This is a genomic window from Pseudomonas graminis (assembly GCF_900111735.1).
Classification (GTDB): Bacteria; Pseudomonadota; Gammaproteobacteria; order Pseudomonadales; family Pseudomonadaceae; genus Aquipseudomonas; species Aquipseudomonas graminis.
In genome coordinates, this window is the sequence record NZ_FOHW01000015.1 from 1 (window position 1) to 56,435 (window position 56,435).

53 protein-coding genes (1 of these 53 running past the window's edge) are annotated in these 56,435 nt (G+C 60.0%); 15 read left to right on the forward strand and 38 right to left on the reverse strand.

From position 1 onward, the window contains the following. Positions 1-41: 41 nt before the first annotated feature. From BMY98_RS12945 to lgt, 3 genes are all read right to left on the reverse strand, one after another. Complete coding sequence (locus BMY98_RS12945) at positions 42-332, reverse strand: catalase-related domain-containing protein (protein ID WP_245760059.1); 291 nt, start codon at positions 330-332, stop codon at positions 42-44. Positions 333-444: 112 nt separating this feature from the next. Further along, entirely contained in the window at positions 445-1,278 is an 834-nt protein-coding gene (locus BMY98_RS12950) for a thymidylate synthase (protein ID WP_074889717.1), read from the reverse strand. Positions 1,279-1,351: 73 nt separating this feature from the next. Beyond that, positions 1,352-2,158, reverse strand: a complete 807-nt coding sequence (gene lgt / locus BMY98_RS12955) for a prolipoprotein diacylglyceryl transferase (protein ID WP_074889720.1) — start codon at positions 2,156-2,158, stop codon at positions 1,352-1,354. Between the two features lie 266 nt (positions 2,159-2,424). Here lgt and BMY98_RS12960 point away from each other — a divergent pair, with 266 nt between their 5' ends. Further along, entirely contained in the window at positions 2,425-3,171 is a 747-nt protein-coding gene (locus tag BMY98_RS12960; RefSeq protein WP_074889722.1) for an NRDE family protein, read from the forward strand. A 189-nt stretch (positions 3,172-3,360) separates the two neighbouring features. Here BMY98_RS12960 and ptsP read toward each other — a convergent pair whose 3' ends face one another. Together ptsP and BMY98_RS12970 are read right to left on the reverse strand one after the other, a co-directional pair. Continuing rightward, a complete protein-coding gene (gene ptsP / locus BMY98_RS12965) occupies positions 3,361-5,640 on the reverse strand; it encodes a phosphoenolpyruvate--protein phosphotransferase (RefSeq protein ID WP_074889725.1) in 2,280 nt (759 codons plus the stop codon). Positions 5,641-5,661: 21 nt separating this feature from the next. Beyond that, positions 5,662-6,141 carry an RNA pyrophosphohydrolase gene (locus BMY98_RS12970; protein WP_062379340.1) on the reverse strand — a complete coding sequence of 160 codons (480 nt, stop codon included), beginning with the start codon at positions 6,139-6,141 and terminating at the stop codon, positions 5,662-5,664. A 166-nt stretch (positions 6,142-6,307) separates the two neighbouring features. On the opposite strand from BMY98_RS12970, the gene BMY98_RS12975 reads away from it, so the two are divergent. Next, positions 6,308-6,964 (forward strand): histidinol-phosphatase, encoded by a 657-nt coding sequence (locus BMY98_RS12975; RefSeq protein ID WP_074889728.1) that lies wholly within the window; start codon positions 6,308-6,310, stop codon positions 6,962-6,964. 127 nt (positions 6,965-7,091) lie between these two features. On the opposite strand, the gene BMY98_RS12980 is transcribed toward BMY98_RS12975, so the two are convergent. Next, positions 7,092-7,520 carry a DUF2269 family protein gene (locus BMY98_RS12980; protein WP_074889731.1) on the reverse strand — a complete coding sequence of 143 codons (429 nt, stop codon included), beginning with the start codon at positions 7,518-7,520 and terminating at the stop codon, positions 7,092-7,094. A gap of 254 nt (positions 7,521-7,774) precedes the next feature. After that, positions 7,775-9,289, reverse strand: a complete 1,515-nt coding sequence (gene ilvA / locus BMY98_RS12985) for a threonine ammonia-lyase, biosynthetic (protein ID WP_074889734.1) — start codon at positions 9,287-9,289, stop codon at positions 7,775-7,777. A 154-nt stretch (positions 9,290-9,443) separates the two neighbouring features. On the opposite strand from ilvA, the gene rpiA reads away from it, so the two are divergent. After that, entirely contained in the window at positions 9,444-10,115 is a 672-nt protein-coding gene (gene rpiA, locus BMY98_RS12990) for a ribose-5-phosphate isomerase RpiA (protein ID WP_074889736.1), read from the forward strand. Between the two features lie 42 nt (positions 10,116-10,157). Here the strand turns inward: rpiA and BMY98_RS12995 are convergent, their stop codons facing one another. The 4 genes from BMY98_RS12995 to BMY98_RS13010 form a co-directional block, all read right to left on the reverse strand. Further along, positions 10,158-11,069 (reverse strand): SdiA-regulated domain-containing protein, encoded by a 912-nt coding sequence (locus BMY98_RS12995; protein ID WP_074889739.1) that lies wholly within the window; start codon positions 11,067-11,069, stop codon positions 10,158-10,160. A gap of 138 nt (positions 11,070-11,207) precedes the next feature. Beyond that, the gene (locus tag BMY98_RS13000; RefSeq protein WP_074889742.1) at positions 11,208-12,107 is read right to left on the reverse strand and encodes an SdiA-regulated domain-containing protein; all 900 of its coding nucleotides are present in this window, start codon (positions 12,105-12,107) and stop codon (positions 11,208-11,210) included. After that, complete coding sequence (locus BMY98_RS13005) at positions 12,104-12,772, reverse strand: fumarylacetoacetate hydrolase family protein (protein ID WP_065987348.1); 669 nt, start codon at positions 12,770-12,772, stop codon at positions 12,104-12,106. The genes BMY98_RS13000 and BMY98_RS13005 overlap by 4 nt, the downstream gene beginning before the upstream one ends. Before the next feature lie 38 nt (positions 12,773-12,810). After that, on the reverse strand, positions 12,811-14,205 hold the full coding sequence (locus BMY98_RS13010; protein WP_074889745.1) for an FAD-binding oxidoreductase: 1,395 nt from the start codon (positions 14,203-14,205) through the stop codon (positions 12,811-12,813). Between the two features lie 170 nt (positions 14,206-14,375). Between BMY98_RS13010 and serA the strand changes: the two genes are divergently transcribed. Then, on the forward strand, positions 14,376-15,605 hold the full coding sequence (gene serA / locus BMY98_RS13015; RefSeq protein WP_074889749.1) for a phosphoglycerate dehydrogenase: 1,230 nt from the start codon (positions 14,376-14,378) through the stop codon (positions 15,603-15,605). A gap of 216 nt (positions 15,606-15,821) precedes the next feature. Here the strand turns inward: serA and BMY98_RS13020 are convergent, their stop codons facing one another. Further along, a complete protein-coding gene (locus BMY98_RS13020; RefSeq protein WP_074889752.1) occupies positions 15,822-16,259 on the reverse strand; it encodes a DUF4399 domain-containing protein in 438 nt (145 codons plus the stop codon). Positions 16,260-16,420: 161 nt separating this feature from the next. Then, on the reverse strand, positions 16,421-17,059 hold the full coding sequence (locus tag BMY98_RS13025) for a 2OG-Fe(II) oxygenase (RefSeq protein WP_074889754.1): 639 nt from the start codon (positions 17,057-17,059) through the stop codon (positions 16,421-16,423). Positions 17,060-17,254: 195 nt separating this feature from the next. Between BMY98_RS13025 and BMY98_RS13030 the strand changes: the two genes are divergently transcribed. Next, a complete protein-coding gene (locus BMY98_RS13030; protein WP_074889757.1) occupies positions 17,255-17,995 on the forward strand; it encodes a DUF2059 domain-containing protein in 741 nt (246 codons plus the stop codon). A gap of 169 nt (positions 17,996-18,164) precedes the next feature. Here the strand turns inward: BMY98_RS13030 and bipL are convergent, their stop codons facing one another. Then, complete coding sequence (gene bipL, locus BMY98_RS13035) at positions 18,165-19,106, reverse strand: phospholipase BipL (RefSeq protein ID WP_074889760.1); 942 nt, start codon at positions 19,104-19,106, stop codon at positions 18,165-18,167. A gap of 164 nt (positions 19,107-19,270) precedes the next feature. Here bipL and BMY98_RS13040 point away from each other — a divergent pair, with 164 nt between their 5' ends. Next, positions 19,271-21,688, forward strand: a complete 2,418-nt coding sequence (locus BMY98_RS13040; RefSeq protein WP_074889762.1) for a penicillin acylase family protein — start codon at positions 19,271-19,273, stop codon at positions 21,686-21,688. Between the two features lie 318 nt (positions 21,689-22,006). Here BMY98_RS13040 and BMY98_RS13045 read toward each other — a convergent pair whose 3' ends face one another. From BMY98_RS13045 to BMY98_RS13075, 7 genes are all read right to left on the reverse strand, one after another. After that, positions 22,007-22,897: an ABC transporter permease subunit gene (locus tag BMY98_RS13045; RefSeq protein WP_074889765.1), complete on the reverse strand. Its 891-nt coding sequence runs from the start codon at positions 22,895-22,897 to the stop codon at positions 22,007-22,009. After that, the gene (locus tag BMY98_RS13050) at positions 22,894-23,814 is read right to left on the reverse strand and encodes an ABC transporter permease subunit (protein ID WP_074889768.1); all 921 of its coding nucleotides are present in this window, start codon (positions 23,812-23,814) and stop codon (positions 22,894-22,896) included. Before BMY98_RS13050 ends, BMY98_RS13045 begins: the two co-directional genes overlap by 4 nt. Then, positions 23,811-24,953 carry a polyamine ABC transporter ATP-binding protein gene (gene potA / locus BMY98_RS13055; RefSeq protein WP_074889771.1) on the reverse strand — a complete coding sequence of 381 codons (1,143 nt, stop codon included), beginning with the start codon at positions 24,951-24,953 and terminating at the stop codon, positions 23,811-23,813. Before potA ends, BMY98_RS13050 begins: the two co-directional genes overlap by 4 nt. Before the next feature lie 56 nt (positions 24,954-25,009). Beyond that, a complete protein-coding gene (locus BMY98_RS13060) occupies positions 25,010-26,104 on the reverse strand; it encodes a polyamine ABC transporter substrate-binding protein (RefSeq protein ID WP_074889774.1) in 1,095 nt (364 codons plus the stop codon). A gap of 278 nt (positions 26,105-26,382) precedes the next feature. Next, entirely contained in the window at positions 26,383-27,480 is a 1,098-nt protein-coding gene (locus BMY98_RS13065) for a polyamine ABC transporter substrate-binding protein (protein ID WP_074889777.1), read from the reverse strand. A 72-nt stretch (positions 27,481-27,552) separates the two neighbouring features. Then, positions 27,553-28,917, reverse strand: a complete 1,365-nt coding sequence (locus BMY98_RS13070) for an aspartate aminotransferase family protein (RefSeq protein WP_074889779.1) — start codon at positions 28,915-28,917, stop codon at positions 27,553-27,555. Positions 28,918-28,998: 81 nt separating this feature from the next. Beyond that, positions 28,999-30,357 (reverse strand): glutamine synthetase family protein, encoded by a 1,359-nt coding sequence (locus BMY98_RS13075; RefSeq protein ID WP_037016227.1) that lies wholly within the window; start codon positions 30,355-30,357, stop codon positions 28,999-29,001. A gap of 691 nt (positions 30,358-31,048) precedes the next feature. On the opposite strand from BMY98_RS13075, the gene BMY98_RS13080 reads away from it, so the two are divergent. Beyond that, the gene (locus tag BMY98_RS13080) at positions 31,049-32,425 is read left to right on the forward strand and encodes a glutamine synthetase family protein (RefSeq protein ID WP_065987362.1); all 1,377 of its coding nucleotides are present in this window, start codon (positions 31,049-31,051) and stop codon (positions 32,423-32,425) included. Between the two features lie 157 nt (positions 32,426-32,582). Then, entirely contained in the window at positions 32,583-33,221 is a 639-nt protein-coding gene (locus BMY98_RS13085) for a TetR/AcrR family transcriptional regulator (RefSeq protein ID WP_074889782.1), read from the forward strand. Between the two features lie 347 nt (positions 33,222-33,568). Here BMY98_RS13085 and BMY98_RS13090 read toward each other — a convergent pair whose 3' ends face one another. From BMY98_RS13090 to BMY98_RS13120, 7 genes are all read right to left on the reverse strand, one after another. Beyond that, positions 33,569-33,784 carry a TOBE domain-containing protein gene (locus tag BMY98_RS13090; protein WP_037016233.1) on the reverse strand — a complete coding sequence of 72 codons (216 nt, stop codon included), beginning with the start codon at positions 33,782-33,784 and terminating at the stop codon, positions 33,569-33,571. A 51-nt stretch (positions 33,785-33,835) separates the two neighbouring features. Continuing rightward, positions 33,836-34,645, reverse strand: coding sequence for an aliphatic sulfonates ABC transporter ATP-binding protein (gene ssuB, locus BMY98_RS13095; RefSeq protein ID WP_074889785.1), 810 nt, complete (start codon positions 34,643-34,645; stop codon positions 33,836-33,838). Beyond that, positions 34,642-35,430, reverse strand: coding sequence for an aliphatic sulfonate ABC transporter permease SsuC (gene ssuC, locus BMY98_RS13100; protein WP_074889787.1), 789 nt, complete (start codon positions 35,428-35,430; stop codon positions 34,642-34,644). The genes ssuB and ssuC overlap by 4 nt, the downstream gene beginning before the upstream one ends. Before the next feature lie 27 nt (positions 35,431-35,457). Next, the gene (locus tag BMY98_RS13105) at positions 35,458-36,423 is read right to left on the reverse strand and encodes a sulfonate ABC transporter substrate-binding protein (RefSeq protein WP_074889790.1); all 966 of its coding nucleotides are present in this window, start codon (positions 36,421-36,423) and stop codon (positions 35,458-35,460) included. A 398-nt stretch (positions 36,424-36,821) separates the two neighbouring features. Further along, positions 36,822-37,460, reverse strand: a complete 639-nt coding sequence (locus BMY98_RS13110; protein WP_074889793.1) for a peroxiredoxin — start codon at positions 37,458-37,460, stop codon at positions 36,822-36,824. Positions 37,461-37,602: 142 nt separating this feature from the next. Next, a complete protein-coding gene (locus tag BMY98_RS13115) occupies positions 37,603-38,970 on the reverse strand; it encodes an OprD family porin (protein WP_074889796.1) in 1,368 nt (455 codons plus the stop codon). Between the two features lie 1,017 nt (positions 38,971-39,987). Further along, a complete protein-coding gene (locus BMY98_RS13120; RefSeq protein ID WP_074889798.1) occupies positions 39,988-40,428 on the reverse strand; it encodes a hypothetical protein in 441 nt (146 codons plus the stop codon). On the opposite strand from BMY98_RS13120, the gene BMY98_RS13125 reads away from it, so the two are divergent. Then, positions 40,427-40,882 carry a tRNA (cytidine(34)-2'-O)-methyltransferase gene (locus tag BMY98_RS13125; RefSeq protein WP_037016260.1) on the forward strand — a complete coding sequence of 152 codons (456 nt, stop codon included), beginning with the start codon at positions 40,427-40,429 and terminating at the stop codon, positions 40,880-40,882. The genes BMY98_RS13120 and BMY98_RS13125 overlap by 2 nt on opposite strands. 76 nt (positions 40,883-40,958) lie before the next feature. Here BMY98_RS13125 and secB read toward each other — a convergent pair whose 3' ends face one another. The 3 genes from secB to BMY98_RS13140 all read right to left on the reverse strand — a co-directional run bounded on the left by secB (position 40,959) and on the right by BMY98_RS13140 (position 42,199). After that, positions 40,959-41,453: a protein-export chaperone SecB gene (gene secB / locus BMY98_RS13130; protein WP_074889799.1), complete on the reverse strand. Its 495-nt coding sequence runs from the start codon at positions 41,451-41,453 to the stop codon at positions 40,959-40,961. Positions 41,454-41,529: 76 nt separating this feature from the next. Beyond that, positions 41,530-41,784 (reverse strand): glutaredoxin 3, encoded by a 255-nt coding sequence (gene grxC, locus BMY98_RS13135; protein WP_074889802.1) that lies wholly within the window; start codon positions 41,782-41,784, stop codon positions 41,530-41,532. Position 41,785: 1 nt separating this feature from the next. Beyond that, positions 41,786-42,199, reverse strand: coding sequence for a rhodanese-like domain-containing protein (locus tag BMY98_RS13140; protein WP_065987378.1), 414 nt, complete (start codon positions 42,197-42,199; stop codon positions 41,786-41,788). A 161-nt stretch (positions 42,200-42,360) separates the two neighbouring features. Between BMY98_RS13140 and gpmI the strand changes: the two genes are divergently transcribed. From gpmI to BMY98_RS13160, 4 genes are all read left to right on the forward strand, one after another. Next, complete coding sequence (gene gpmI / locus BMY98_RS13145; protein ID WP_074889805.1) at positions 42,361-43,896, forward strand: 2,3-bisphosphoglycerate-independent phosphoglycerate mutase; 1,536 nt, start codon at positions 42,361-42,363, stop codon at positions 43,894-43,896. A 138-nt stretch (positions 43,897-44,034) separates the two neighbouring features. After that, positions 44,035-45,357, forward strand: coding sequence for a murein hydrolase activator EnvC family protein (locus BMY98_RS13150; RefSeq protein ID WP_074889807.1), 1,323 nt, complete (start codon positions 44,035-44,037; stop codon positions 45,355-45,357). A 30-nt stretch (positions 45,358-45,387) separates the two neighbouring features. After that, complete coding sequence (locus tag BMY98_RS13155) at positions 45,388-46,719, forward strand: S41 family peptidase (protein ID WP_074889810.1); 1,332 nt, start codon at positions 45,388-45,390, stop codon at positions 46,717-46,719. A 1-nt stretch (position 46,720) separates the two neighbouring features. Then, positions 46,721-47,521, forward strand: coding sequence for a divergent polysaccharide deacetylase family protein (locus BMY98_RS13160; RefSeq protein WP_074889812.1), 801 nt, complete (start codon positions 46,721-46,723; stop codon positions 47,519-47,521). A 34-nt stretch (positions 47,522-47,555) separates the two neighbouring features. Here the strand turns inward: BMY98_RS13160 and BMY98_RS13165 are convergent, their stop codons facing one another. From BMY98_RS13165 to BMY98_RS13195, 7 genes are all read right to left on the reverse strand, one after another. After that, positions 47,556-48,311, reverse strand: coding sequence for a substrate-binding periplasmic protein (locus BMY98_RS13165; RefSeq protein WP_074889815.1), 756 nt, complete (start codon positions 48,309-48,311; stop codon positions 47,556-47,558). Between the two features lie 125 nt (positions 48,312-48,436). Continuing rightward, positions 48,437-49,207, reverse strand: coding sequence for an imidazole glycerol phosphate synthase subunit HisF (hisF, locus tag BMY98_RS13170; RefSeq protein WP_074889818.1), 771 nt, complete (start codon positions 49,205-49,207; stop codon positions 48,437-48,439). A gap of 170 nt (positions 49,208-49,377) precedes the next feature. Next, on the reverse strand, positions 49,378-50,115 hold the full coding sequence (gene hisA / locus BMY98_RS13175; protein ID WP_074889821.1) for a 1-(5-phosphoribosyl)-5-[(5-phosphoribosylamino)methylideneamino]imidazole-4-carboxamide isomerase: 738 nt from the start codon (positions 50,113-50,115) through the stop codon (positions 49,378-49,380). A gap of 92 nt (positions 50,116-50,207) precedes the next feature. Next, positions 50,208-50,468 (reverse strand): DUF2164 domain-containing protein, encoded by a 261-nt coding sequence (locus BMY98_RS13180; protein WP_074889824.1) that lies wholly within the window; start codon positions 50,466-50,468, stop codon positions 50,208-50,210. Next, positions 50,468-51,106: an imidazole glycerol phosphate synthase subunit HisH gene (hisH, locus tag BMY98_RS13185; RefSeq protein WP_074889826.1), complete on the reverse strand. Its 639-nt coding sequence runs from the start codon at positions 51,104-51,106 to the stop codon at positions 50,468-50,470. The genes BMY98_RS13180 and hisH overlap by 1 nt, the downstream gene beginning before the upstream one ends. Continuing rightward, positions 51,106-51,699: an imidazoleglycerol-phosphate dehydratase HisB gene (gene hisB, locus BMY98_RS13190; RefSeq protein WP_065987388.1), complete on the reverse strand. Its 594-nt coding sequence runs from the start codon at positions 51,697-51,699 to the stop codon at positions 51,106-51,108. Before hisB ends, hisH begins: the two co-directional genes overlap by 1 nt. Positions 51,700-51,965: 266 nt before the next feature. After that, on the reverse strand, positions 51,966-53,627 hold the full coding sequence (locus tag BMY98_RS13195; protein ID WP_074889829.1) for an OFA family MFS transporter: 1,662 nt from the start codon (positions 53,625-53,627) through the stop codon (positions 51,966-51,968). Positions 53,628-53,959: 332 nt separating this feature from the next. On the opposite strand from BMY98_RS13195, the gene BMY98_RS13200 reads away from it, so the two are divergent. Continuing rightward, positions 53,960-56,188: an AsmA family protein gene (locus BMY98_RS13200; RefSeq protein WP_074889830.1), complete on the forward strand. Its 2,229-nt coding sequence runs from the start codon at positions 53,960-53,962 to the stop codon at positions 56,186-56,188. Between the two features lie 158 nt (positions 56,189-56,346). Then, positions 56,347-56,435 carry the 5' end (the start) of an A/G-specific adenine glycosylase gene (gene mutY / locus BMY98_RS13205; RefSeq protein ID WP_074889832.1) on the forward strand. It continues 979 nt past the right edge of the window, so only the first 89 of its 1,068 coding nucleotides appear in the window; the start codon lies at positions 56,347-56,349; its stop codon lies beyond the right edge, outside the window.

Here is a 56,435-nt window from a genome sequence, read left to right on the forward strand (position 1 = left end):
GGCACCCGCCGCCTTCCCGGCTAAAGCCTGCCCCACAGGGATCAGGCGTTGTGAATACGCTCAGCCGCAGCCGCCACGCCAATCCCGTACTCGGGGCCGGCCATTGAGCAATGTTCGATGTACGGCTGGATGCTCGGCGCCGACACGCCACGCAGGGAGCGGGCGGTGTTGTCGAACAGCGGCTGTTTCTCCCGGGCGTTCATCAGGCGGAACAGGTTGCCCGGCTGCGAGTAATAGTCGCCATCCACGCGATGGTTCCAGTGAGCGGCCACGCCTTCGATGGACAGCGGCGGCTCTCTGAAATCCGGCTGTTCCTGGAAGGCGCCACTCACGGTCACAGCCGACCAGATAATGCAGTGTGTCAGGCGATGTCCTGACACATACAAATCGCAATCGCGGGCAAGCGCGCTCCTACAGGTCCAGCGAATGGCTTCGGATCAGCGCTTAAACAGCCACTGGCGCCTTGATGCTCGGATCCGCGTCATAACCCACTATCTCGAAGTCTTCGAAGCGATAGTCGTAGATGCTCTCCGGGCGGCGCTTGATGTTCAGCTGCGGCAGCTGTCGTGGCGTGCGGGTCAGCTGCGTCGCGATCTGCTCTTCATGGTTGGAATAGGCGTGGGTGTCGCCCAGGCTGACAATGATCTCGTGGGGGATCAGGTCGCATTGCTGAGCCAGCATGTGGGTCAGCAACGCCAGCGCCGCGATGTTGTACGGCAGGCCGAGGAAGACGTCGGAACTGCGAATGTACAACTGCATCGACAGCTTGCCGTCGGCCACAAAGGCCTGGTACAGCAAATGACACACCGCAAGGGCCTGGCGCCCGGCCTTGACGTTCTCCTGCGGCGACAGCTTCTCGTCCGGCAGGTATTCGGTGTTCCAGCCGTGGAACAGGATGCGGCGGCTGTTGGGGTTGTTCTTCAGGCAATCGACCATGTAATCGATCTGGTTGATCTTGCCGCCATCCTTGGTGGGCCAGCCGGTCCACTGTGCGCCGTACACCGGGCCCAGGTCGCCGTCTTCGGTGGCCCACTCGTCCCAGATGGTCACGCCGTTCTCGTTCAGCCATTTGGTGTTGGTGTTGCCGCTGAGCATCCAGATCAACTCGTTGGCGATGCTCTTGAAGTGCAGCTTCTTGGTGGTCAGCAGCGGGAAGCCATCGGCCAGGTTGTGGCGAATCTGCCGACCGAACACGGCCGTGGTGCCGGTCCCGGTGCGGTCGCCCTTGCGGGTTCCGTTGTTGATGACGTCCTGCAGCAGTTCAAGGTATTGCTTCATGACCAAAGGCCCTCTGTTTCGGTGAATCCGCCGAACCCTACAGGCCCGGCGTTCAGCAAATGTAGCCGGCGCGTCACGCTGCAGCGTTGTTGGCAGCGGGCGCGCGGTGGTAAGCAAGCCAGATCAGCACCAGACCGCCAATGATCATCGGCAGGCTGAGGATCTGCCCCATGGTGACCCAGCCCCAGGCCAGATAACCCAGCTGGGCGTCCGGCACGCGGACGAATTCCACCACGAAGCGGAAGATGCCGTAGAACAGCGCGAACATGCCGGACACGGCCATGGTCGGACGCGGCTTGCGGGAGAAGAAATAGAGAATGACGAACAAGGCCACGCCTTCCAGCGCGAACTGGTAGAGCTGTGACGGGTGGCGCGGCAGTTGCGCAGGGTCGGTGGGGAACACCATGGCCCAAGGCAGATCAGTCGGCTTGCCCCACAGTTCGGCGTTGATGAAGTTGCCGATGCGCCCGGCACCCAGACCAATCGGCACCATGGGTGCGATGAAGTCCATGAGCTGGAAGAACGACTTGCCGTTGCGCTTGCCGAACCAGTAAGTCGCAATCATCACGCCGATAAAGCCGCCGTGGAACGCCATGCCGCCCTTCCACACTTCAAGGATCAGCAGCGGGTTGGCGATGTAGTTGGGCAGATCGTAGAACAGGACGTAGCCGAGACGCCCGCCGACGATGACGCCCATGGCGACCCAGAAAATCATGTCCGAGAGCTTTTCTTTGGTCCACGTCGGGTCAAAGCGATTCAGGCGACGGGATGCCAGGTACCAGGCACTGCCGATACCGACCAGATACATCAGGCCGTACCAGTGAATTTGCAGCGGACCGATGGCCACGGCTACCGGGTCAATCTGCGGGTAAGGCAGCATTGCGACTCCTTGAAATAGAAGCGCTCATTGAGCGACGAAGCAGAACTATGCGGCGGCGGTAGCAGGTGGTGCCACCCAATAATGATGAAACTTGGTGCAAGAGCGACCGCGTTGGCAAACCCGCACGCCGACGATGTCGCCCCGGCTGGCGCGGACATCTCTCAAAAACAGTGCGGCATGTTACCGGACCGCGCCGATCCGCTCTAGCAGCGTGCGATGGATGTCGGCGTGCGGGGTGGGTAAAGTGGCTCAAAAAGGAGTCATCCATGTGCCTTATCGTCTTCGCCTGGCGACCGTCGCACCCTCAGCCGCTGATTCTGGCGGCCAATCGTGACGAGTTCTACGCCCGCCCTACGCTGCCGCTGGCCCAGTGGGAAGACGCGCCGCAAGTGTATGCGGGGCGCGATCTTGAAGCGGGCGGGACGTGGCTGGGGATCAATGCTGACGGACGATTCGCAGCGCTGACCAATATCCGCGAGCCGGGCAAGCCACCTGGCCGTCGTTCGCGGGGCGAATTGGTTGCTGGTTTTTTAAACAATGAAATTGCGACTGACGAGTATTTGCGTGATGTCGCCGCGCGTTCGGCGGAGTACGGCGGGTTCAACTTGCTGGTGGGTGATCTTCACCAGTTGCACTTCCTCAATGCAAACGACCCGACACCCCGCCGCCTGGAAGCAGGCGTTTACGGTGTGTCCAACGCCGGGCTCGATACGTCATGGCCGAAGCTGGTGAAAGCCAAAGCCGCCCTGTCGGAACAGCTGCATACGCCTGATCCAGAAGCGCTGTTTGGTTTTCTTGCCGACCACGCGCCTGCGCCGGACGCTGAACTGCCGAGCACCGGCGTTGGGCTCGCGACGGAGAAATTGCTGTCGAGCGTGTTCATCGCCAGCCCCAATTACGGCACGCGGGCGAGCACGGTATTGCTGGTTAATGCGGATGGCAGCCGGCGCCTGATCGAGCGCAGCTTTGGGCCGTATGGCGGGAGATTGGGAGAGGTGGATCTGAGGATTTGACTACACCTCTTCGCGGCTAAAGCCGGTCCTACATAAACTGCTGCGCGTCTGCTGGTGCGGCGGGCTTACCCTTGTAGGACCGGCTTTAGCCGGGAAAGCGTCCTGTGTCACACCGCACATTTGAGGGCGACTGATCTGGCCTCTTCCCGGCTGAAGCCGGTCCCACTAAGAGCAGCGCAGCGCCAGCCCTCAATGCCCCTTCACAGACCCCGGATTGATCATCCGCGACAGGCCCAGATTCCTCAGCGCCAGTTGCAGCGAACTGCTGATGACTTGGGGATTATCGTTCTTCATCAGTTGGGCCAACAGGTCTTTGGCCATGCTCAGGTTGATCTGGCGCAGCATCCACTTCACTTTCGGCAAGTTGGTGGCGTTCATCGACAGGCTGTCGAAGCCCATCGCCATCAGCAGCACCGCCGCCGCAGGATCACCGGCCATTTCGCCGCAGATGCTCACCGGCTTGCCTTCGGCGTGGGCATCGCGCACTACACTCTGCAGAGCTTGAAGCACCGCCGGGTGCAGGTAGTCGTACAAATCCGCCACGCGCGGGTTGTTGCGGTCGACCGCCAGCAAATACTGGGTCAAGTCGTTGGAGCCGACGGACAGGAAATCCACCTGACGCGCCAGCTCACGGGTCTGATAGACCGCCGCCGGGACTTCAATCATCACGCCCACCGGTGGCATCGGCACGTCGGTGCCTTCATCGCGCACTTCGCCCCACGCCCGGTGGATCAGGTGCAACGCCTCTTCGGTTTCGTGGGTGCCGGAGATCATCGGCAACAGAATCCGCAGGTTGTTCAAGCCTTCGCTGGCCTTGAGCATGGCGCGGGTCTGCACCAGAAAGATTTCCGGGTGATCCAGCGTCACGCGAATGCCGCGCCAGCCGAGGAACGGGTTGTCTTCCTTGATCGGGAAGTACGACAGCGACTTGTCGCCACCAATGTCCAGCGTTCGCATGGTCACCGGTAACGGGTGGAACGCCGCCAGCTGCTCACGGTAGATGGCGAGCTGTTCTTTCTCGCTCGGGAACCGCTGCTGAATCATGAACGGGACTTCGGTGCGGTACAGGCCGACGCCTTCCGCGCCTCGCTGTTGCGCACGGGCCACGTCTGCCAGCAGACCGGTATTGACCCACAGCGGCATGCGGTGACCGTCGAGGGTCACGCACGGCAACTCACGCAGCGCGTCGAGGCCTTGAGAGAGCTGACGCTCCTCTTCGACGACGACGGAGTACTGCTTGATCAGGATCTCGGAGGGATTGGTGAAGACTTCGCCATGGTAGCCGTCGACGATCAGCTGGATGCCGTCGACTTTCGAGTACGGCAGGTCCACCACACCCATGACCGTGGGAATGCCCATGGCCCTGGCCAGAATGGCGACGTGGGAGTTACCCGAACCGAGTACCGAAATCAGCCCCACCAACTTGCCCTCCGGCACCTCGCCAAGCATGGCGGGCGAGAGCTCTTCGCTGACCAGAATGGTGTTGTCGGGGTAGACCAGTGTTTGCTGGCGCGCTTCCTGAAGGTAGGCCAGCAGGCGGCGACCCAGGTCTTTGACGTCCGATGCGCGTTCACGCAGATAGGCGTCGTCCATCAGCTCGAAGCGTTTGACGTGCTCGTTGACCACCGAACGCAACGCGCCCTGGGCCCACTGGCCGGTCTTGATGACGTTGGTGACTTCGCTGCCCAGCGAAGCATCGTCGAGCATCATCAGGTATACATCAAAGAGCGCGCGCTCTTCAGGACGCAATTGTGTCGCCAACTTCGCCGAAAGGGTGCGCATATCATTGCGAACGCCTTCAAGTGCAGTCTGGAACAGTTTAAGCTCAGCGGTGATGTCGGTGACGGTTTTGTCCGGCACGACTTCTAGGTCAGCCGGCGGCAGCATGACCAGCGCGGTGCCGACGGCAGCACCCGGTGAACCCGGCACGCCGACGAATCGGGCTTCCTGAATGCCCTTGCCCTGCCGACCTAGCCCGCGAATGGAGCCGGTGGCTTCTGCGTGGGCGATAACGCCGGCGAGCTGCGCGCTCATCGTGACCAGGAAGGCTTCTTCGCCCTCGTCGAACTGACGGCGCTCTTTTTGCTGGATGACCAGGACGCCCACTACCCTGCGGTGGTGGATGATCGGCGCACCGAGGAAAGAGGCGTAGCGTTCTTCACCGGTTTCGGCAAAGTAACGATAGCGAGGGTGATCGGCGGCGTTTTCGAGGTTCAGCGGTTCTTCACGCGTACCGACCAGACCCACGAGGCCCTCGTTCGGGGCCATGCTCACCTTGCCGATCGAGCGCTTGTTCAGGCCTTCGGTGGCCATCAGCACGAAGCGATTCGCTTCAGGATCGAGCAGATAGACCGAGCAGACCTGGCTGCTCATGGCCTCTTTTACGCGCAATACAATAATGCCCAACGCCGCCCTGAGATCCTTGGCGGAGTTAACTTCCTGGACGATCTTGCGCAGCGTATTGAGCATGGCTCGGGGTCGAACTCCGTGTCAGTCGCGCGCCAACAGGCGCGGGGCAAGCTCTTTGAGTGCGCGGCGATATACTTCGCGCTTGAATGTCACCACCTGGCCCAACGGGTACCAATAACTGACCCAACGCCAGCCATCGAACTCCGGTTTGCCGGTCAAATCCATCCGCACCCGCTGCTCGTTGGAGATCAGGCGCAGGAGAAACCATTTTTGCTTCTGGCCGATGCACAGCGGCTGGCTGTGGGTACGGACCAAACGTTGCGGCAGACGATAGCGCAACCAACCCCGGGTGCAGGCAAGAATTTCAACATCATGCCGTTCCAGCCCGACTTCTTCATTCAATTCACGGTAAAGCGCGTCTTCCGGGGTCTCCTGAGGGTTGATACCCCCCTGTGGAAACTGCCAGGCGTCTTGATTGATGCGCCGAGCCCATAAGACCTGACCAGCATCATTTGTCAGAATTATCCCGACATTAGGGCGAAAACCATCGGGGTCGATCACGGCTACAACCTCGCAAACGCATGTCGCCGCATTGTTCCACAAAGATCGTGAAGGCAGCAACGAGGCTGCGACAGCTTATCGTGACAACTGCATTAATAGATGCGATCTCTTAGGCAAACCTCGTATTCTTGTGCTCTTTTTTCTGATATTTCAGCGAGTAAAGCCCATGCGTCTGGCCCTCTTCGACCTCGACAACACCCTCCTCGGCGGCGACAGCGACCATGCCTGGGGCGATTACCTGTGCGAACGGGGCATCTTGGACGGCGCTGCCTACAAGGCACGCAACGATGCCTTTTATCAGGACTATCTGGCCGGCACGCTGAACCTGACCGACTACTTGAATTTCAGCCTGGAGATTCTCGGCCGCACTGACATGGCGCAGCTCGACGAATGGCACCGGGAATTCATGCGCGACTGCATCGAGCCCCTGATCCTGCCGAAAGCCATGGCCCTCATCGCCAAACACCGCGAGGCTGGCGACAAGCTGGTGGTGATCACCGCGACCAACCGTTTCGTCACCGCACCGATCGTGGCCCGGCTGGGCATCGACACGTTGCTGGCGACCGAGTGCGAGATCGTCGATGGCCGCTACACCGGGCGCACCACTGACGTGCCGTGCTTCCGCGAGGGCAAAGTGACACGCCTGAACCGCTGGATCGAAGAGAACGGCTTCAACCTGGATGACAGCTGGTTCTACAGTGATTCTATGAACGATTTGCCACTGCTGGAGCAGGTCGCCCACCCGGTCGCGGTCGATCCTGATGAAAAGCTGCGCGCCGAGGCCACCCGTCGCGGCTGGCCGGTGATTTCACTGCGCGACTGAAAAGCCTTCGCGAGCAAGCTCATTTCTACAAGTCACCGCGCCTCTGTAGGAGCGCGCTTGCCCGCGAAAAAATGGGTCAGGCAACCCCAATCCATGGTCTGCCTCTGGTGTCACTGCGAAATGAGGTTTAAACCGGTTTGGCACCCATCAGACCGGCAATCGCCACGAAGCAGACCACGCTGAAGATGGCCAGGGCGAGTGTGAAGCGGGAATTACCCACGATCACCGGCCGGCGCAGGCGATTGACCCGCACCGCCAGCCACGCCCAGCTCAAGGCGCCGAAGAGATACAGCACACTCGCCGCCAGCAGCCAGGTCTGTCCCAGCGGCCAGCCAGCGTAGTGCACCAGCCACCAACCGCTGATCGGCAGGGTTATCAGGCACACGCCCATCAGCACCCAGACAAATGCCCACGGCCGTTGCATGGCGCGGTTCTGAACCGTCGCATCGCCGGCCCGACGTCCACGGACAATCCAGACGATCAGCCCCAGCGCGCAGATGAACAGCAGCACCGTGCTGACGACGTGCAGGATTTTCAGTGCAGCGAAGTGTTCCATTGTGTTCGTGTCCCTGTGTCTGGCGGTATTTGAAGATTAGCAGCCGGCTGCATATCGCCGCCGCTGTTGATCCTGTAGGAGCGTGGCTTGTCCCGCGAGCTGGCACGAAGCCGCAGCCCATGAGCGACCTTGCTTCTTCAGTCCGGAGACTGCATGCACCGTATTGCTGCCGTTCCCGGCAGATCGCGGGACCAGCCTCGCTCCTACAGTCCCGGGCATGAACCGCTGAAGTCAGCAGTGTCAGTCTTCGGAGCTCACCCCAGAAACAGCTTGTACGCCGGGTTCTTGGTCTCGTCCCAATACGGATAACCAATCTCTGCCAGCGCCTGCGGCACCAGATGCCGCTCATCTTCCGGCACCACCAACCCCGCCACCACTCGGCCATCTGCCGCGCCATGGTTGCGGTAGTGGAACATCGAAATATTCCATTTCCCGCCCAGTTTGTTCAGGAAATTGAACAGCGCACCCGGACGCTCCGGGAATTCAAAGCGCAGCACCACCTCATCGCTGACCCGCTCCGAATGCCCGCCGACCATGTGTCGCAGGTGCAGCTTGGCCAGTTCGTTGTCGGTCAGGTCCAGCACCGGGAAACCCTGTTCCGTCAGGCTAGCGATCAGCGCTTTGCGAGGGTCGGTGTCGGGGTGGGTCTGCACGCCGACGAAGATGTGCGCTTCGCGGTCAGTGTGGTAGCGGTAGTTGAATTCGGTGATCTGTCGTTTGCCGATGGCCTCACAGAAGGCTTTGAAGCTGCCCGCCTGTTCCGGAATGGTCACGGCAATGATTGCCTCGCGGCCTTCGCCCAGTTCAGCGCGCTCGGCAACGTGGCGCAGACGGTCGAAGTTTACGTTGGCGCCGGAATCGATGGCCACAAACGTCTGCCCGGTCACTTCGTACTGTTCGGTGTACTTCTTGATCCCGGCCACGCCCAACGCGCCAGAGGGTTCGGTGATTGAGCGGGTGTCGTCGTAAATGTCCTTGATCGCCGCGCAAATCTCGTCAGTGCTGACGGTGATCACCTCGTCGACGTAATCCTTGCAGATCTCGAAGGTGTACTGACCGATCTGCGCCACGGCCACGCCATCTGCGAACAGCCCGACCTGTTGCAGCACCACGCGCTCGCCGTAGGCCATGGCCTGTTGCAGGCAATTGGAGTCATCCGGCTCGACGCCGATCACCTTGATCTCCGGGCGCAGGTATTTCACATACGCAGCAATGCCGGCAATCAGCCCGCCACCACCCACCGGGACAAAGATCGCATCCAGTGGCCCCTGATGCTGACGCAGGATTTCCATCGCCACCGTGCCTTGCCCGGCGATGGTGTCGGGGTCGTCGTACGGATGAACGTAGACGTAGCCGTGTTCCTCAACCAGCTTCAGCGAATACGCCAGCGCCTCGGGAAACGAGTCGCCATGGAGTACGACTTTTCCGCCCCGGGAGCGCACGCCTTCGACTTTGATCTCCGGCGTGGTCTTCGGCATCACGATGGTCGCCGACACTCCCAGCGTCTTCGCCGCCAGCGCCAGGCCCTGGGCATGATTGCCCGCCGATGCCGTCACCACGCCCCGCGCCAGTTCTTCCGGGCCCAGCTGCGCCAACTTGTTGTACGCGCCACGAATCTTGAAGGAGTACACCGGCTGCAAGTCTTCGCGCTTGAGCAGCACGTTGTTGCCCAGGCGCGCGGAAAGCTGGCGTGCGGCGTGCAGCGGGGTTTCCACGGCAACGTCATAGACGCGGGAGTTGAGAATCTTTTTGACGTAGTGCTCGAGCATCGGGGAAGAATCGCTGGCGAAGGGGCAAGACCCGGAAGTCTACCCCTCGCCCCGTCGCACGACCACATCAAGACTCAGGCTTTGACCACGGCATGTCGTTATACTGCCGGCCCTCGGACCTATCGCTATTCCCTGTAACCGGAGCCCACCTCGCATGACCCAGGATCAACTCAAACAGGCCGTTGCCCAGGCCGCCGTCGATTTCATCCTTCCGAAACTCGACGACAAAAGCGTCGTGGGCGTGGGCACCGGCTCTACCGCCAATTGCTTCATCGACGCGCTGGCCCTGCACAAAGGCGCGTTCGACGGCGCAGTCGCGAGCTCCGACGCAACGGCCGCACGCCTCAAGGCCCACGGCATTCCGGTGTATGAACTGAACACGGTCAGCGACCTGGAGTTTTACGTCGACGGCGCCGATGAAAGCGACGAGCACTTGAACCTGATCAAAGGCGGCGGCGCAGCCTTGACCCGCGAGAAGATCGTTGCCGCCGTGGCGAAAACTTTCATCTGCATCGCTGACGCCAGCAAGCTGGTGCCGGTGCTGGGCGCGTTTCCCCTGCCGGTCGAAGTGATCCCGATGGCTCGCAGCCACGTGGCCCGCGAACTGGTGAAGCTGGGCGGCGACCCGGTTTACCGCGAGGGCGTGCTGACGGACAACGGCAACATCATCCTCGATGTGCACAACATGAACATCACCAACCCGTCGGAAGTGGAAGCGCAGATCAACAACATCGTCGGTGTCGTCACCAACGGCCTGTTCGCCGCGCGCCCGGCGGATCTGCTGCTGCTGGGCACTCAAGAAGGCGTGAAAACCCTCAAGCGCTAATGGTTGCGGGGCAAGGCGAACCCAAGCGGGGATGCCTTGCCCTTAGCGTTTCTTGAACACATAAAACAGGTTCGGTTCGCTCACGACGTACAACGTGCCGTCGTCCCCCATGGCGATACCCTCGGCCTGGGGCACGCTTTTGCTCAGGCCCATGCTGCCCTTGGTCAGTGACACGTTGGCGACCGGCTTACCCTCGGTGTCCAGCTCGAGAATCTGCCGCGACTCATCCGACAGCGCCAGCAAATGCCCACTGCGTTCATCGAACTGCAGACTGGAAAGGTCACGAACGAACAGGCCCGCATCCCGCTGCTTGCTGGACGTCACTTCAAGGATGTTGGGGGAGTGGGTTCCCGCGTCGGGAAAGCCGCGCACTTCGATGATCTGCACCGGCCGCCGCTCTTTGGCGACGAACAGGCGGCGGCCCTGATTATCGTAGGCCAGGCCTTCAAAGCCGTTGTTGCCGCCGGCGTCGATGCCCAGGGTCAGCTGCTCGGCATCGGCCGCGTCGAGGAAAGTCGTGTCGTCATCCACGTGAACCTTGATCAGCCTCTGACTGTGCTCGTCGCTGATAACGTAGATTCCGGGGCTGATGTACTCGACCGCTTCGGCGTCCCCGAACCCGGTCAGGGGAATTCGTCTGAGAATCCGCCCTTCCAGGCTCAGCTCGACCAACTCGGGGTTTTTGTTGGTGACGGTAAAGAGGGTCTTGCGCTGCGGATCAAAGCTGAGGGCCGAGACGTTCGCCTCCAAACCGTCGATGGCCCGCGCCTCAATCTCGACCTCATAGGCGTCGAGGCCCAGCGCTTGAGCGTCACTGGATTGCCAGAGCACGTACCAGTTGAACCAGAGCCGCTCGATGACCCGGTATTCGCGCGCCACAAAAAACGACGCGGTCAGTATCAACAGGACAAGTAACGTGAGCGCGACGCTCTGGAACGGGGTGACACGACGCATGCAGGGGGCTCGACTTCAGTGGGGCGAATTTAATAGCACCGTATTCTGAAGCCAAACTGAAAGCGATGTGACATCTCGTTCGACCTTTTCAGGTTCAAGCGGGAACGCGAAGACGCTCAAGCCGAAACCGGCCCGGCGTCACTGCCGCTTGAAGCTGTAAAACAGGTTGGGCTCGCTGACCATGTAAATCGTGCCGTTCTCGTCCATCGCCACGCCTTCCGCGCGCGGGATAGTGTCGCTCAGACCGTTGAACCCATGCAGCAGCGTCATGAAGCTGACCTGATTACCCTTGCCGTCCAGCTCCAGCAGCATGTGTGACTCGGCGGACAGCACCAGCAAATGCCCGGTCTTCTGGTCCGCGTACAGGGACGACAGATTGCGCACGATCAGGTTGTCATTGATCAGCTTGCGCTTCTCGCCTTTCACTTCGCTGCTGCCATCGGCTTTCCAGCTGTACAGCGCTGGCGGACGCTCTTCGCCAAACAGGAACTGCTGATCCCGTGGGTCCCAGGCCACGCCTTCGAACGCTTTATTCTGATCCTTCGACCGACCGAGGTCGTACTTGGGGAAGTCGGCGATGTTCAACGTTTTGGTTTCGGGCGTGACGTGGACGATGGTCATCAAGTGCTGGCGCTCATCGACGATGGCAATCAGGCCGTCGCCCAGAACGGCAACACCTTCAGGGTTGCCCCAGCCTTCAAGCGGAATCTTGCGAATCACATCGCCGGTCAGCGTGATCTCGGAAAGGAAAGGGTTTTTGCCCATCACCGAGTACAGGGTTTTGGTCGCCGGGTCGTAAGACAGATCCGAGGCCTCGTCCTTTTCCATGCCGGCCAGCGGCTTGGCGTCGATATCGACCTTGTAATCCGGCAGCCAGATACCCGCCGCGCGCTCGGCCGGCGTGACGTTGCGCTCGCTCAGCCACAACACGCCGCGGTCGTCCCAGTGCCAGGCGTACGACAGACCAGCCAGGATCACCAGCGCTGCAACGAGCAGCCACCACCAACGGAAACGCAGACGGCTTTTACGCTGTGTCATCCGCGAACGTCGCTTTCGAAACGGCTCTGGCCTGTCAGCTCCAGCACGATCTCATCGCCAACAGTGAATGGTCCTACGCCTGCGGGCGTGCCGGTCATGATCAGGTCACCGGCCTGCAGCGAGAACTGCGACGCCATGTGCTGGATCATCGGCACGATCGGGTTGAGCATGTGACTGCTGTTGCCGTCCTGACGGACTTCGCCGTTGATGGTCAGGCGAATGGCGATGTCGGTCAGATCGGGGTAGGCGTCAGCGGATACGAACGGCGCAATGACCGCCGCGCCGTCGAACGACTTGGCGATTTCCCACGGCAGGCCTTTCTCTTTCAGCTTCGACTGCACGTCGCGCAGCGTCAGGTCCAGGCCCGGAGCGAAGCCGGAGATCGCGTCGAGGACTTCTTCGCGGCTCGGGTTCTTGCTCAGCGGCTTGCCGATCAGCACGACAATCTCGGCTTCGTAATGCACCGAACCCCGGTCCTGAGGAATGCTGAAGCCCCCCTCGATTCCGACCACGCAGCTGCCCGGCTTGATGAACAGCAATGGTTCGGTCGGTACCGGGTTGTCCAGTTCCTTGGCGTGCTCGGCGTAATTGCGGCCGATGCAGACGACTTTACCCAGCGGAAAGTGAACCTTGGTGCCGTCGACGTACTTGTGCTGATAGCTCATGAGCGCTCCTGAAATGCTTGTTGTAATGGGGGAACCGCTTACACCGCGAAGATTTTGCCGGGGTTCATGATGCCGTTCGGGTCGAACACCGCTTTGACGGCCTTCATGTATTCGATTTCCACCGGCGAGCGGCTGTAGTGCAGGTAGTCACGCTTGGTCATACCGACGCCGTGCTCTGCGGAGATCGAGCCGTTGTACTTCTGCACGATCTCGAACACCCACTTGTTCACCGTCGCGCACTTGGCAAAGAACTCCTCCTTGCTCAGGTTTTCCGGCTTGAGGATGTTCAGGTGCAGGTTACCGTCGCCGATATGGCCGAACCAGACGATTTCGAAATCCGGGTAATGCTGGCCAACGATCGCGTCCACTTCAGCGAGAAACGCCGGGACCTTCGAAACGGTGACCGAGATGTCGTTCTTGTACGGCGTGAAGTGAGAGATGGTTTCCGAAATGTATTCGCGCAGCTTCCACAGATTCTGCAGTTGCTGTTCGCTCTGGCTCATCACGCCATCCAGCACCCAGCCCTGCTCGACGCAGTGCTCGAAGGTTTCCAGCGCGTGGTTCGCCACTTCTTCGGTGGTCGCTTCGAATTCCAGCAGCGCGTAGAACGGGCATTCGGTTTCGAACGGAGAAGGCACGTCACCGCGCGCCATGACCTTGGCCAGCGCCTTGTCCGAGAAGAACTCGAATGCGGTGAGGTCCAGCTTGCTCTGGAACGCGTGCAGCACCGGCATGATGGCGTTGAAGTCGGTGGTCCCGAGAACCATCGCGGTGAGGTTTTTCGGCGCACGGTCCAGACGCATGGTCGCCTCGACCACGAAGCCCAGCGTGCCTTCAGCGCCAATGAACAGCTGACGCATGTCGTAGCCGGTGGCGTTTTTGATGAGGTCTTTGTTCAGTTCGAGCAGGTCGCCCTTGCCGGTGACCACCTTGAGGCCCGCGACCCAGTTGCGGGTCATGCCGTAGCGAATCACTTTGATCCCGCCGGCGTTGGTGCCGATGTTGCCGCCGATGTTGCTGGAGCCCGACGACGCGAAGTCCACCGGGTAATACAAGCCGTTTTCTTCGGCGAGATTCTGCAGCTGCTTGGTGACCACGCCTGGCTGGCAGATGGCAGTGCGGTCTGTCAGGTTGAGTTCGAGCACCTGATTCATGTAATCGAAGTTGACGACCACCTCACCGTTGGCGGCAACGGCGGCGGCGGACAACCCGGTGCGGCCGCCCGAAGGGACCAGCGCAACCTTGCGATCATTGGCCCAGCGGACGATCGCCTGGACCTGTTCGGTGGTCTTGGGGAAGACGATGGCAGTGGGTGCGGGCGCGAAATGTTTGGTCCAGTCCTTGCCGTAGGTTTCGAGGGAATCGGCGTCGGTCAGGACCTTGCCAGGCTCAACCAGGGTCTTCAGCTCATCTATCAGCGCAGGATGGGTCATCAACAGAACTCTCGAACAATTCATGGTCATCCTGAGAACGGCTCACGTCCAGGAATGGGGTGTTTCGCGGGGTGCATATGCTAGCATACGCCCCCCGCCAATCGAGCTTTCGGCCGATTTGCGCGCGCTTCACTTACTGCCATTTCTCTCCGGGACACAGGTTTACGCAGATGAGCAAGACTTCCCTCGACAAGAGCAAGATCAAGTTCCTTCTTCTCGAAGGCGTCCACCAGTCCGCGGTCGACGTCCTGAAGGCCGCCGGTTACACCAGCATTGAGTACCACACCAAGTCTCTGCCGGAAGCCGAACTGAAGGAAAAGATTGCCGACGCTCATTTCATCGGTATTCGTTCCCGCACCCAACTGACTGAAGAACTGTTCGACAGCGCCAAGAAACTGGTCGCGGTCGGCTGCTTCTGCATCGGTACCAACCAGGTTGACCTGAACGCAGCCCGCGAACGCGGCATCGCTGTGTTCAACGCCCCCTACTCCAACACCCGTTCGGTGGCGGAGCTGGTGCTGGCCGAGGCCATCCTGCTGCTGCGCGGTATCCCGGAGAAGAACGCTTCCTGCCACCGTGGCGGCTGGATCAAGAGCGCGGCCAACTCGTTCGAGATTCGCGGCAAGAAGCTCGGCATCATCGGCTACGGCTCGATCGGCACTCAGCTGTCGGTCCTGGCTGAAGGCCTGGGCATGCAGGTGTACTTCTACGACACCCTGACCAAGCTGCCGCTGGGCAACGCCACTCAGGTGTCTAGCCTGAACGAGCTGCTGGGCATGGCCGACATCGTCACCCTGCACGTTCCGGAAACCAACGAAACCCAGTGGATGATCGGCGAGAAAGAAATTCGCACGATGAAGAAGGGCGCCATCCTGATCAACGCGGCACGCGGCACGGTGGTCGAGCTCGACGCCCTGGCTGACGCGATCAAGGATCAGCACCTGATCGGCGCGGCCATCGACGTGTTCCCGGTCGAGCCACGCTCCAACGACGACGTGTTCGAAAGCCCTCTGCGTGGCCTGGACAACGTGATCCTGACACCGCACATCGGCGGCTCGACCGCTGAGGCCCAAGCCAACATCGGTCTGGAAGTGGCAGAGAAACTGGTCAAGTACAGCGACAACGGTACGTCGGTCTCCTCGGTCAACTTCCCGGAAGTGGCCCTGCCGGCTCACCCAGGCAAGCACCGCCTGCTGCACATCCACCAGAACATCCCGGGCGTGCTGATGGAGATCAACAAGGTTTTCGCTGAAAACGGCATCAACATCTCCGGTCAGTTCCTGCAGACCAACGAGAAGGTCGGTTACGTGGTCATCGACGTCGACGCCGAGTATTCCGATCTGGCGCAAGAGAAACTGCAGCACATCAAAGGCACCATCCGTAGCCGCGTTTTGTTCTAAGACATTGGTTTCGGGGTGATAAAAAGGAGACCTTCGGGTCTCCTTTTTTTGTGCGCCGCGGGGGCGAATTATGCAGAGGCGGTGAGTCATCCAACATGTATGGCACAGACAGATCGCATTCGCGGGCAAGCGCGCTCCTACAACGGGACTGCGGCGACACACGCCTATGCGGCGTGCCCCAAGCCATCCATGGCATCTGCCGGTACGCGATACGCGTTATTTCACCGTGATGGTGATCTTCTGCGATTCAACTGGCGGGTTCAGCGGGACATGGTTCTTGTCGCCGACCAACAGTTGCAGGGTGTGCTGACCCGGTGTGAGGTTCAGCTCGGTTTCGGTCTGGCCCTTGCCGAAGTGGCGGATGTTGTCAGTGGTCGGCAGCGGCGCGTTCATGTCGGGCTGATCCTTGACGTCGATGAGCAGGTGATGATGCCCGGTGTCCGGGACGTCAACGCCGGCCGGGGCGACGCCCATGCCCTTGAGGCCGAACTGCACCTTGAATGCGCCGTTGACGGTCGCGCCATCCTTCGGTGAGATGATGTAAACCTCGGCGCCCGCAGGGGATGCCGTGCGTGGCATGTCCTCGGCCTGGGCCAGCAAGCTCGCCCCCAACAGCAGTCCGGTCAGGGCAGTTCTCGCAAATAACGTCTTCATGATCTCTCCGTTTTTATCGATGTGCGGCTGGCGGGTTCGGGGATTGAAGCTTCTCGTTGCCGACAGACAACCGCTCAGGAACAGCCTTTACCTTAGCTGCGGTTGGCCGCGAAGTGTTTCGCTGAGTGGCGGGATGTAGAAGATTTCATGTTGGACCGATGCTACAGCTCGAAGGGTTCGTTCCCGCGCCGTCTGAACCAGCCGGTCAGCGACAGCCGCTCGCGGGTCGAGGGCATGACTTCGTGGGGCATGTCACCCGAGAGGAACACCACAAGGCAGCCGCCGGTGGGCTGCACGTCATACTCGACGCCGTCCTTGAGGTACATCCGCAACTGACCGCCATGCTCTGGTAACCAGCCGTCGTTGAGGTAGACGACCGCCGAAACCATACGTTTGTCGTCATCGCGAAAGCGGTCGACATGCTTGAGGTAGAAGGCGCCGGGCGGATAGAGCGCAAAGTGGCTTTCATAATCCTCAAGGCCCAGAAACAGGCCCCGGTTCAGCGCTTGACGCAGGCTCTCCATCAGATCCAGATAACGATCGCAGGGCTCGGCCTGCCCCGCCTCCAGCCACTGAATGTGATCGCCGCGAATCCCCTCGCGAACCTCCTGCGCCGGCCCTCGCCCCACTGCTGCAGGCGCGAGCTCTCCCTGAACGGCACGCGTGCGGCATTCAAGCGCCAGTTCACCGGTCAGGGTGTCGGGCAGGAAGATGTTCTGCTGCGACCAGCCACGCTCGGCCAGGTCGTCGACAATTCGCAACAGAAGCGGGTGATCAGGGGATATGCGCATGGCGCGCATAGTATCCATACCCCGATTAATCCGACAGAGCCTGCAGTCCGGCGAATGAGGAATATTTTTGCGGGTTTGAATACGCCCGGCGGTTTTGTCCTGCCGCTGATCGAACCCGAGGTTTTTAGCGGGGTCTGGCAAGTGTTAACTCGACAAATCCCCGCTGACCCACCGAGAATGGCGGCCTGCCGACAGGAGTCTCTAATGCGCCGTCTGTTTTTCCTGCTGTTGATGTTCTGCACTTTGCCCGCCTGGGCAGACGGCCACGATCAGCTGTACAAGCTCGCCGGCTGGCCGGAACAACGCGCTCATTTTGTCGATGCCTTGAAAGCCGCTCAGCAGCGTTACCGCAACAGCCTTCCGCCCGCCGTATTCGACGCCTTGGTGAGCAACAGCAATCAGCGTTTCGCGCCGCAGGCGATGGACCAGCGCGGGGAGCAAATGCTGCGCCAGACGCTGCAGGACCCCAATCCTGCGCTGCAGTTTTTCCAGTCGCCGCTGGGTCGCAAGATCGTCAACGCCGAGCTCACCGCCACGCGCCCGGACCAACTGGCCAAAAACGCTCAAGGCCTGCCGCACATTCAGGCGGACGACAATCGTCTGCTGATCATCGGTCACTTGGCCAACGCGCTCCCCGCCAAGGAAGCTGGTGCCGAGGTCAGCATGGCGATTGCTGGCGTCGCCGCCGACAGCCTGAGTTCGATGATTCCAGGCCTGATGGGCGGCGGAACGACCCAGGCGATGCTCGACAGTCAGCGTCAGCGGCTCATGGGTCAGATCGGCAAGGACGTGAACAACACGCTGCTTTATGTTTACCGCGACCTGTCGGATGGAGAACTGGACGAGTTCGCCACCTTCGCCGAGTCAAACGAAGGCAAGGCCTATTACCAGGCAGCGCTGGCCGCTGTTCGCGCGGGATTGGCGGTCGGGCAGACTGTGAAGTAACGTTATCGCCTGCTGCGGGAAGCGTAGGAGCGTGGCTTGTCCCGCGATCGGGCGGGAACCGGCCGTAAGTTCGGAAACCCGATCATCCTGACATGCCGTAATCACCACACCTGCTGCCGCTGCGCGGCAGATCGCGGGACAAGCCACGCTCCTACAGACTAGATAGCCCCTACCCCATCCGCTGGGTCAGAAACTCAAAAAACCGCGCGCGCAACTCGGGTGACTCGTTGACCAGATGGTGACGCGCTTCGTGCAACATGAAGATCTGCGGCTCGGCGAACTTGTCCTTGAGTACCGGCAGATTGTGTTTCCAGTCCACGGTCATGTCCGACTCGCCCTGCACGATGAGCGGGCTGCGACAGCTTCGCGGCGCGCATTCGATACGCTCGATCCATTTGGCCAGCGCGCCCACCCATACCGTCGGCAGGCGTCGCGGCTGCAACGGATCCGCCAGTAGAAAGGGGAGAAAAGTCGGGGCGTTTGAGTTTTCGCTGAAGCGTCGGTCAATGGCTTTTACGAAGCCACGCAGCAGGTGATAGCTGAGTTTCGACAGGGCCCAGCCACGCGGCCGCACAAGCGGCGCCAGCAGAATGATCTGGCCCTGCGCCGGGCTGGCATCGCCATGATGCAGCACGTGGTCGATGACAATCGCGCCGCCGGTGCTTTGCCCGCACAGGTGCCACGGCTGCGGCAGGTTGAGGCTCTCGGCTTCCACAAAAAGCCGATCAAGCACTGCCTGATATTCCGCGAAGTCAGTAATGCTTGCCCGCGCCCCACTGGACAGTCCATGGCCCGGCAAGTCGCAGGCAATCACCGCCAGCCCAAGGCCCAGCGCCCAGTCGATGACGTGACGATACAGCCCGACGTGATCGTAAAAGCCATGCATCAGCACCAGCGTGCCAACGGGTTTATCGGGGCTCCACAACTGCGTGACGATGTCATAGCCGCCCACTTCAACGCGCCCGATCCGGCTGCTGATCGAGCCATCCGAGCCGAGCGCGTTCAAACCATAGAAACGCTGATAAGCCCGGGCCTCTTCAGACGGCGCTTGCGACGCGCTCAGCGGCAATAGCTCAGCACGCAGGTGGTCAGGGTCAAACTTGTCGGACATCGGAATTCCAGATGAGAGTGTGTAGGAAGCGGCCGCACGGAAGTGTCATCTGTCCGCTGCGGCGTGGCAAGTTACGCGACTTAAATCCATGGGCGGTCCGTCTACCCAGTCGCGAGACAAATCTGTAGCCTGCAAAACTTTCCGATTCTCATTTGAGCCACTGCATGAAACGCAGCCTTTACGTCGTCATCGCACTGTTGGTGCTCATCGGGGGCGCGGGTGCCTGGTACATCCACGGCAAGCAGCCGTTCCGCGATGGCGAAATGAGCCTCGCCGGGCTGCAGGCCCCGGTCACCGTGGCTTACGACGAGCGCGGCGTGCCGCATATACGTGCCGACAACCAGGACGATCTGTACCGCGCCCTGGGCTACGTCCACGCTCAGGACCGTCTGTTTCAGATGGAAATCCTGCGCAGGCTGGCGCGCGGCGAGCTGGCTGAGGTTCTTGGCCCCAAGCTGGTCAACACCGACAAGCTGTTCCGCAGCCTGCGCATCCGCGAGCACGCCGATGCCTATGTCGCGCGTCAGGACAAGAACACGCCGGCGTGGAAGGCGCTTCAAGCGTATCTGGACGGCATCAATCAATATCAGGCGACGCATCCCAAACCGATCGAGTTCGACGTGCTGGGCATTCACGAGCGGCCGTTCACGGCGCAGGACACTCTCAGCGTCGGCGGGTATCTGGCGTACAGCTTCGCGGCGGCGTTTCGCACTGAGCCGCTGATGACCTATGTGCGGGATCAACTGGGCCCGGAGTACCTGAAAGTCTTCGATCCGGGCTGGCAGCCAAAAGGCGCGCTCGGACAATCTTCAGGGGTCAGTCAAACCCCTGCGCTGACCGGCAACGACTGGAAAGGCCTCAATGACCTGGCACTGCTCAGCCAGCAGGCGCTGGAGAAAGCCGGCCTGCCGCAGTTCGAGGGCAGCAATGCGTGGGCAGTGTCTGGCAGCCGCACCCAGAGTGGCAAACCGCTGCTGGCGGGCGATCCGCACATTCGTTTCTCGGTGCCGGCGGTCTGGTACGAAGCGCAGCTGACCGCGCCGGGTTTTGAGTTGTACGGGCATTTTCAGGCCCTCAATCCCTTCGCCCTGCTCGGCCACAATCCGGATTTCGGCTGGAGCCTGACGATGTTCCAGAACGATGATCTGGACCTGATCGCCGAGAAGACTAACCCCGACAATCCCGATCAAATCTGGTACCACGGCGCCTGGGTGGACATGACGTCCCGCACCGAACAGATCGCGGTCAAGGGTGAATCCCCCGTCACGCTTACCCTGCGGCAGTCACCCCATGGTCCGATCGTCAATGACGCGCTGGGCGCCAACGGGGCGCAGCAGCCGAGCGATACCCCGATTGCGATGTGGTGGTCGCTCCTTGAGTCGGACAACCCGATCCTCCAGGGCTTCTATGAAGCCAACCGCGCCGACACGCTGGACAAGATGCGCAGCGCTGCTGAGAAGATCCAGTCGCCGGGCCTGAACATCGTTTACGCCAACGCCAAGGGCGATATCGGCTGGTGGGCTGCGGCGCAGTTGCCCAAGCGGCCTGTGGGGGTCAATCCAACGTTCATCCTTGATGGCAGCTCTGAACAGGCCGACAAGAATGGCTTCTACCCTTTCAGCGCAAACCCGCAGGAAGAAAACCCGACACGGGGTTATATCGTTTCGGCGAACTTCCAGCCGGTGTCGCCTACGGGCATGGAGATTCCGGGCTATTACAACCTCGCCGAGCGCGGTCGCCAGTTGAATCGCCAGCTGAGCGACGACACGGTGAAATGGAATCTTGAGAACAGCAAGGCGCTGCAACTCGGGACCCGGACGGACTACGCCGCGCAGATTCTGACGCCGCTGATTCCAGTGCTGCGCCGCGTGGTCAGTGAGCCAGAGGAGCACGATCTGCTTGAGCGCCTGGCGGCGTGGAACGGTGAGTACTCAGTGGATTCGGTGGGGGCCACTCTGTTCAATCAGTTCCTGTTCAACCTGACCGATGAGGTGTTCCATGACGAGCTGAGCGATGGTCTGTTCACCACGCTGCTGTCGACCCGCCTTATTGACATGGCCCTGCCGCGACTGGCCGCCGACGCGAACTCACCATGGTGGAACAATCGCCATTCTCGGGAACCCGAAAGTCGCGACAACACGGTGAAGGTCGCCTGGCATGCAGCGGTCTCGCATTTGAAATCGCTGTACGGGCAGAATCCGGATGAGTGGACGTGGGGGAAGGCGCACACGCTGACCCATGAACATCCTCTGGGCAAACAGCCGCCGCTGGACATGCTGTTCAATGTCGGACCGTTCGCGGCGCCGGGTACCCATGAGGTCCCGAACAATCTGTCAGCGAGCATGGGCCCCGCGCCGTGGCCGGTTACTTACGGGCCATCGACGCGCCGCCTCATCGACTTCGCAGACCCGGCGCATGCACTGGGCATCAACCCGGTGGGCCAAAGCGGCGTGCTGTTCGACAAGCACTACGCCGACCAGGCGCAGCGCTACATTAACGGCGAGTACGTGCCCGAGCGGCTCAGTGAAGGGGATGTGGCGGGGAACAGCAAAGAAGTGTTGAAGCTGGTGCCGGGGCGTTAACCCTGTGTGAGTGATGATCGTCCCCACGCTCCGCGTGGGGATGCCGCCCGGGACGCTCCGCGTCAATCGCTGTGACGCGGAGCGTCAGGAGATGCATTCCCACGCAGAGCGTGGGAACGATCAGCGGCCGGTATCAGTCCGGTGAGATCAATCAGTGAGAGTGAACTCGACTGTGGGACCGGCTTTAGCCGGGAAGGCGTCAGGCGTTACACCGCAGCATCTACGGCGTACTCACCGGCCTCTTCCCGGCTGAAGCCGGTCCCACTAAAAGCATCGCGTGCATTCAGTGGGAACATCTCACTGGAGCAGTGATCGGGATTAAACCGACTCGACCGCCTTCGCACGGCGTATGTCCGGCTGTTTCCAGCCGTCTGCCGCAGCTTCTTCGATGGCTTGCTGGATCGCGCGTTTGCGGTTGTTTTCCGCGCGGCGGCTGAAGAACCAGACCAGGAAGGTCGCGATCGACACGGCCAGCAGAATCAAACTGGCAATCGCGTTGATCTCCGGCTTTACGCCCAGGCGCACCGCCGAGAACACTTCCATCGGCAGGGTCGTCGAGCCCGGGCCGGAGACGAAGCTCGCCAGTACCAAGTCGTCCAGCGACAGCGCGAAGGACATCATCGCCCCCGCCGCCAGCGATGGCGCGATCATCGGGATGGTGATCAAAAAGAACACCTTCCACGGCCGTGCGCCAAGGTCCATTGCCGCTTCTTCGATGGACATGTCCAGCTCACGCAGACGCGCCGACACCACCACCGCCACATACGCCGCACAGAACGTCGTGTGAGCGATCCAGATGGTGACAACGCCGCGCTCCTCGGGCCAGCCGAGCAACTGCGCCATCGCCACGAACAGCAGCAACAGCGACAGACCGGTGATCACTTCGGGCATCACCAAAGGCGCCGTGACCAGACCGCCAAAGAACGTCTTGCCCTTGAAGCGGGTGATGCGTGTCAGCACGAAGGCCGCCATGGTGCCCAGCGCCACCGCCGCAACGGAGGTGTACAGCGCGATTTCCAGCGAGCGCATGACCGCGCTCATCAGTTGGGTGTTGTCGAGCAGCCCGACGTACCACTTGACCGACCAGCCACCCCAGACCGTCACCAGCTTGGAGGCGTTGAACGAGTAGATCACCAGAATGACCATGGGCGCGTAGATGAAGATCAGGCCCAGTACCAACATCAGGTTCGAGAATCGGAAGCCTCTCATGCCTTGCCCTCCAGTTCTTTGGCCTGACTGCGGTTGAACAGAATGATCGGCACGATGAGTATCAACAGCATCACCACCGCCAGCGCCGACGCTACCGGCCAGTCACGGTTGTTGAAGAATTCCTGCCAGAGCACTTTACCGATCATCAGCGTCTCGGGGCCGCCCAGCAATTCAGGGATGACGAATTCGCCCACCACCGGAATGAACACCAACATGCAGCCCGCGATGATGCCGTTCTTGGACAGCGGCACAGTGATTTTCCAGAAGCTGTTGAAGGTGCTCGAACCCAGGTCCGATGCGGCTTCCAGCAGGCTTTGATCGTGCTTCACCAGATTCGCGTACAGCGGCAGGATCATGAACGGCAGGTACGAATAGACCACGCCGATGTACACCGCGAGGTTGGTGTTGAGGATCTGCAACGGCTCGCTGATCACGCCCAGCCACATCAGGAAAGCGTTGAGCAGACCATTGTTGCTGAGGATGCCCATCCACGCGTAGACGCGGATCAGGATCGCGGTCCACGTCGGCATCATGATCAACAGCAGCAACACCGTCTGTATTTCTTTGCGGGCGATGGAGATGCCGTACGCCATCGGATAGCCGATCAGCAGACACAGCACGGTGCTGATGAAGGCCATCTTCAACGAACCCAGGTACGCCGAGATATACAGATCGTCACTGGTCAGCAGCGCGTAGTTGGCGAAGTTGAGCACGATATCGAGCTTCTGCTCGACGTAGGTAAAGATCTCGGTGTACGGCGGAATCGCTACATCGGCTTCAGCGAAACTGATCTTGATAACGATCAGAAACGGCAGCGCGAAAAACAGGAACAGCCACAGGAACGGCACGCCGATAACGGCTTGGCGCCCGGTGGGTTTTATTCGATTGAAAGCCCGTTTTATTTTTCGGATTTTCATGAGCGCAATACCACGCCACTGTCGTCTTCCCACCAGACGAAGACTTCGTCGTCCCAGGTCGGTCGCGTGCCCTGACGCTCGGCGTTGGCGACAAACGACTGCACCAGCTTGCCCGACGGCAGCTTCACGTAGAACACCGAGTGACCGCCCAGGTACGCGATGTCATGAACCTTGCCCCGGGACCAGTTGTGTTCGAACGACGGCTGCTCGGTGGTCACCAGCAGCTTTTCGGGACGCAGCGCGTAGGTAATGCGCTTGTCTTCCACTGACGTGGTGACGCCGTGGCCGACGTAGATTTTGCGTTCAAGCTCAGGACTACTGATCAGCGCGTGGCCTTCCATGTCTTCGATGACTTCACCGTCGAACAGGTTGACGTTGCCGATGAACTCGCACACCAGGCGGCTGGTGGGTGTTTCATAAATATCGATCGGGCTGCCGATCTGGGCGATCCAGCCCAGGTGCATGATCGCGATGCGCTCAGCCATGGTCATGGCCTCTTCCTGGTCGTGGGTCACCATCACGCAGGTCACGCCGACGCGCTCGATGATTTCCACCAATTCCAGTTGCATCTGCGAACGCAGTTTTTTGTCCAGTGCGCCCATTGGCTCGTCGAGCAGCAGAAGCTTCGGCTTTTTCGCCAGTGAGCGAGCCAGTGCCACGCGCTGACGCTGTCCGCCGGACAACTGATGCGGCTTGCGCTTGGCGTACTGGGTCATCTGCACCAGCTTTAGCATCTCGGCCACGCGGGCCTCGACTTCGGCCTTGGGCAGCTTGTCCTGCTTGAGGCCGAAGGCGATGTTGTCCGCCACGGTCATGTGCGGAAACAGCGCGTAGGACTGAAACATCATGTTGATCGGACGTTCGTACGGCGGCATGTCGGTGATGTCGACGCCGTCGAGGTAAATGCGGCCTTCGGTCGGGCGTTCAAAGCCGGCAAGCATGCGCAGCAGGGTGGATTTCCCCGAGCCGGACCCGCCGAGCAGGGCGAAGATTTCACCCTTGTTGATCTGCAGAGACACGTCGTCCACAGCAATCGTCTCATCGAACTTTTTCGTGACCCGATCGATTTTGACCAGCACCTGTTTCGGTTGCTGACCACCCTCAAGGGATTTCTTGTAGGCGCCGGAGGCAACTGCCATGGGTGAAACTCCCAACTGTTTTTGCGCCCGGCCAATGGGGCCGGGCGCCAAGGTCTTTATTTACCGGTTTTGATCTTCGTCCAGCTGCGCGTCATGACGCGCTGGATCTTGGGCGGCAGCTCGGAGTTGACGTACAGGCGCGCCTGTATCTCCTTCGAAGGATAAACCGCCCCGTCGTTACGAATGGCCTGATCCATCAACGCGCCTGAAGCCGGGTTCGGGTTGGCGTAACCCACCTGGTCACTGACCTTGGCGATGACGTCGGGTTTGAGGACGTAGTTGATGAACGCGTGAGCGGCCTTCACGTCCGGCGCATCCGAAGGGATCGCGAGCATGTCGAACCACAGGTTGCCGCCCTCTTTAGGAATCGAGTAAGCAATCTTGACGCCCTTGCCGGCCTCTGCGGCACGGGCCTTGGCCTGGAAGACGTCACCGGAGAAACCGGCAGCGATGCAGATGTCGCCGTTGGCCAGGTCAGTGATGTATTTGGACGAGTTGAAATAGGTCACGTACGGGCGGACCTTGAGCAGCTTGGCCTCGGCGGCCTTGTAGTCTTTCTCGTCGGTGCTGTTCGGATTCAGCCCCATGTAGTTGAGGACGGCGGGCAGCATCTCGTCAGCGGAGTCGAGGAACGCGACGCCACACTTTTGCAGCTTCTTGATGTTCTCGGGCTCGAACAGCGTGGCCCAGGAATCGATGGTGTCGACGCCCAGCACTTCCTTGATCTTGTCGACGTTGTAGCCGATGCCGTTGGTGCCCCACAGATACGGCACGGCGTACTGGTTGCCCGGGTCGTTCTTCTCCAGGCGCTTGAGCAGTTCGGGGTCGAGATTGGAATAATTGGGCAGCTGGGATTTGTCGAGCTTCTGAAACGCCCCGGCCTTGATCTGTTTGCCGAGGAAGTGATTGGACGGCACGACCACGTCATACCCGGTGTGGCCGGCCAGCAGCTTGCCTTCCAGGGTTTCGTTGGAGTCGAAAACGTCGTACTTGGTTTTGATCCCGGTGGCGGACGTGAAGTCCTCCAGCGTTGTGGTGCCGATGTAATCGGACCAGTTATAAATGCGAACGGTGGAATCCGCGTAGGCACCGGCAGCGAGCGTAAGCCCGGCCCCGAGTAGCAAGCCTTTTGAAAATAAAGAAATAGACACGTGTGCAGTCCTTTTTTAGTAGGTGGGCCTGTTGCCCGTACCGATGACAGTGACGACTGCCTGTGACACATCCGGCGCGCAACTTACCTTCGATAAACCCTTCTCGCAAAAAAACTTTTTGTGACGCGGGTGTCATGACGGCTAACGCAAAACCTGTAGGAGTGAGCTTGCTCGCGATGAGGGGGTGTCAGCGGACATCAACGTCGTATGCACTGCCGTCATCGCGAGCAAGCTCACTCCCACAGTTTGGGTGGGGCATTTGACCCACCCGGTCAGCCTTATTTACCGGATTTGATGTTGGTCCAGCTGCGGGTCATCAAACGCTGAGTCGCCGCCGGCAAGTCGGCGATCGCGTACAACTTGGCCAGAACGTCGGCTGGTGGGTAAACGCCCGGGTCAGACGTGATGTCCTTGTCGACGAACTCGGTGGCCGCCTTGTTGCCGTTCGGGAAGTGAACGGAGTTGGTGATTTCAGCCATCACCTTCGGTTGCAGGATGAAGTTCATGAACTTGTAGGCGCCTTCGACGTTTTCGGCATCTTTCGGGATGGCGACCATGTCGTAGAAGCTGCCTGCACCTTCTTTCGGAATGTTGTAGCTGACTTTGACCTTGCCGCCCGCTTCTTCAGCGCGCGCCTTGGCCTGGTAGATGTCACCCGAGTACCCCACGGCTACGCAGATGTTGCCGTTGGCCAGGTCCGAGATGTATTTGGACGAGTGGAAGTAAGTGATCGAAGGACGAATCTTCTTGAACAGATCCTCAGCCTTCTGCAGGTCTTCCTTCTTCTGGGTGTCGGTCGGCAGGCCCAGGTAATGCAGCGCCACTGGCAGCATTTCGGTTGGCGAGTCGAGGAAGCTGATACCGCAGCCTTTCAGCTTGGCGGCGTTCTCAGGCTTGAACAGCAGATCCCACGAGTTGACCGGTGCATCAGCGCCCAAGGCAGCTTTGACCTTTTCAGCGTTGTAGCCGATACCGATCGAGCCCCACATGTAGGGGAATGCGTGCTTGTTATCCGGGTCGCTGATCGACACGGCCTTCAACAGCGCAGGGTCGAGGTTTTTGTAATTTGGCAGCTTGGACTTGTCCAGCTCCTGATAGACGCCGGCCTTGATCTGCTTGGCCAAAAAGTTGTTCGACGGAACAACAATGTCGTAACCCGATTTACCGGCCAGCAGCTTGGCTTCCAGGGTCTCGTTGCTGTCGAACACGTCGTACACCACTTTGATGCCCGACTCTTTTTCGAAGTCGGCGATGGTGTTCGGTGCGATGTAATCGGACCAGTTATAGACGTGCAGCACTTTGTCATCGGCGTGTGCAGCGGCGGCCACTGCGCCCATGAGGGACAAGGCCAGGAGGGTTTTGCCAAATTTCTTCATTCGTACGGCTCCAGTGTTTTTATGTAAGCGGCGTCTAGACGGCGGATAGTCTGGCAATTTCCCGGTAAAAATTCAGCCCTGCAATGACTCAAACGTCAGGTCCAGGCACTTGCGCGCCTTTTCGATCAGTTCATCGATCTCGGCGAAGGTAATCACCAGCGGCGGCGAGATGATCATGGTGTCGCCCACGGCCCGCATGATCAGGCCATTGTTGAAGCAAAAAGTGCGGCAAATCATGCCTGCGCCTTTGCCGGCATAACGCTGACGAGTGGCCTTGTCTTTTACCAGTTCGATGGCGCCCAGCATGCCGACGCCCCGCACTTCACCCACCAGCGGGTGATCGCTCAGCTCGCGCAGACGCTTTTGCAAATAGGGTGCCGTTTCAGACTTGACCCGTTCGACGATCTTTTCTTCACTCAGAATGCGAATGTTCTCCAGCCCCACTGCTGCTGCCACCGGGTGACCCGAGTAGGTGAAGCCGTGGTTGAAGTCGCCGCCCTCGTTCAGCACCTTGACCACTTCGTCGCGCACGATGACGCCACCCATGGGGATGTAGCCGGAGGTCAGGCCCTTGGCAATGGTCATCAGGTCAGGTTTGAGGTCGTAGAAGTCACTGCCGAACCATTCGCCGGTGCGACCAAAGCCACAGATCACTTCATCGGCCACGAAGAGGATGTCGTATTTGGCGAGGATCTCTTTGATCTTTGGCCAGTAGGTGTCGGGCGGAACGATAACGCCGCCAGCCCCCTGAATCGGCTCGGCGATGAACGCGCCGACATTGTCCACGCCCAGTTCGAGAATCTTCTTCTCCAGCTGTTCGGCCGCCCAGACGCCGAACTCGTCGGGGGTCATGTCGCCGCCTTCACCGAACCAGTAAGGCTGCGGAATGTGGACGATGCCCGGAATCGGCAAGTCGCCTTGCTCATGCATATAGGTCATGCCGCCCAGGCTCGCGCCAGCGACGGTCGAGCCGTGGTAACCGTTAACGCGGCTGATGATGACTTTCTTGCTCGGCTGGCCCTTGATCGCCCAGTAGTGACGCACCAGCCGCAGCACCGTGTCGTTGCCCTCGGAGCCAGAGCCGGTGAAGAACACATGGTTCATGCCCTCGGGGGCGATATCGGAGACCGCCTTGGCCAGTTGCAACGCCGGCGGGTGAGCGGTCTGGAAGAACAGGTTGTAGTACGGCAGCTCGCGCATCTGCTTGCTGGCGGCATCGGCCAGTTCTTCGCGACCGTACCCGATGGCAACACACCAGAGCCCGGCCATGCCGTCGAGGATCTTGTTGCCTTCGCTGTCCCAGAGGTAAACGCCCTTGGCCTTGGTGATGATGCGCGGGCCTTTCTCTTTCAGCTGCTTGAAGTCGCTGAACGGCGCCAGGTGATGATCACTGCTGAGGGCTTGCCATTCGCGGGTTTGCGGGTTGTTGGAACTCATGAATCACTCCATTTTGGTATCGCGTGTGGGGCGCCGTCGATCCGCTCGGGATTCATTCGGATCCAGCGACGCCCCGGGACGTCAGACGGCAAAGAGCAGGAATTCCCGCTCCCACGAACTGATCACACGCTTGAAGTTTTCGTGCTCGGCGCGCTTGACCGCGACGTAGCCGGTGATGAATTTCTTGCCGAGGTACTTTTCGACCGTCTTGCTGTTTTCCATGCGCTCCAGCGCGTCTTCGATGGTCAACGGCAAGCGCAGGTTACGACGCTCGTAACCACGTCCGACCACAGGGGCGCTGGGGTTCAGGCCCTCGACCATGCCGATGAAACCGCACAACAGGCTGGCGGCGATGGCCAGATATGGATTGGCATCGGCACCGGGTAGACGGTTTTCCACACGGCGGTTCTGTGGGCCGGCGTCGGGAACGCGCAGGCCAACGGTGCGGTTTTCTTCGCCCCACTCAACGTTCACCGGCGCGGAGGTGTCCGGCAGGAAGCGGCGGAACGAGTTGACGTTGGGCGCGAACAGCGGCAACAGCTCGGGGATCAGCTTTTGCAGACCGCCGATGTGTTGCAGAAACAGCTGACTCATCGTGCCATCTTCATTGGAGAAGATGTTCTTGCCCGTCTCGATGTCGATGATGCTCTGGTGCAGGTGCATGGCGCTGCCGGGCTCGCCGGTCATGGGCTTGGCCATGAAAGTCGCGGCCACATCGTGCTTGAGGGCGGCTTCGCGCATGGTGCGCTTGAACACCAGAATCTGGTCCGCCAGAGACAGCGCGTCGCCGTGACGGAAGTTGATCTCCATCTGCGCGGTGCCGTCTTCGTGAATCAGCGTGTCCAGGTCGAGGTTTTGCAGTTCGCACCAGTCGTAGACGTCTTCGAAGAGCGGGTCGAATTCGTTGGCGGCTTCGATGGAGAACGACTGACGACCGGTTTCCGGACGACCCGAGCGACCCACCGGTGGCTGCAGCGGGTAGTCGGGGTCGTCGCTGCGCTTGGTCAGATAGAACTCCATCTCCGGCGCCACGATCGGCTGCCAGCCTTGATCGGCGTAGAGCTTGAGTACTTTCTTGAGGACGTTGCGCGGGGACAGCTCGATGGGGTTGCCTTGCTTGTCGTAGGTGTCGTGGATCACCTGCGCAGTCGGCTCGATGGCCCAAGGGACCAGAAACACCGCGCTCTGGTCAGGACGGCAGAACATGTCGATGTCTGCAGGGTCCAGCAATTCGTAGTAGATGTCGTCTTCGACGTAATCGCCCGTCACGGTCTGGAGCAGTACGCTTTCCGGCAAGCGCATGCCCTTTTCAGCAATGAACTTGTTGGTCGGTGAAATCTTGCCCCGTGTGATACCGGTGAGGTCGGCGATCATGCATTCGACTTCGGTAATCCTGTGTTCTTTCAACCAATCGGTGAGCTGGTCGAGGTTGGTACTCATAAATACCTCAGGGTTTTAATTCCTGGTCGCCGTCATGGCGGTCAGGCGTTCTTTGAAGCGCTGGCGGTGCTGCTGGTTTTCAGCAGGCATCGTCTAAGTTACCGGCCCCTTCCCGGCTGAAGCCGGTCCTGCAATCGCCCACTGCCTGGAAGACTCAAAGATAGTCGTGCCTGTGCAAAACGCGCGGCCGCGGATGCCGCAGAGAGCTCTGGCCGGGTTAGTCAGCCGAAGCAAAAGGCGCGCCCGGTGGAATGGGTGCGTGGATAAAGAGTAAGGTGTCGAGGTGCCACGCAGAGGCATTCGCAATGCCCGGCGAGCCTGCCGGACCGCTACACTGAAAGCGTGTGATGTGAAAAACAGGCGCCCGAATGGCTGAGTGCAGGCGGTAAGGCCGATCAGCGGAAGGCGAAGCATGGGACCCCCGGTATTATTGCTGTTATGGGTTGCAATCGAGCTTAGCGTTGTTCATTTTTTTCCACAACACACCCGTAAAAAATAAAAAACGCCCTGCTCAAGCCCGCAGTTTCCATGACGCTCAGCGCACAAAACCTGCCCTAAAGTGCGGCGAAAGTGGCGTCCCGGCGCCCTTTTAGGGCAAATCAGGGGTCCCTTGACTTCGTCTGGCCTTTCGGATTGACTGAAACCCGTAATGCTCGATGATTGATATTTTCAACAACAAAGGTGTTGCATCATGTCGGTACCCCCGCGTGCCGTTCAGCTCAACGAAGCGAACGCGTTCCTTAAGGAACATCCTGAGGTTCTATACGTTGACCTTCTGATTGCAGATATGAATGGAGTGGTGCGCGGCAAGCGCATCGAACGCACCAGCCTTCATAAGGTTTACGAGAAAGGCATCAACCTCCCAGCTTCCCTATTCGCACTGGATATCAACGGCTCGACGGTGGAAAGCACCGGTCTGGGTCTGGACATCGGTGACGCTGACCGAATCTGCTATCCAATCCCCGACACTCTCTGCAATGAGCCCTGGCAGAAGCGTCCTACCGCACAACTCCTGATGACCATGCACGAACTGGAAGGCACGCCCTTCTTCGCGGATCCGCGCGAAGTGCTGCGCCAGGTTGTCAGCAAGTTCGACGAGATGGGCCTGACCATCTGCGCTGCATTCGAGCTTGAGTTCTACCTGATCGATCAGGAAAACGTGAACGGCCGTCCGCAACCGCCGCGCTCGCCGATCTCCGGCAAACGTCCACACTCGACGCAGGTTTACCTGATCGATGACCTGGACGAGTACGTCGACTGCCTCCAGGACATTCTGGAAGGTGCAAAAGAGCAAGGCATTCCAGCCGACGCAATCGTCAAGGAAAGTGCTCCGGCGCAGTTCGAAGTGAACCTGCACCACACCGCCGACGCGCTGAAAGCCTGTGATTACGCAGTACTGCTCAAGCGCCTGATCAAGAACATCGCCTACGACCATGAGATGGACACCACCTTCATGGCCAAGCCTTATCCAGGCCAGGCGGGTAACGGTCTGCACGTGCACATCTCGATCCTTGATCGTGATGGCAAAAACATCTTCACCAGCGAGGATCCCGAGCAGAACGCCGCATTGCGTCATGCGATCGGCGGTGTGCTCGAGACCCTACCCGCGCAGATGGCGTTCCTGTGCCCGAACGTCAATTCATACCGCAGGTTTGGTGCCCAGTTCTACGTTCCGAACTCGCCGTGCTGGGGTCTGGATAACCGGACCGTGGCCGTGCGCGTACCTACCGGAACGGCCGACTCGGTACGCATCGAACACCGGGTTGCCGGTGCGGATGCCAACCCGTATCTGCTGATGGCTTCGGTGCTGGCAGGCATTCACCATGGCCTGACCAACCAGATCGAGCCCGGTCCGCCCGTAGAAGGCAACTCCTACGAGCAGAACGAGCAGAGCTTGCCGAACAACCTGCGTGATGCACTGCGCGAGCTGGACGACAGCGAAGTCATGGCCAAGTACATCGATCCGAAGTACATCGATATCTTCGTTGCGTGCAAGGAAAGTGAGCTGGAGGAGTTCGAGCACTCCATCTCCGACCTTGAATACAACTGGTACCTGCACACGGTTTGATGGCTGCACGGTCAAGAAAACGCCACCTTTTCGAGAGAATCGGTGGCGTTTTTCATTCATGAGCTGCGCGGACACCCTGTGGGACCGGCTTCAGCCGGGAAGGCAATCTCCCGGCTGCCACTGTAGAATGCCGTCGGCCCCGACCGAGAGAGCACTGATGACCCGCCTTGCCCCACCCCGCAAACCTCGCGCACGCAGTCAGGCGCGGATCGACTCGATCCTTGATGCCGCACGTGCGCTGCTGGCCTCGCACGGCGTGGGGAGCCTTTCCATCTACAGCGTCGCCGAACGGGCCGAGATCCCGCCCTCTTCCGTGTATCACTTCTTCGCCAGCGTGCCGGCGCTGCTCGAAGCGCTCACGGCCGATGTCCACGAAGCGTTTCGCGAAAGCCTGCAGCAGCCCATCGATCATGATCAGTTAAACCAGTGGCGCGACCTGTCCCACGTGGTGGAATCGCGCATGCTCGCGATCTACAGCGATGACGCTGCCGCGCGACAGTTGATCCTCGCCCAGCACGGTTTGACCGAAGTCACTCAGGCGGATCGTCAGCACGACATTGAACTGGGCAACCTCATGCATGAGCTGTTCGCCCGGCATTTCCAACTGCCGACGCTGCCTGATGATGTCGAGGTGTTTGCCCTGGCGCTGGAACTTGCGGATCGGGTGTACGCGCGCTCGGTGCAATTGCACAACGCGATCACCCCGCGCATGGCCGAGGAAGGATTGCGGGTGTTTGATGCGTATCTGGGGTTGTACCTGCCGCCGTATTTGCCAAAGCGCTCACAAAACCTGTAGGCCCCGGCAAATCTGAATCTGGTTAGACCACACAGAGGCTGTGGACTCACCGATCCGCTAGGCGCCAACGATTGCGTGCGTGGCCAAGATCAACTGTAGGAGTGAGCTTGCTCGCGATTGCGGTGTATCAGTCAACAATCTCCATTTCAGACCCACCGCGTTCGCCAGCAAGCCGACTCCTACGGATTTTGTGTGCCCCAACGATTGCGTGCGTGGCCAAGATCCACTGTAGGAGCGCGCTTGCCCGCGAATGCGGTGGGTCAGCTAAATATCCAGTCACTGACACCCCACATTCGCGGGCAAGCGCGCTCCTACACGTACCGACGTCGCTTGCGATCCAGCATCGATCACAACTTGGCGATCGACACCTCGGTGGATTTCACGAACGCGATCACTTCGCTGCCGACCACCAGCTCCAGCTCTTTCACCGAGCGGGTGGTGATGACAGAGGTAACGACACCCGACGCGGTCTGCACGTCGATCTCGGACAGCACGTCGCCGGTGACGATTTCCTTGATGGTGCCTTTGAACTGGTTACGCACGTTGATGGCTTTGATAGTCATGGTAAGGCTTCCTTTGTGAGATCAGTTCCGAGGGCAAGATTGCCTCTGGAGTTAGTTGGCCCAACGCAGTTGCGTGGGCAGCGGTGAAGTCGGTTCGGGGTCGGGCGGGTTGCCTGGCAGCGACAACACGCGGTTGAGCACTTCGGTTTCCAACGCGGCCAGTTGGTAGGAGCCGCGCGCCCTCGGACGGGCCAGATCAACCTGCAAATCAAGACCGATGCGGCCCTCTTCGATCAGCAAGACCCGGTCGGCAATGGCGACGGCTTCGCTGACGTCGTGGGTGACCAGCAAGACGGTGAAGCCGTGCTTCTTCCACAGGTTTTCGATCAACTGCTGCATCTCGATTCGGGTCAGGGCATCCAGCGCGCCAAGGGGCTCGTCGAGCAGCAACAGGCGGGGCTGGTGAATCAGCGCACGGGCCAGCGCCACCCGTTGTTTTTGCCCCCCAGATAACGCCGCCGGCCATTCGTTGGCGCGCTCGGCCAGACCCACTGCCTCCAGCGCTTCCAGCGCTTTGCCACGCCAGTCGCCGCTGAGGCCAAGGCCGACGTTGTCGATGATCTTTTTCCACGGCAGCAAACGCGCTTCCTGGAACATCAGTCGGGTGTCTTCCCGTGCATCCGCCAGCGAGCCGTTACCGGCCAGCAGTTGGCCGCTCGACGGTTGATCAAGGCCCGCCAGCAGGCGCAGTAACGTGCTCTTGCCGCAGCCGCTTCGGCCCACGACCGCCACGAACTGGCCGGCCGGGATGTGCAGATCGATATCTTTCAAGACCTCCCGCGAGCCGAAGGTCTTCTTCAGCTTGCGGACCTGCAAGGGAATTCCGCGCAACAGGTTCGCCGGTTGTTGGAGATTGCTCATTGCGCGCCACCTTTAGCTACTTGATACGCCGGGTGCCAACGCAGGCAGACCCGTTCCAGACCACGCGCCGCGAGGTCTGCCAGTTTGCCGAGTACGGCGTAGAGGACGATCGCCAGTACCACCACGTCGGTCTGCAGAAACTCCCGAGCATTCATCGCCAGATACCCGATGCCGGAGCTGGCCGAGATGGTTTCCGCGACGATCAGGGTCAGCCACATAAAGCCCAGCGCGAACCGCACGCCGACCAGAATCGAAGGCATCGCGCCCGGCAGAATCACGTGGCGGAACAGTCCGAAGCCGCTCAAACCGTAGCTGCGGGACATCTCCACCAGCGCCGGGTCGATATTGCGAATACCGTGGTACGTGTTCAGGTAAATCGGGAACAGCGTGCCCAGCGCCACCAGAAATATCTTCGCGGTCTCGTCGATGCCGAACCACAGGATGACCAGCGGAATCAGCGCCAGGTGGGGCACGTTGCGGATCATCTGCACCGAGCTGTCGAGCAGCCTTTCGCCCCATTTCGACAGCCCGGTAATGAAGCCGAGCGCCAGACCGATCGCGCCGCCGATGGCAAACCCAATCCCTGCACGCCAGCCACTGATCGCCAGATGGGTCCAGATTTCGCCGCTGCGCACCAGCGTGACGCCGGCCTCAATCACTGCGCTCGGGGCTGGCAGAATGCGGGTAGACAGCCAGCCCGCGCTGACCGCCAGCTGCCAGATCGCCAGCAACAGGACCGGTAGCAACCAAGGCGCCAGTCTGTGGGTGACTCTTTCAACGCTCATGGAGTTGTCTCCTTCCAATTGCCGGGCTTACTGCGCTTTCGCGACAGCAGCGGGTGGCGTCCAGATCACATCAGCAATGCGCAAAGGTTTAGGGATCAGCTTGAGCTGGTAGAAGGTGTCGGCGATTTTCTGTTGCGCCGCGACCGTCTCGGGTGTGATGAACACGGCACCGTAACCCTGACGCTTCACCGCCGTGCGCGTGATGTCTTCCGGCAGGCCGAGCAGCGGCGCGACCTGCTTGGTGACCTCTTCCGGGTTGGCCTTGGACCATTCGCCAACGGCGCGCACTTCCCCAACCAGGGTCTGGATCACCTTGGGATGCTGCTGCGCATAGGGTTTGGTCGCCAGGTAGAACTGGTTGTTGTCGACAATGCCTTTGCCGTCGCGCAGGGTCTTGGCCTGAAGTTGCTGCTCGGCGGCGGCCTGGTAAGGATCCCAGATCACCCAGGCATCGACGCTACCGCGTTCGAAGGCTGCACGGGCATCGGCGGGCGGCAGGAAAACGGTCTGGATATCGGTGTACTTCAAGCCGGCTTCTTCCAAGGCGCGCACCAACAGGTAGTGCACGTTGGAGCCTTTGTTGAGGACGACTTTCTTGCCTTTGAGGTCTTTGACCGAAGTGATCGGCGAATCCTTGGGCACCAGGATCGCTTCGCTGGTGGGCGCTGGCGGTTCGGCGGCGACATACAGCAGATCAGCGCCGGCAGCCTGGGCAAACACGGGCGGGGTTTCGCCAGTTACGCCGAAGTCGATCGAGCCCACGTTCAGGCCTTCAAGCAGCTGCGGCCCACCGGGAAACTCGGTCCACTGGACCTGCACGCCTTGATCGGCGAGTTTTTTCTCGAGCGAACCTTTGGCCTTGAGTAGCACCAGCGTGCCGTATTTCTGATAACCGATGCGCAAGGTGTCGGCCTGCGCCTGAGCAAGGACGCCGAAGGAAACCGCCGCAGCAAACAGAGCGACCAGGCCTCGACGCAAAATAACGGTGCCCATGGCACGCTCCTTTGGTGTGTAGCTAAGAGGTGGCACCTGCTCGTCCGATGGCGGACCAGTAAGGCAGAAAGGGATTCATGGCCGGCGATCTCGCCAGGACGGAAAGACCATAACAGGGGATTGTTATTCTCTAAAATCATATTTATTCATTTGGTTAGCACCAAATAGAATATAAGAGCTGCCGTGGCCCGACGCCCTACCCTGTAGGAGCGCGCTTGCCCGCGAATGCATCATTTCAGACGATGCTCATGTCACAGGAAGACCGCAATCGCGGGCAAGCGCGCTCCTACAGGTGAGAGCATCACGCGGCTTCTTTAATTGAACGCAGTTGATCGAACACAGGACTCATGAAAAAGGGCCGACAAGTCGGCCCTCATGTCGTGGTTGAAACGTGTGTGTCAGCGGTTCGGCTGTGGCGTCAGACGCAGGTAAGGCGTAACGGCTTTATAGCCTTTGGGGAAGCGCTCTTTGATCTCTGCTTCGTCCTTGATCGACGGCACGATCACAACGTCTTCGCCATCCTTCCAGTTAGCCGGCGTCGCGACTTTGTAGTTGTCGGTCAGCTGCAGCGAGTCGATTACCCGCAGGATCTCGTGGAAGTTGCGGCCGGTGCTGGCCGGGTAGGTGATGGTCAGGCGGATCTTCTTGTTCGGGTCGATCACGAACAGCGAACGCACCGTCAGGGTTTCGCTGGCATTGGGGTGAATCAGGTCGTAAAGCTCGGAGACCTTGCGATCCTCGTCCGCCAGGATCGGAAAGTTCACGAGGGTGTTCTGCGTGGTGTTGATGTCGCCGATCCACTGCGTGTGGGATTCGGCCGAGTCAACGGACAAGGCAATCGCCTTGACGTTGCGCTTGTCGAATTCGTCTTTCAGTTTTGCGGTGAAGCCCAGCTCGGTGGTGCAGACGGGGGTGAAGTCAGCGGGGTGCGAAAACAATACCGCCCATTTGCCGTCCAGCCACTCGTGAAACCTGATCGGTCCTTCGCTGGAGTTCTGTTCGAAGTCGGGTGCGATGTCGCCGAGTTTAAGGCCCATTTAGTCGTGCTCCTTGGATGATGAGTTATCAATCACTGTGCATCCCGACATCTGAAAACAAAAGGAACGATTCGTGCTGAATGGCAGGGTTTCAGGCATAAAAAAGCCCCGCCGAAGCGGGGCTCTGTTCAACACATCACGCTTACTTGAAGGCGTAGGTGTAGTTGAGGACCACACGGGTCTGGTCGGTGTCAGCCTGACTAGCGACTGGCAGGTCGGTACGCAGGTTGGCGCGACGCAGCGTGATGCCGAAGCCCTTCATTAAACCGTCCTGGAATACGTAGTCCAGACGCATGTCACGTTCCCACTCGGAAGAACGTTCAGCGGTAGCGCTGGTACGGATCTGATCGCCGTGCAAGTAGGCAACAGCGGCTTTCAGGCCAGGAACGCCCAAACGTGCGAAGTCGTACGAGTATTGGCCGAAGCGAGTCTTCTCACCGGCGCGGGTGAAGTTGGTGATCATGCTGTCGGTGAAGAGGTAAACGGAGTTACCACCTTCGCCTTCGTTACGCCCGCCATTAACATTGTCGCGAGTCACGCTGGTGTTGTTCATGATCGGCATGCCGCCATCGTCACTCACAGACTGGTAACCCAACAGGAATGCGCTGCCACCCAAGGTGTAGGTGAACATTGCAGTCCAAGTGTTGTTGTCGACTTCACCGTTGTCGCTATAACCGTTGGCGAAGCGGTAACCCGTGTTGACGCGCTGGTTCGAGTTCTCACCATCAGAGGTACTGTGGAAATAACGCAGGTCAGTCTTGAACGACTGGTCCTCAGCAATCGGCAGAACGTGTACCAGGCCCAGGAAGTGCTGCTTGTAGTAGTCTTCCAGGTTGGCGTAGTAGTACTGAACGGTCAGGTCTTTGGTGACTTTGTAATCGCCGCCCGCAAACTGGAAGTTGTTGGAGCCTTTGTAACCACCTGCCAGGGACATGTCAGCATAGTTGCTGGACGCACGACCAGCAGCCTGGGTCAGCTTACCGGCGGTCAGCGTCAGGTTGTCGATTTCCTTGGAAGTGACGATGCCACCTTCAAAGGTTTGCGGCAGCAGACGACTGTCGTTGGATACCAGGATCGGCAGGTTTGGCTGCAGAGCGTTACCGATCTTCAGCTCGGTCTTGGACAGTTTGACCTTGGCGTTGGCGCCAGCACGGGCCCAGTCAGCAACTGGCGAGCCGTCGGAGCTGGTTGGAGACACGGTGTTGGCGGTCGTTGGAAGGCGGTTGTCGATACCACCGCTCAAGTTGATGCCGTACATGCCTTGCACGTCGAGACCGAAGCCAACGGTACCCGGGGTGTAGCCAGAAATGAAGTTGAACAGAAAACCCTGGGCGGTCTGGCGCTGATCTTGCGCTTTGGCTCTGGCGCTAGGGTTTTCGCGAGGATCTTGTTCGAAATACAAAGTACGAGAACTGAGTGTCGCTTTGCTGTCATCCAGGAAACCAGCTGCACCGGCCTGAGTAGCCAAGACACCTGCGTATACGGCCAAGGCCAGGGTGGACTTCTTCATTGTGTATCGCTCCTCATGAATCTAATTTTTGTAGTTCCCGGGCCCGAGCCTAAGGCTCAAAACCGAGGATGCGCGATTAGCGCCGGACCTGACTCGGTGAGTCAATGGCCCCAAGACTAATTGACTAGACCGCGTTACAACTGGCTGCGAGGTAAGGTAAATCCTTTAAACCCAAAACGACTTTTGAGACCTGCCTTTATGCCAGGCAGTTATATGTCACAAGCCGTTTCAGCCGTCCGTTGCGGAGTGTATCGGCCCTAATCCGTAATTCCCAAATCATATTTCAGTGCCGTTCGTCAGATCGGTACTTTGGAGCCGTCGTACAACTGGAACTTGACCGGCAAGTCACGGTCTGCGTGCGAAACCGGTTGAGAAATACGGTTATAAGCTACTGAAATCAATGATTTTTCGGCTTGGGTAGTCGGGAATATTGCAGTTGTCACCCTGCAGTCCGTCTGTTTTTTGCAAACGTCCCGAAAAATGTCTTCCGCGCTCGAATCGAACCTCACATTCGCCGCTTTCCACCTGCCGCCCTCCAGATCTGCCCGCAGGGCAGCCTACGATTCGGCAAGATCATCTCTGAGCGGGCGTCGCGATCGTATTTACAAATTGTGACGTTTCGATGAAACGCCAGCGGGGAACACGCTCTTTCGATGGAGCCACTGCGTGGGCGGTTGCGTATGCGAACCACGCCAGTCAACTACCCATGGTCAATGATTTAAGGTGCGCTTACGGAGGCCACCCTTCCTGCGTGCATCACTTTGGTCACTTAAGTGCGGAAAATGCGCGAATAGCGTGCAAAAACGCTCACCAAACGTCCAACTCCGAAAGCCGATTCGAACCTAAGCTCCACGCAGGCACTGAAAAAACAGAGTCTACAAGGCCCTAAACCGGACACCTGCAGGACATTACGAATATTCCTACAGAGTTTTCTCAAAACTGGCACGCACGCTGCAATGGGTTATACATCACCAGTTTTGGGGACCTTGGTACAGGCAGGCCGGGGATTCCCCTCTTTTATTCCTCTCGGAGACTGACCTCCAGTCTCCAGCGCCCGTCCTGGGTTGCACCGCGCCAGTCGCCGTGCAGAGGACGGGCCGCCAGCAGGTTCAGCAACAACCCCTTATCACTTCGTTGCACCCTCCAGCGCACGTCTTTGCCGTTGAGCTTCAGTTCGCCTTTCTGCGGCTGGCCCTGGGCGTTAAACAGCAACGCCACCGCGCCGTCGATGTGTTCGCCATGGAGCTGCGGTTCGCGGTTGAACCACACGGCAACGCCGTTCGGCAGCGCTTCAATGGTTTGCAACTGGATGGGGTCCGGGGTCGTCACGCGGCCGATCATCAGCCCTACCATCACACCGACGATCGCCACCGACCCCAGAAACTTGGGCCACAGCTTCGGCCTGGGGTCTTCTTCAGGGGTAGAATGCATCCCGTCCTTTCGTTCGGAGCCGTGCATGTTTCACGTGATCCTTTTTCAACCAGAAATTCCGCCGAATACCGGCAACATCATCAGACTCTGCGCCAACAGCGGCTGCAGCCTGCATTTGATCGAGCCGCTGGGCTTCGAGCTGGATGACAAGCGCCTGCGTCGAGCCGGCCTTGATTACCACGAATACGCCACGCTGCATCGTCACGCCGACCTGCCGAGCTGCCTTGAAAGCATTGGCCACCCGCGGCTGTTTGCTTTTACCACAAAGGGCTCGCGGGTTTTCCACGATGCGCAATTCGAAGAAGGTGATGCCTTCCTCTTCGGCCCGGAAAGCCGGGGCCTGCCGCCGGAGGTTCTGGATCCGCTGTCGAGCGACCAACGCCTGCGCCTGCCGATGCGCGAAGGCTGCCGCAGTCTGAACCTGTCGAATACTGTGGCGGTTGCCGTGTATGAAGGCTGGCGGCAGTTGGGGTTCAAGTAGCAGCCCCGGCCCGTACCTCATACGCCGCCCACAAAAAAGCGCCCATACAGGCGCTTTTTTATTGCAGCGACAACGCTTACTGGACGGTAGGCGTTGGCATTTCGCCGCTTTCCTGCATGCGTTGCAGTTCTTGCGCGTACAGGGCGTCGAAGTTCACCGGGGCCAGCATCAGCGCAGGGAACGAACCACGGACAACCAGGCTGTCGATGGTTTCGCGAGCGTACGGGAAGAGGATGTTCGGGCAGAACGCGCCGAGGGTGTGGCTCATCGAGCTGGCATCCAGGCCCTTGATCAGGAAGATACCGGCTTGCTGGACTTCAGCGATGAAGGCGATTTCGTCGCCGTTCTTCACTTCAACGGACAGGGTCAGCACGACTTCGTAGAAGTCATTTTCCAGCTGCTTCTGGCGGGTGTTCAGGTCCAGGCTGACGCTCGGGGTCCATTCCTGACGGAAGATCGCCGGGCTTTTTGGCGCTTCGAACGACAAGTCGCGAACATAGATGCGTTGCAGGGAAAACTGCGGTGCTTCTTCTTCGTTGGAAATGGCGCCGTTATTCGGTTGATCAGTCATCTCAAATCCTTGCATTGAGGTCTTGTAGGCTTCCGGGCTGTGCAACAAACCATTGCTTCCACATCCCGGCTCGAATTCAGGCGCTCAGCAGCTTATCCAGCTTGCCGGCGCGCTCCAGGGCGAACAGGTCATCGCAACCGCCAACATGGATCGAGCCGATCCAGATCTGCGGAACCGAGGTACGCCCGGCTTTCTTGGTCATTTCAGCGCGAACCTGTGGCTTGCCGTCGACCTTGATCTCTTGGAAGCCAACGCCCTTGCCCGCCAGCAGCGACTTCGCGCGGGAGCAATAAGGGCAGTAATCGCTGGAGTAGACGACGACGTCTGTCATGTCACTTCACCAACGGCAGATTGTCGCCGCGCCATGATGAAACACCACCGGACAGCTTGGCGGCGTTGAAGCCCGCTTTCAACAGTTCACGAGCGGTATGGCCGGCGTGCTGGCCAGCGGCGTCGACGATGATCAGGGTCTTAGGCTTGAACTTCTCCAGTTCCGCTGTGCGGGTCAGGATTTTGTCCTGGGGGAAATTCACGGCGCCGACGATGTGGCCGGCAGTGAAGTCTTTCTTGGCACGAACGTCGATGACAACGGCTTCATCGCGGTTGACCATCGCGGTCAATTCGCCGGTACTCAGGCTGCGGCCACCTTTGCTGAGCTCCGTTGCGATCAGCAGGCCCAGCAGGATGACGAAAGCACCCGTCAGCAAATAGTGATTCGTGGCAAATTCAATCAGGTGAGCAACCATCATCAGGTTCCAGGGCGTTAAAATGTCGGCCAGTATACACAGCCCCCAAGGTCGGCCAAAGCCCGTACGGCAGTCACTCCGTTTAGCTTGTCGCTGATTTGAACTTGTCCCTAAACTGTCGATCTTTTTTCTACTTCACCTATTAGCCAAGAGTGGGATTCATGACTACCACGCCTAAACCTTTGGTTCTGATCATCCTGGACGGCTTCGGTCACAGCGACAGCCACCACGGCAATGCGGTCTACGCAGCGAAGATGCCGGTCTTTGATCGCCTGTACCAGACCATGCCGAACGGTTTGATCTCCGGGTCCGGCATGGATGTCGGTCTGCCTGACGGGCAGATGGGCAACTCCGAAGTCGGCCACATGAACCTGGGCGCCGGCCGCGTGGTGTATCAGGACTTCACTCGCGTGACCAAAGCAATCCGCGACGGCGAGTTCTTCGAAAACCCCGCCATCTGCAAAGCCGTCGATCAGGCCGTTGGTGCTGGCAAGGCCGTCCACATCCTCGGCCTGCTGTCCGACGGCGGCGTTCACAGCCATGAAGATCACTTGGTGGCGATGGTTGAGCTGGCTGCCCAGCGCGGCGCCGACAAGATCTACTTGCACGCCTTCCTTGATGGCCGCGACACGCCACCGCGCAGCGCGCATCAATACCTCGCCACCATGGAAGCCGCCTACGCGCGCCTGGGCAAAGGTCGCACCGCCACGATCATCGGCCGTTACTTCGCCATGGACCGCGACAATCGTTGGGACCGTGTCGAATCCGCCTACAACCTGATCGTCGACGGCACATCGGAATTCCACGCCGACACCGCCAAGGCCGCGCTGGACGCCGCTTATGAGCGTGGCGAAAACGACGAATTCGTCAAAGCCACCAGCATCGGTGCGCCGGTGACAGTGGAAGACGGCGACGCGGTGGTGTTCATGAACTTCCGCTCCGACCGTGCCCGCGAATTGACCCGCGTGTTCGTCGAAGACGATTTCGCGGACTTCGCCCGTCGGCGTCAGGCCAGACTGGCCGGTTTCGTCACGCTGACCAAGTACGCCGCCAACATCGACGCGCCTGCGGCGTTCGAAAAAGCCGGCCTGCACAACGTGCTGGGTGAATACCTCTCGAACAACGGCAAGACGCAGCTGCGCATCGCCGAGACCGAGAAGTACGCCCACGTGACGTTCTTCTTCTCGGGCGGCCGTGAAGAACCGTTCCCCGGCGAAGAACGCATCCTGATCCCGTCCCCGAAAGTCGCGACCTACGACCTGCAGCCGGAAATGAGCGCGCCGGAAGTCACCGACAGAATCGTCGACGCGATCGAGCATCAGCGTTACGACGTGATCGTCGTCAACTACGCCAACGGCGACATGGTCGGCCACAGCGGGATCATGGAAGCAGCGGTCAAGGCCGTCGAATGCCTGGACGTATGCGTTGGCCGCATCACCCAGGCGCTGGAAAAAGTCGGCGGCGAAGCGCTGATCACGGCCGACCACGGTAACGTCGAACAGATGACCAACGAGGAGACCCACCAGCCCCACACCGCCCACACCACAGAGCCGGTGCCTTTCGTTTATGTAGGCAAGCGTGACCTGAAGGTGCGTGAAGGCGGTGTATTGGCAGACGTGGCGCCGACCATGCTGATGCTGCTTGGCATGGAAATCCCGCAAGAAATGACCGGCACGCCGATTCTGGTCGCCAAGTAAGCCCCTCAAACCGGCCCGTCAGTCGCTGGCGGGCCGGTTTTGTATGAAATGTCTGACGGCCACGTCGTCCGAGCGTTTTTTTTGCAGCCACCGCCGGGCATACTAGGCCCGTCTTTACTCCTGGTATCGCCCAACCTCATGCTTCGCGCCCTGATCACCCTCGCCTTGATTTGTCTGCTCAATCCGGCCTTCGCCGACGACGATCGCGCACAAACGCAGAAACAGCTGGATGCCACACGTCAGGACATCACCGAACTGAAGAAAGCGCTGAGCCAGTTGCAGGAAGAAAAGTCCGGGGTCCAGAAGGACCTGCGCTCCACTGAAACCGAAATGGGCAAGCTGGAAAAGCAGGTGGAGGCCCTGCAAAAGGAACTAAAAAAGAGTGAAAGCGAGCTGCAACGGCTCGACCAGGAGAAAAAAAAACTCCAGAGCGCACGCGTTGAACAACAACGATTGATCGCCATCCAGGCCCGCGCTGCTTATCAGAGCGGCCGCCAGGAATACCTCAAACTGCTGCTCAATCAGCAGAACCCCGAAAAATTCGCCCGCACCCTCACCTATTACGATTACCTGAGCAAGGCCCGCCTGGAGCAGTTGCGCAGCTTCAACGAAACCCTGCGCCAGCTGGCCGACGTCGAGAAAAACATCGACCTGCAGCAAGCGCAGCTTCTGGTGCAGAAGAGTTCGCTGGATGACCAGAAGGCCCAGCTCGACACCGTCCGCCAGGAACGTCAGGTCGCGCTGGCCAAGCTGAATCAGGATTACAAAGCCCGCGACCAGAAGCTGCAATCGCGACAGCAGGATCAAACCGATCTGACCAATGTCCTCAAAACCATCGAAGAAACCCTCGCCCGTCAGGCCCGCGAAGCCGAAGAGGCACGCCAGAAGGCGTTGCTTGCGCAACAGGAAGCCGAAAAACGCCAGCGCGAGCAGGAAGCGCTGGCGAAAAACCGGGCTAAAGACGACGGGAAGGACGACCGCGATGAAGCGCCTCGTCGTCCCACCAAGGCGCCCGGCGCGATGGTTTCCAGTGCCGGTCAGTCCTACGGCGGGGCTTTTGAGCAAGCGAAGGGAAAACTTCCTTGGCCTGTCGATGGTCGATTGTTGGCGCGATTCGGCGAAAGCCGTGGCGATGACGAACGCACCAAGTGGGATGGCGTGATGATCAGTGCTGCTGCAGGCAGCCAGGTCCGCGCGGTGCACGGTGGTCGGGTGGTCTTCGCCGACTGGTTGCGTGGCGCCGGGCTTCTGGTCATCCTCGACCACGGCAATGGTTATTTGAGTCTGTACGGTCACAACCAGAGCCTGTTGAAAGAGGCCGGTGACGTCGTAAAAGCCGGAGAAGCGATCTCCACTGTCGGTAACAGTGGTGGTGGTCAGGACACTCCGGCGTTGTATTTCGCTATTCGTCAGCAGGGTCGCCCTAGTGATCCGGCCCAATGGTGTCGCACTCAAGGATAAGTCGACACCTCACTCAGGAGTTCGTAAGACATGCTGTTTTCGTCCCGCCTCACCTCGCTGGCCCTGACTATCGCCGTGGTTATCGGCGCTCCTCTGGCCCAGGCTGCCGGTGCCGCCCCTGCTCCTGCGCCCGCCGCCACTGCGCCCGCCAACGCCGCGAACATCAAGGCGCCGCTGCCGCTCGACGAGCTGCGCACCTTCGCCGAGGTCATGGACCGGATCAAAGCGGCGTACGTCGAACCCGTGGATGACAAGACCCTGCTGGAAAATGCCATCAAGGGCATGCTCAGCAACCTCGACCCTCACTCCGCTTATCTGGGCCCGGAAGATTTCCAGGAGTTGCAGGAAAGCACCAGCGGCGAGTTCGGCGGGTTGGGTATCGAAGTGGGCGTCGAAGACGGCTTCGTCAAAGTGGTCTCCCCTATTGATGACACCCCTGCGTCCAAGGCCGGCATTGAGGCAGGTGACTTGATCGTGAAGATCAACGGCACGCCGACCCAGGGCCAGACGATGCAGGAAGCCGTGGACAAGATGCGCGGCAAGCTCGGCGAGAAGATTACCCTGACGCTGGTGCGTGACGGCGGCACCCCGTTCGATGTGACGCTGGCGCGCGCGACCATTCAGGTCAAAAGCGTGAAGGCGCAAATGCTGGAGCCGGGTTACGGCTACATCCGCATCACCCAGTTCCAGGTCAAGACCGGTGAAGAAGTCGGCAAGGCACTGGCCAAGCTGCGCAAGGACAACGGCAAGAAGATGAGCGGCCTGATCCTCGACCTGCGTAACAACCCGGGCGGTGTCTTGCAGGCGGCGGTTGAAGTGGCTGACCACTTCCTGACCAAGGGCCTGATCGTTTACACCAAAGGCCGCATCGCCAACTCGGAACTGCGCTTCTCGGCAGATCCCGCCGACGCCAGCGAAGGCGTACCTCTCGTCGTGCTGATCAACGGTGGCAGCGCCTCGGCGTCGGAAATCGTCGCCGGCGCCCTGCAAGACCAGAAGCGCGGCATCCTGATGGGCACCGATACATTCGGCAAAGGCTCGGTGCAAACCGTTCTGCCGCTGGCCAACGACCGCGCACTGAAGATCACCACGGCGTTGTACTACACGCCTAACGGTCGCTCGATTCAGGCCCAGGGCATCAACCCGGACATCGAGGTCAAACGCGCGAAGCTCACCGCCGAAGCCGATAGCGACAACTACAAAGAGGCCGATCTGCTCGGCCACCTGGGCAACGGCAACGGCGGCGCGGACAAGCCGACCACCAAAGCCAAGGCTGGCAAGGCGCGTCCGCAGGACGATGACTACCAGATGAACCAGGCGCTCAGCTTGCTCAAGGGCTTGAGTGTCACGCGCGGCAATTGAGGTGCGCGTCTGGTTAACCGGGCTCATCTGCGCCCTTGCCGTGACGACGGGTGCTGCACACGCAGCGCCCGCCGAATCCTCAGCGACCGGCGGCAAAGCGCCGAAGGTCGCTTATCTCAGCTTGATCATCGACGATCTCGGACAAAACCCTGAACGGGACAGCCGCGCGCTGGCCCTTCCCGGCCCCGTGACGCTGGCGATCATGCCCGACACGCCCCATGCCACCGAATTTGCCCGTCAGGCGCACAAGGCTGGCAAGACGGTCATGCTGCACATGCCCATGGACCCGGCGACCGGGCCATACGCCTGGCATCCCGAACTGCCGCTGCCCGAACTCGAATCGCGTCTGAACGCCGCGCTGCTGAAAGTCCCCTACGCCGCCGGCATCAACAACCACATGGGCAGCCGTATGACGGCGGAGCCGGTGGCCATGGGCTGGCTGGTGGGCGAGTTGCAGCGCCGCCACCTGTTTCTGGTGGATAGCCGCACCAGCGCCAAAACCGTTGCCGCCGCCGAGGCGCAGAAAATCGGTCTGGCGAGCGTGTCCCGCGACGTCTTCCTGGACGACGAGCGCACTGCAGAGGCCATTAGCGGCCAGCTTCAGACGGCAATTAAACTGGCGCATAAGCAAGGCTCGGCGGTGATGATCGGCCATCCCTATCCGGTAACACTGGATGTGCTTGAGCGCGAGCTGCCCACGCTTAAATCCCAAGGGATAGAGCTGATCGAGATCCGCCACATGGTCACTGAGCGCGGAAATGAGGCGATGGCCGGCCATGGCAAGAACGGGCGTTATCGCTAGGCCGAAGGCGTTTCGCCAGAGGTGCTGGAAGTCATTAGAGGTACTTGGCGAAAATCGAATCGACCACGCCTTCCTTGCGCAGCTGATCCAGCGCACGTTGCAGCCGCTGGACCACTGCATCCGGGGTTTCTTTGTTCAGGGCCAGAAACAGTTCAGCACTGTTGAAACGCAGCACGGTTTTCAATCCCGTGATGCCTTCTTGCCGCGCCAGGTATCGCCCCGCCGGATCGCCAGTGGCCCATAAGTCGAGCTGACCGTCGACCAGTTTTCTGGCGTTGTCTTTGTCGCTGAGCACCGTGATCGGCTTCATGCCCTGACGCGCAAGCTCCATCGCAATGGCGTCGCCTTTATAGGCGCCGATGCGGTAAGGCCGCGCTGCCTCAAGCGTGCTCAGCTGGATCGTGCTGTCAGCGCGCGCCAGCAGAATCCAGTCGTCGGGGCCGATCGGTCCGACCCACTTGAAGAGCTTTTCGCGCTCGGGCAATCGCGCGGTCACGAACACGCCGTAACCGGGATTTTCCATCGCCAGTTTGTAGATGCGATCCCAGGGAAAGCGCAGGGTCAGGTTGTAGCCGATGCCGGCGCGCTTGAAGGTTTCGCGCACCACCTCGACGGCGATGCCCTTGATGTTGGCTTCCTGGGCGAAATTCTTGCCGTCGGTGGCCATGTTGTAAGGAGGGAAGTTTTCGGTCAGCAGGACCATTGAATAGGCAGGCGTATCGTCGGCCCGGACGGCTCCTGACAGCAACGTCGCGACGCTGATCAGTGCGAGAAAAACACCTTTGAACATATCCCTGGCACCTGATCCTGACGACGGCAAAAGAGTGCCGCTAACGGCCTGCAAAGTCCAGTTCTGCGGCGGGCGTGGTCGGTTTCAGAGCGAACGTGCCTCGTCGCTCTGAACCACGCAGCCATTCAGCGAACCACGATCCCTTGCGCCGCCATGAACGCCTTGGCTTCCGGCACGGTGTATTCGCCGAAGTGAAAGATACTCGCCGCCAGCACCGCGCTGGCATGACCTTCCAGCACGCCATCTGCCAGATGCTGCAGATTGCCGACGCCGCCGGAAGCAATGACCGGGATGCCAAGGGCATCGCTGATGGCACGGGTCACACCCAGGTCGAAGCCGTTCTTCATACCGTCCTGGTCCATGCTGGTGAGCAGGATTTCGCCTGCGCCCAGGTCTTCCATCTTCTTCGCCCACATGACAGCGTCCAGACCGGTCGGCTTGCGACCGCCGTGGGTGAAGATTTCCCAGCGCGGGGTTTCGCCGGGAAGCGAGACCTTCTTGGCATCGATGGCTACCACGATGCACTGCGAGCCGAAGCGGGCAGCGGCTTCACCGACGAACTCGGGGTTGAACACCGCCGCGGTGTTGATCGAAACCTTGTCCGCACCGGCGTTCAACAGGTTTCGAATGTCCTGCACGGTGCGCACGCCGCCGCCCACGGTCAGCGGGATGAACACCTGACTGGCCATGCGCTCGACGGTGTGCAGCGTGGTGTCGCGGCCATCGACGCTGGCGGTGATGTCGAGGAAGGTAATTTCGTCGGCACCCTGCTCGTCATAGCGCCGGGCAATCTCGACCGGATCACCGGCGTCGCGGATGTTCTCGAACTTCACGCCCTTGACCACACGGCCGTTGTCGACGTCGAGGCAAGGGATGATGCGTTTGGCGAGGGCCATGGGCCGGTTCTCCGAAAACGGTTGGGAATCTGCCCAACATCACAGCTTCTGAATTTGGAGCCCGCTTTTGTAGGAGTGAGCTTGCTCGCGATAGCAGTCTGTCAGGCTTACGTTTGCTGACTGACACGGGGCATCGCGAGCAAGCTCACTCCTACAGGGGAGCGTGCCAGTCAGCCTTTGTACGAATCACAAAACGCCTGGGCCTCAGCCACATCCAGCGTGCCTTCATAGATCGCACGGCCGGTGATTGCGCCGATGATGCCCGGTGCCTTGGCGTCGAGCAGGGCCTTGATGTCGCCCAGGTTATGAATGCCGCCCGAGGCGATTACCGGAATGCGGGTCGCGGCGGCCAGCGCGGCGGTGAACGGGACGTTGCAGCCCTGCATCATGCCGTCTTTGGCGATATCGGTATAAACGATGGCCGAGACGCCGTCGGCTTCAAAGCGCTTGGCCAGATCGATCACCTGCACGGTGCTGACTTCAGCCCAGCCGTCGGTGGCGACGAAGCCGTCTTTGGCATCCAGGCCCACGATCACTTTGCCCGGGAACGCCCGGCAGGCTTCGGCGACGAAGTCAGGGTCCTTGACCGCTTTGGTGCCAATGATCACGTAACTCACGCCGGCTTTGACGTAGTGCTCGATGGTTTCCAGCGAACGAATCCCGCCGCCGATCTGGATCGGCAGTTTCGGGTAACGACGCGCAATCGCCGTCACGACGTCGCCATTGACCGGCTGGCCTTCGAACGCACCGTTCAGGTCAACCAGATGCAAGCGACGGCAACCGCCCTCTACCCATTTGGCAGCCATGCTCACCGGATCATCGGAGAACACCGTGGAATCTTCCATCCGACCCTGGCGCAGTCGTACACAGGCACCGTCTTTTAGGTCGATCGCGGGAATAATGAGCATGCTTTTTCCTTCGTCAAAAGAGCTGCGAGCCGCGCGCTTTACGCTGCAAGACTGCGCATCTATCAATTCTTGCAGCTCGAAACCTGGCGTTTCTAGCTGCTCTTCTCCAACGCCCACAGGTCGCTTTCGATGCTTTCGAAACGCTCCTTGAGGTGCGTCTGAACATCGAAGATCGCCCGGTTGTAGTAATGCGGCGCGATCTCGCGGGTGAACAATTCCAGAATTTCAGCCGCTTCGAACGAACCCAGGTCCAGCTCGAAACGGTCTTCCATGAACCGCTTGACCGTGTGGCACGCCTCGCTCTCCTGCTCGGGAGTGAGGGTCAGAATCGGCGGTTTGCTCTTCTTGCTCATTACCTGCGGCCGTCCCACGCCGCGAAGTTCTGCAGCAACTGCAGGCCATGGGTGTGGCTCTTCTCGGGGTGGAATTGCACGGCGAAGCGTGAGCCATCGGCCAATGCAGCGGCGAAGTCATGACCGTAATGGCCACGACCGACGATCTGCTGCGCGTTCGGCGATTCGATGTAGTAGCTGTGTACGAAATAGAACCGCGCCATGTCCGGAATGTTGGCCCACAACGGGTGGTCGACGGCCTGCGCCACTTCGTTCCAGCCCATGTGCGGGACTTTCAGGTGCTCGCCGTCTTCGTGAAGATCCTTCCCGAAGAAGCGCACCTGGCCGGGCAAAACGCCGATGCAATCGACGCCGCCACTCTCCTCGCTGCGCTCCATCAACGCCTGCATGCCCACGCAGATGCCGAGAAATGGCCGGTCCTGACTGACTTCACGCACCAGGGCATCGAAGCCCAGGCGACGAATTTCCGCCATGCAGTCACGAATCGCGCCGACACCGGGAAACACGATGCGGTCAGCTTCACGGATCACGTCGGCATCGCTGGTGATCAGCACGCGACCGGCGCCGACGTGCTCCAGCGCCTTGGCAACCGAGTGCAGATTGCCCATGCCATAGTCGATAACGGCAACGGTCTGCATTACAGCACGCCTTTGGTCGACGGCATCTGGCCAGCCATGCGGTCGTCGAGCTCTACCGCCATGCGCAACGCACGGCCGAACGCCTTGAAGACAGTTTCGATCTGGTGGTGGGTGTTGTGGCCGCGCAGGTTGTCGATGTGCAGCGTGACGTTGGCGTGGTTGACGAAGCCCTGGAAGAATTCCTGGAACAGGTCAACATCGAAGCCGCCGACGGTAGCGCGGGTGTAAGGGACGTGCATCTGCAGGCCGGGCCGACCGGAGAAGTCGATGACCACGCGCGACAGCGCTTCATCCAGCGGGACGTAGGCGTGGCCGTAGCGACGGATGCCTTTTTTGTCGCCAATGGCTTTGCTGAACGCTTGACCCAGCGTGATGCCGACATCTTCCACAGTGTGGTGATCGTCGATATGCAGGTCGCCTTTGCATTCGATGTCCAGATCGATAAGCCCGTGACGGGCGATCTGGTCGAGCATGTGCTCAAGGAAAGGAACGCCGATATCGAATCGGGACTTTCCGGTGCCATCCAGGTTGATCGAGGCTTTGATCTGGGTTTCCAGGGTGTCGCGCTCGACGAACACCATACGTTCGGCCATCACCAACTCCGCAAAATCATTGGGCGAAAAGGCGGCCATTATAGGCGTGTGGCGGGGAAACAGAAACATGAAGCGAGCAATGCCGGACCGAGGGGAATGGCACTGACGAGGATGTACATGTCTGTACAAATGGACAAGGAGCCGGCTTGCTGGAGAACGCGGTGCGTCAGTTCAAATAATTTGCCTGACACATCACGGTTCGCCAGCAAGCCGGCTCCAAAGGGTGCGGGGTAAGCCTGAATCTTCAGGCCGACACCGCCAGGGCCTTAGTGAAACAACACCGCAGTCTTCTGCAGAGTGATCCACACGCCCCATGCCAACGGAATGCCCACTGCCAGCCAGGCCAGAATCGCCAGTGGCTTGGTGCTTGGATCGGCTTTCCATTCCAGCGAAGTGCTGTGATCGGCGCCGACATCGTGACCGAAAGCTTGCTCAGCCTTCAATTGCTCGTCAGTCATGAAGTACTTGTCGGCCACCGGACGCACCAGCAGATTGCAGATGAAGCCCAGCACCAGCAGCCCCGCGAGGATGTACAGGGTGATGTCGTAAGCATCGGCACGTGCAACGCCGTGGCTCAACTGATACTCACGCAGGTAGTTCACCAACACAGGGCCGAGCACGCCGGCCGCAGCCCATGCGGTCAGCAGACGACCATGGATCGCACCGACCATTTGCGTACCGAACAGGTCAGCCAGGTAAGCCGGAACGGTTGCAAAACCGCCGCCGTACATCGACAGCACGACGCAGAACGCCGCCACGAACAGCGCAACGCTGCCCAGGTGACCCAGTGTCGGTACCGACGCGTAGAGCAAAAAGCCCAGCGCGAAGAACACGAAGTAGGTGGCTTTACGGCCGATGTAGTCCGAGAAGGATGCCCAGAAGAAACGACCGCCGATGTTGAACAGGCTCAGCAGACCGGTGAAGCCCGCCGCGATGGCCGCGATGGCCGCCAGTTGCGAAGCATCCAGCTGCCCGAACGGCTGATCGGTGCCCAGCAGCTTGCCGCCGAACACTTCCTGCAGCAGTGGCGAAGCCATGCCGAGGATACCGATACCCGCCGAAACGTTCAGGCACAGCACCAGCCAGACCAGACGGAATTGCGGAGTTTTCCACGCAACGCTGACGTGCACGTGGCGATTGGTGATCATCGCGCTGTTGGCTTTCTTCGCCGGAGCGGTCCAGCCTTCAGGTTTCCAGCCGGTAGGCGGAACGCGGTACGACAGCGCGCCGCCGATCATGAAGATGAAGTAAATCACCGCCATCACCGCGAAGCTCTGCCAGACACCGACGCTGTCAGGCGTGGCGAAGTGGCTCATCAAAGCGGTTGCCAGCGGAGCGCCAACCATCGCGCCACCGCCGAAACCCATGATCGCCATACCGGTCGCCATACCGCGCTTGTCCGGGAACCACTTGATCAGCGTCGAGACCGGCGAGATATAACCCAGGCCCAGACCGATACCGCCGATCACGCCCGAGCCGATCCACATCAGCCAGATCTGGTGCGTATAAACGCCCAGCGCCGAGATCAGCAGACCACCACACCAGCACAGTGCCGATACGACACCGGCCTTGCGCGGGCCCGCGTGTTCCAGCCAGCCGCCCCAGATGGCTGCGGAGCAACCCAGGAAAATGAAGAACAGGGTGTAGATCCAGCCGAGCATGGAGATCGGCCAATCACAGCTGGACGAAATGACCTGCTCGAAGAAACCCATGTCAGCCGGGCAGGCGACAGCGGTCTTGATGCCGATTGCCTTGGACAGCGGCAGCCAGAACACCGAGAAACCGTAGGCCATGCCGATACACAGGTGGATTGCCAATGCAGCTGGCGGAACCAGCCAACGGTTGAAACCGCGCTTGGCGATAATGCGCTCTTTGGACAAGAACGCAGGCTGAGCGGCAGTGCCGCCCAGAGCAGTGCTCGTAGTCATCTTATTTGTTGCCCCCAATTTATAGTTTTATCCCGCAAGAACAGCGATATAGCTCCGCCACCACTCTTAAAGCACACAGGCCTTGGTGGTTTATCGGCAGCACATCTCTTTACGTGACAATTCGACGCAGCAAAGCTGGCGAATGGCGCGAGATTACCATTTGCGGCCTAAAAGAAAGCATTCTGCTATTACCTTTTTAGCGCCGTCTGTCACTGTGCAGGTCGCCTGACAACTCGATGGGCGGCGTCTGTGGCGATCCAGAACCCGATGCCTGCGTGAGGACGCTATACTCGCGGGCTAAATTTTGAACGACTCGACACAAGGACTCGCCCATGAAAGCGTTCGGCAAAATCCTGGGGCTCACTCTTCTCGGGCTGTTGCTGATCATCGTGGCTCTCGGCTTTGCCCTGACCCACTTTTTTGATCCCAACGACTACAAAGACGAGATTCGAAAACTGGTTCGCGATCGCGCCCATGTCGAGCTGACGCTCAATGGCGATATCGGCTGGAGTCTGTTTCCGTGGCTTGGCCTGGAGCTGCACGACGCCAGCGTCGCCACCTTGAGCGAGCCGTCCAAGCCCTTCGCCGACCTGCAGATGCTCGGGCTGTCCGTGCGCGTGCTGCCGCTGCTGCGCAAGGAAGTGCAGATGAGCGACGTGCGCGTCGAGGGCCTGAATCTGACGCTGACCCGCGATGAAAACGGCCACGGCAACTGGGAAGACATCGGCAAGGTCCCCGCCACTGTGGCCAATCCTGCCCAGCCGCCGGCCGCGCCTGATGCGCCGGCCGATACCGCGTCGGCCAAGCCTGACAAGCCATGGCAGCCGCTCAAGCTGGACATCGACAGCCTGACCGTGAACAACGCGCGGATCGACTTCAACGATATTCCCAAGGCCCGGCAGTTTACCGCCGAGAGCATTCAGCTGAGCACCGGCCCGATTCACAACGCGACCGATATCCCGCTGAAACTGACTGCCTTCCTCAGCACCAATCAACCCGTCGTGCGCACCAAAACCGAACTGACCGGCAAGCTGCGCTTCGATCGCGCGCTCAAGCGTTACCAGCTCGACGACATGCGTTTCTCCGGCGATGTGACGGGCGATCCGCTGCAGGGCAAGACCCTGACGTTCTCTGCCCAGGGCCAGTTGCTGGCAGACATGTCCGCCAACGTCGCGGAGTGGACCAACCTGAAGCTGTCCGCCAACCAGCTGCGCGCCCTCGGCGAGTTGCATGTGCGTGATCTGGACAAGACCCCGCAGCTCACGGGCGGTATCTCGATTGCCCAGTTCAACCTGCGCGACTTCCTCGACAACATCGGTCAGCCTGCGCCAACCCTTGGCGACGGCAGCCTGAACAAACTGGAACTGGTCACCCGCATCGCGGCAACGCCCAACAGCGTGGCGCTGGATGACCTCACGGTGAAACTCGACGACAGCACCATCAGCGGTCACATCGCTGTGGAGGATTTCGCCAAGCAGTCCCTTCGTCTTCAACTCAAGGCCGACACGTTCAACGCCGACCGCTATCGCATGCCCGAGAGTGAACAATCCAAGGGCGCAGGCGCCGCTCGCAAAGCCGAAGTTCAGGGCGCCGAGGCCGAAGCCATGGTTGCATCGGGCACCTCCCCTTTGCCGAATCAGCCAACCCAAGGCGCCTGGAGTGACGCGAAGCTGCTGCCGATCGAGCGCCTGCGCAAACTGGACGTCGATGCCGATCTGAGCTTCGGCAAGCTGACCCTGGAGAAACTGCCGATCCAGAATGCGGCGCTGAAAACCTCGGCGCTCGACGGCGTGATCACGGTCAACAGCCTGCGCGGCGATCTGTACAACGGTAACTTCGAGGTCAAAGGAAATCTCGACGCGCGTCCCGAGGTGCCGCTGGCGAGCGTTCAGACCCGCATCGCCAAGGTGCCGGTGGAGCACTTCATTCAGAGCCAGGGCACCACGCCGCCTCTGCGCGGCCTGCTCAACCTCACCAGCGACGTGACCGCCAAGGGCAACAGCGAGAAGGCGCTGGTCGAGAGCCTCAACGGTACCGCCAGTTTTGCACTGAACGACGGCGTGCTGGTTAACGCGAACCTTGAGCAGCAGCTCTGCCGTGGCATATCGACGCTTAACCGCAAGACCTTGAGCGGCGAACCGCGCGGCAAGGACACGCCCTTCCAGCAGCTCAACGGGAATCTGGTGTTCCGCAACGGCGTGGCCAGCAACCCGGATCTGAAAGTCCGCACCCCGGGCCTGACCGTCAACGGCGATGGCGACATCGACCTGCGCGTCATGGGCATGAATTACCGCGTCGGCGTGATCATCGAAGGCGACAAGAGCGACATGCCGGACCCCGCCTGCGAAGTGAACCCGCGCTTTGTCGGCATCGAATGGCCGGTGCTCTGTCGTGGCCCGCTTGAGATGGGCGCCAAGGCCTGTCGTCTGGATAACGACGGTCTGGGCAAGGTCGCTGCGAAACTGGCAGGCGACCGGATTGGCGACAAGATTGATGAAAAGCTGGGGGACAAGGTCAGTCCCGAGCTCAAGGACGCGATCAAGGGATTGTTCAAGCGTTAAGCCCATTCAACAGGCGCTGCAGAACGAACTGTAGGGCGCGCTTGCCCGCGAAGGCTTCAGGTCAGGGACCATTTGTGTCGCTGCCCCAACCCATTTGCTGGCAAGCGCCCTTTGAAGTGAGCGATGCAACCCCACTTTCTTGATCACCGGAACCCTTGATGCAACCCGAGCAGTTCTCATCCGCCGTTATCGACTGGTACGACCGTCACGGCCGTCACGATCTCCCCTGGCAACACGACATCACCCC

Excerpts from the sequence above, each read along its gene's own strand:
- BMY98_RS13080 (WP_065987362.1), top strand. The coding sequence starts at position 31,049 with ATGTCGGTACCCCCGCGTGCCGTTCAGCTCAACGAAGCGAACGCGTTC.
- BMY98_RS12950 (WP_074889717.1), bottom strand. The coding sequence starts at position 1,278 with ATGAAGCAATACCTTGAACTGCTGCAGGACGTCATCAACAACGGAACC.
- BMY98_RS13105 (WP_074889790.1), bottom strand. The coding sequence starts at position 36,423 with ATGGGCACCGTTATTTTGCGTCGAGGCCTGGTCGCTCTGTTTGCTGCG.
- BMY98_RS13115 (WP_074889796.1), bottom strand. The coding sequence starts at position 38,970 with ATGAAGAAGTCCACCCTGGCCTTGGCCGTATACGCAGGTGTCTTGGCT.
- BMY98_RS13120 (WP_074889798.1), bottom strand. The coding sequence starts at position 40,428 with ATGCACGGCTCCGAACGAAAGGACGGGATGCATTCTACCCCTGAAGAA.
- BMY98_RS13020 (WP_074889752.1), bottom strand. The coding sequence starts at position 16,259 with ATGAAGACGTTATTTGCGAGAACTGCCCTGACCGGACTGCTGTTGGGG.
- BMY98_RS13150 (WP_074889807.1), top strand. The coding sequence starts at position 44,035 with ATGCTTCGCGCCCTGATCACCCTCGCCTTGATTTGTCTGCTCAATCCG.
- ptsP (WP_074889725.1), bottom strand. The coding sequence starts at position 5,640 with ATGCTCAATACGCTGCGCAAGATCGTCCAGGAAGTTAACTCCGCCAAG.
- BMY98_RS13025 (WP_074889754.1), bottom strand. The coding sequence starts at position 17,059 with ATGCGCGCCATGCGCATATCCCCTGATCACCCGCTTCTGTTGCGAATT.
- BMY98_RS12980 (WP_074889731.1), bottom strand. The coding sequence starts at position 7,520 with ATGGAACACTTCGCTGCACTGAAAATCCTGCACGTCGTCAGCACGGTG.
- bipL (WP_074889760.1), bottom strand. The coding sequence starts at position 19,106 with ATGTCCGACAAGTTTGACCCTGACCACCTGCGTGCTGAGCTATTGCCG.
- BMY98_RS13045 (WP_074889765.1), bottom strand. The coding sequence starts at position 22,897 with ATGAGAGGCTTCCGATTCTCGAACCTGATGTTGGTACTGGGCCTGATC.
- ssuB (WP_074889785.1), bottom strand. The coding sequence starts at position 34,645 with ATGAGCAATCTCCAACAACCGGCGAACCTGTTGCGCGGAATTCCCTTG.
- BMY98_RS13040 (WP_074889762.1), top strand. The coding sequence starts at position 19,271 with ATGAAACGCAGCCTTTACGTCGTCATCGCACTGTTGGTGCTCATCGGG.
- BMY98_RS13005 (WP_065987348.1), bottom strand. The coding sequence starts at position 12,772 with ATGAGCTATCAGCACAAGTACGTCGACGGCACCAAGGTTCACTTTCCG.
- hisH (WP_074889826.1), bottom strand. The coding sequence starts at position 51,106 with ATGCAGACCGTTGCCGTTATCGACTATGGCATGGGCAATCTGCACTCG.
- hisB (WP_065987388.1), bottom strand. The coding sequence starts at position 51,699 with ATGGCCGAACGTATGGTGTTCGTCGAGCGCGACACCCTGGAAACCCAG.
- BMY98_RS12960 (WP_074889722.1), top strand. The coding sequence starts at position 2,425 with ATGTGCCTTATCGTCTTCGCCTGGCGACCGTCGCACCCTCAGCCGCTG.
- BMY98_RS12995 (WP_074889739.1), bottom strand. The coding sequence starts at position 11,069 with ATGCGTCGTGTCACCCCGTTCCAGAGCGTCGCGCTCACGTTACTTGTC.
- secB (WP_074889799.1), bottom strand. The coding sequence starts at position 41,453 with ATGACTGATCAACCGAATAACGGCGCCATTTCCAACGAAGAAGAAGCA.
- BMY98_RS13200 (WP_074889830.1), top strand. The coding sequence starts at position 53,960 with ATGAAAGCGTTCGGCAAAATCCTGGGGCTCACTCTTCTCGGGCTGTTG.
- hisF (WP_074889818.1), bottom strand. The coding sequence starts at position 49,207 with ATGGCCCTCGCCAAACGCATCATCCCTTGCCTCGACGTCGACAACGGC.
- serA (WP_074889749.1), top strand. The coding sequence starts at position 14,376 with ATGAGCAAGACTTCCCTCGACAAGAGCAAGATCAAGTTCCTTCTTCTC.
- BMY98_RS13065 (WP_074889777.1), bottom strand. The coding sequence starts at position 27,480 with ATGAAGAAATTTGGCAAAACCCTCCTGGCCTTGTCCCTCATGGGCGCA.
- BMY98_RS12975 (WP_074889728.1), top strand. The coding sequence starts at position 6,308 with ATGCGTCTGGCCCTCTTCGACCTCGACAACACCCTCCTCGGCGGCGAC.
- ilvA (WP_074889734.1), bottom strand. The coding sequence starts at position 9,289 with ATGCTCGAGCACTACGTCAAAAAGATTCTCAACTCCCGCGTCTATGAC.
- BMY98_RS13085 (WP_074889782.1), top strand. The coding sequence starts at position 32,583 with ATGACCCGCCTTGCCCCACCCCGCAAACCTCGCGCACGCAGTCAGGCG.
- rpiA (WP_074889736.1), top strand. The coding sequence starts at position 9,444 with ATGACCCAGGATCAACTCAAACAGGCCGTTGCCCAGGCCGCCGTCGAT.
- BMY98_RS13140 (WP_065987378.1), bottom strand. The coding sequence starts at position 42,199 with ATGGTTGCTCACCTGATTGAATTTGCCACGAATCACTATTTGCTGACG.
- BMY98_RS13000 (WP_074889742.1), bottom strand. The coding sequence starts at position 12,107 with ATGACACAGCGTAAAAGCCGTCTGCGTTTCCGTTGGTGGTGGCTGCTC.
- potA (WP_074889771.1), bottom strand. The coding sequence starts at position 24,953 with ATGGCAGTTGCCTCCGGCGCCTACAAGAAATCCCTTGAGGGTGGTCAG.
- BMY98_RS13125 (WP_037016260.1), top strand. The coding sequence starts at position 40,427 with ATGTTTCACGTGATCCTTTTTCAACCAGAAATTCCGCCGAATACCGGC.
- BMY98_RS13075 (WP_037016227.1), bottom strand. The coding sequence starts at position 30,357 with ATGAGTACCAACCTCGACCAGCTCACCGATTGGTTGAAAGAACACAGG.
- BMY98_RS13195 (WP_074889829.1), bottom strand. The coding sequence starts at position 53,627 with ATGACTACGAGCACTGCTCTGGGCGGCACTGCCGCTCAGCCTGCGTTC.
- hisA (WP_074889821.1), bottom strand. The coding sequence starts at position 50,115 with ATGCTCATTATTCCCGCGATCGACCTAAAAGACGGTGCCTGTGTACGA.
- BMY98_RS13010 (WP_074889745.1), bottom strand. The coding sequence starts at position 14,205 with ATGACCCATCCTGCGCTGATAGATGAGCTGAAGACCCTGGTTGAGCCT.
- BMY98_RS13090 (WP_037016233.1), bottom strand. The coding sequence starts at position 33,784 with ATGACTATCAAAGCCATCAACGTGCGTAACCAGTTCAAAGGCACCATC.
- BMY98_RS13155 (WP_074889810.1), top strand. The coding sequence starts at position 45,388 with ATGCTGTTTTCGTCCCGCCTCACCTCGCTGGCCCTGACTATCGCCGTG.
- BMY98_RS13030 (WP_074889757.1), top strand. The coding sequence starts at position 17,255 with ATGCGCCGTCTGTTTTTCCTGCTGTTGATGTTCTGCACTTTGCCCGCC.
- BMY98_RS13110 (WP_074889793.1), bottom strand. The coding sequence starts at position 37,460 with ATGGGCCTTAAACTCGGCGACATCGCACCCGACTTCGAACAGAACTCC.
- lgt (WP_074889720.1), bottom strand. The coding sequence starts at position 2,158 with ATGCTGCCTTACCCGCAGATTGACCCGGTAGCCGTGGCCATCGGTCCG.
- ssuC (WP_074889787.1), bottom strand. The coding sequence starts at position 35,430 with ATGAGCGTTGAAAGAGTCACCCACAGACTGGCGCCTTGGTTGCTACCG.
- BMY98_RS13050 (WP_074889768.1), bottom strand. The coding sequence starts at position 23,814 with ATGAAAATCCGAAAAATAAAACGGGCTTTCAATCGAATAAAACCCACC.
- gpmI (WP_074889805.1), top strand. The coding sequence starts at position 42,361 with ATGACTACCACGCCTAAACCTTTGGTTCTGATCATCCTGGACGGCTTC.
- grxC (WP_074889802.1), bottom strand. The coding sequence starts at position 41,784 with ATGACAGACGTCGTCGTCTACTCCAGCGATTACTGCCCTTATTGCTCC.
- BMY98_RS13070 (WP_074889779.1), bottom strand. The coding sequence starts at position 28,917 with ATGAGTTCCAACAACCCGCAAACCCGCGAATGGCAAGCCCTCAGCAGT.
- BMY98_RS13165 (WP_074889815.1), bottom strand. The coding sequence starts at position 48,311 with ATGTTCAAAGGTGTTTTTCTCGCACTGATCAGCGTCGCGACGTTGCTG.
- BMY98_RS13180 (WP_074889824.1), bottom strand. The coding sequence starts at position 50,468 with ATGAGCAAGAAGAGCAAACCGCCGATTCTGACCCTCACTCCCGAGCAG.